This is a genomic window from Sagittula sp. S175, from assembly GCF_049800975.1.
GTDB lineage: Bacteria > Pseudomonadota > Alphaproteobacteria > Rhodobacterales > Rhodobacteraceae > Sagittula.
This window is the reverse complement of the sequence record NZ_JBNAGB010000001.1, coordinates 275,001-330,317: the sequence shown is the minus strand read 5'-3', so window position 1 is coordinate 330,317 and position 55,317 is coordinate 275,001. Positions and strand designations below refer to the sequence as shown.

Genomic DNA, 55,317 nt, shown 5'->3' with positions numbered 1-55,317 from the left:
CGCAACCCTCGGCCCCTCCGGTGGTCTCCACGTCTCAGGCTGCGAAACTGACCGCGACGGTCATCACGCTTCAGGCCCGCGACGAGGCCGCGACCCAAAAGGAAGAGGACATCGAGGCCCGCGAGACGCAGGCAGAAGCCATCCGCGAGGCCGCCGAACCGCGCGGCACCGAACAGCAAACCGTTGAAATCCGCGAGAAACGCGCCGAGATGCGCGAAGAGGACGGCCCGGCGAACGCCCTGGCGGGCGACCCGGTCGAGGCCGATCCCGCGCGACAGGCGGCCGAGAAATATCGTGACGCCAATGAGACGACCTCCGCTGCCGATCCCGGTCGGCTCCTGATGGACGCCTGATCGCATTTGCACCGCGCCACGACCGCGGCCAGCCAGCGCCAATGGGACAGCGACTCAGCAGGTTGGGCATTGCCTGTCCGCTGGTCCCGGCCCTCGCGGGCGCGTCAAGTTGCCTCTCCGGGCGCGGTCTTTGACCGGCGCCCCCCCCGCGTTGTGCTTTGGGATTTGTTTCAAAGCCTCGGACCGCAGGCATTCCATTTGGTCTGCCGTTCGACATAACCTCCGTGAACAATGTCTTGCCGGAGGCCGCCCATGTCCCTGATCGACCAAATCCTTGCCGTCTCCCGCGCCGCGACGGAGGATGCTCGCGCCCGTGCCGTCATGCGCCTGTCACTGCTCGACTGGCTCGCTTGCGGCATTGCCGGACAGGACGAGCCTGTCGCCGTTGCCACCCGCGCCCTGATCTCGGACGAAGGTGGGGCAGGGCAGGCGACACTGTTCGGCGGAGCGCGCGCCCCGGCCCGTGCCGTGGCCCTTGCAAATGGGGCCGCCTCGCACGCGCTCGATTATGACGACACCCATTTCGCCCATATCGGCCACCCGTCTGTCGCAGCGCTGTCCGCCGCCATGGCCGTGGGAGAGCGCGAACGCGCGCCGCTCTCCCGCATCCTCGACGCGGCGCTTATGGGCTGCGAGGCGTCGATCCGGTTTGGCGTACTGTTCGGGCGCTCGCATTATCAGGTCGGCTTCCACCAGACCGCCACCGCCGGTGCCTTCGGCGCGACTGTTGCGGCGGGGCATATCCTCGGTCTGACCGACGCGCAGATGCGCCACGCCCTGTCGCTGGTGTCCACCCGCGCCGCCGGCCTGAAATCGCAGTTCGGCACCATGGGCAAACCCTTCAACGCCGGGATTGCCGCCTCGAACGGGGTCGAGGCTGCGCTGCTCGCCTCTCACGGTTTCACCTCCAACCCCGAGGCGCTGGACGGCGTGAACGGTTTCCTCGCCACGCATCACTGCGACGGCACCGCCGACCAGCCCACTACGCCGTTCATGACGTCGATCAGCCACAAGTACCACGCCTGCTGCCACGGCCTGCACGCCACGCTCGAAGCCCTCGCAACCCTGCCGCGCCCTGACCCCGCGCAGATCACCGCCATCACGATCACCACCCATCCGCGCTGGCTGACCGTCTGCAACATCCCCGAGCCCAGCACAGGCCTTCAGCTGAAGTTCTCCTACCGCGCCATCGCCGCCGCCGCGCTGCTTGGCCACGAAACCGCCGCGCTCTCTACCTACACCGACGCCCTCTGCGCTGACCCTGCGCTCATCCACCTCCGCGACCGCACCACCGTCCACCACGACGCCACGCTCAGCGAAACCGAATCCCTCGTCCGGATCGACACCGCGGCAGGGGCTTTCGAGGCACACCACGACCTCGACGCGCCCCAGCCGCTCGAACAGCGCGCCGACCGCCTCCTGGGTAAGGCCGCAGCCTTGCTTGGCACCAGCAAGGCGCACCAGCTCTGGCAGGCGATCGAGACGCAAAACCTGCACGAAATTACCGGACAAATGTAAAACGGGCCCCGAAGGGCCCGCTTTCGTCCTCAAAATGCCCTTCCCTCAGGAGGCATGATCGTATGCCCGCTCGCCGTGGACCATCAGGTCCAGACCGTTGACCTCGGTCTCGGCATCCACGCGCAACGGCGTCACGGCCTTCACGACAAAGATCAGCACCACCGTCATCACCGTGGTGAACACGCCGACAATCGCCAGCGATCCCAACTGCGCGGCCCAGGTCCCGGCGCCAAACACCGCGATCATGATCGTGCCGAAAATGCCGCCCACGCCGTGCACCGCAAAGACATCCAGTGTGTCGTCGATCTTCAGCTTGTTGCGGATCAGGTTCACCGCTTCCTGGCACAGGATGCCCGCGATCAGGCCGATGATGAGCGCCTGCACCGGGGTCACGAAACCCGACGCCGGGGTGATCGAGGCCAGACCCGCGATGGTCCCGGTCACGATACCCACCAGAGAGGCCTTGCCGAACTTGATCTTTTCCCACAGCGCCCAAGTCAGCGAAGCCGCCGCCGCCGAGATATGCGTCACGGTCATCGCCATGGCCGCGCCACCGTCTGCCGCCAGCTGCGAACCGCCGTTGAAGCCGAACCAGCCGACCCACAGCATGGACGCGCCGATCATGACGTATCCGGGGTTGTGAGGCGGCTTGGAATGGTCCTTGCGCGGGCCGAGGAAGACCGCGATCAGCAGCGCCGCCAAACCGGCCGTTTCGTGCACCACGATGCCGCCCGCGAAATCCTTCACGCCGGTCTCGCCAAAGATGCCACCATCCGCCAGGAAACCGCCGCCCCAGATCCAATGCGTCACCGGCGCGTAGACCGCCAGCATCCACAGCGCCGAGAACAGCAGTACAAAGCCAAAGCCGATCCGCTCCACGTATGCACCGACGATCAGCGCCGGGGTGATGATGGCAAAGGTCATTTGAAACGCGAAAAACAGCACTTCGGGGATGGTCCCGGCCACGGTGTCCGCGTCGATGCCGTTCAGGAACATCTTGCCCAGCCCGCCCCAATAGGCCCCTTCGCCGCCAAAGGCGATCGAATAGCCCGCGACAAACCACAGGATGCTCATCAGACACGCGATGGCGTAGCAATGCATGAAGACGCTCAGCACATTGCGTCCGCGAACCAGACCACCGTAGAACAGGGCGAGGCCCGGCAGCGTCATGAACAGCACCAGTGCCGTTGCGACGATGATCCAGGCGGTATCCGCTCCAACCATGAAGTTCTCCTTCCCTCGTAGGCGCCCGACGGCGCGCATTCTTGTCCGTGCGCGCCTATGCGGGGATTCTTCCGCACGACAAACGGTCAATTGAGTTTCAGGGCGGTTATTTGGTTGGCATTTTGCAAATAGCCCGGTCTATGGGCTGAATATTCAGTTAATGCCCAATGATTGTGCGATTCATGTATGGTGATAAATTAGGGTTTCGGTAAGCAGAGGTGGAAATTTCTGCCTAATAATTCATCACGCATTGGGCCGGTCTTTCGCCCGACTTAGCATTCCTCGTCTCGCGTTTCGCGCGAAACCTGTCACCGGCATGCATCCGACTCATCGTATCCGCCCCGGTTAACGCGGCGAACGATGGTTAACAACCGGCCGGAAAACCGGGGAAAACCGGCCGGTCGCGTAAAAGAAGGGTTAAAATTCCAGCGCCCTCAGGACCATTTCCAGCGCGTGCTGCGTCGCTGCTTCGCGCACATTCGCCCGCCCAAGCGCACCGTGCTCGATGGTCTCGGACCGCGTTCCGGCCACACTGCTGACTGCGTAACAGACCCGGCCTTCGGGCTTGAACTCCGATCCTCCGGGGCCAGCGATGCCGCTGATCGCCACCGCCACATCGGCCTGCGCCGCGCGCCGCGCGCCCTCCGCCATCTCGCGCGCGACCTCCTCGGAGACCGCGCCATGCGCGTCCAGCGTCTCGGTCCGCACGCCCAGCATCTCATGTTTGGCCTGATTGGAATAAGTGACAAAGCCCCGCTCAAAGATCGCTGACGACCCGGCCAAATCAGTGATGGCCGCCGCGACCTTTCCGCCGGTGCAGCTTTCGGCACAGGTCACAGTTTTCCCGTCTTTCGACGCCTTATCAAGTATTTGCGATGCGATGCTCACATCAAGAATCCATGCGCGAGTCCTGCCAGGACGATCGACACCACGGCGGCAAAGACCCCGGCAATCACGTCATCCAGCATCACGCCCATGGCATCGCCCCGCGCATCTGCGCGGCCCACCAGCCAAGGCTTCCAGATATCGAACAGGCGGAACAGGACGAAGCCGGACACCCAGCCCGGCCACAGCCGCCAGACTTCGACACCCATCATGCCCGCGCCATAGGCGACCGGGAAGAGTGCGATCCACTGGCCGACCACCTCGTCAATCACGATCCAGGACGGGTCATGATCCCCGGTTTTCGTAAGCGATTCCGTGGCCTTGAGCCCGATCACAAAAACCACGACCGATAGTGCCAGGAGCAGCCAAAAGCCACCCAACAGGATGATCCCATAGGCCACCGGCAGAGCCGCCAGCGAGCCCCAGGTGCCCGGTGCCGGCTTCAGAAAGCCCACGCCAGCGAAAGAGGCGACCCACTTCATGACGCCACCAGCGTGGCGGTCGCGATGGCGGCGATGCCTTCCTCGCGGCCGGTAAAGCCCAGTCGTTCCGAGGTCGTCGCCTTGACCGAGATGCGCGTTGCGTCCAAACCCATGATGCGTGCCATTTCCTGTGTCATTTCAGCGGCATGCGGGCCGACCTTCGGGCGTTCGCAAATGATCGTCACGTCGATGTTGCTGATCGTGAAGCCATTTGCACGCGCCAAGTCGACCGCATGTTTCAGAAATATCTCGGAGGCCGCGCCTTTCCACTGTGGATCGCTGGGAGGGAAGTGTCGACCGATGTCGCCCTCTGCCATGGCCCCATACAGCGCATCCGTGACGGCGTGCATCGCCACATCGGCGTCCGAGTGTCCCTTCAGTTTGCGGTCATGCGGGATGCGCACCCCGCACAGGATGACATGGTCACCGTCCTCAAAGGCATGTACGTCGTAGCCGTTGCCCAGTCTTACATCCATATCGCCTCGTAACAGTTTGCTTGCGCGCGAGAAATCCTCGGGCGTCGTGATCTTCATGTTGCGTTCAGAGCCGGGTACGATGCTCACCGGCAAGCCTGCCGCGCGGGCAACCTCTACGTCGTCGGCGCTTGGTAACCTGTGGGCGCGATGCGCCGCAAGGATCGCGTCAAAGTGAAACCCCTGCGGGGTTTGCGCGCGGTACAGCCCCGCGCGGTCGCGTACCCCGGTGACCAGCCCTTCGGCGCCGGTCCATAGCGCATCGGTGACGGCCAGCGCTGGTGCAGCGCATGGCGCATTTTGCAATGCAACCAATACGTTGTCGACCACCTCCGCCGGTATGCAGCAGCGCGCCACGTCGTGGATAAGGACGCTGTCGAAGCCTTCGTTCTCCAGCGCTTCCAGCCCCAGCCGCACCGAGTCGCTGCGCTCGTGGCCGCCATCCACTAACAGTACATCGAGTCCGGCGCATACCTCTGTGGCGATCTCTCGGTCGTCCGGATGCACCACCATTACGAGCCGCCCGAACGGGGCCATGGCTTCGATCGTCCATCGTGCTACGGCTTTTCCGGCAAGCCTCTGCCACTGTTTCGGCAGCACCCCACCAGCCCGGGTCCCCCGTCCTGCGGCAACGATGAGGATGGCTGTGTTCATGCGACTGAAATCCCTAGTTTTCCTGTTCATAAGCGGCACGGTCGCAAGGCGCAATTGCTGACGTGATTGATTAAAAAATGTGCGTTTGCACGCGCATGTGGCGCAATACCCCGAGGAAACATTGAAGAATTACAAGGGAGAGGCTACTTCGGGCTTGTAACGACGCAGATCTGCTTTGACGCACAAGGACTAGGCATTTGCCTTTCGCCATCGGACAACGCCCCATCGATCCACCGGTCATGCTGGCCCCTCTCGCAGGAATCACCGACTTGCCGTTTCGCAATTTGGTCTCGCGCTTTGGTGCGGGTCTTGTGGTGTCAGAAATGATCGCATCGGGTGAGTTCCTGACCGCGCGTCCCGGTACGCGGGAAAAGGCGGAGTTGGGCGCGCAGATCGAGAATACGTCGGTGCAGATTGCCGGTCGCGAGCCGGGCCCCATGGCCGAAGCGGCCCGGATGGTAGCCGACATGGGCGCCAGAGTCATTGACATCAACATGGGCTGCCCGGCCAAGAAGGTCACCGGGGGCTGGTCAGGTTCGGCGCTCATGCGGGCGCCAGACCACGCGCTCAAGCTGATTGAGGCCGTGGTCGAGGCAGTCGACGTGCCCGTGACCTTGAAAACGCGGCTGGGCTGGGATGATGCCTCCCTGAATGCGCCGGAGCTAGCCAAGAAGGCGGAATCCGCCGGTGTCCGCATGGTTGTGATCCATGGCCGTACACGCTGCCAGTTCTACAAGGGGCGGGCCGACTGGAAGGCCATACAGGCGGTCAAGGACGCAGTTGATATTCCGGTGGTGGCCAATGGCGATATCGTCGACGGTTTTTCGGCGCGGGACGCACTTGGGCTGTCTGGCGCGGATGGCGTCATGGTGGGGCGCGGTGCTCAGGGAGCACCTTGGGTGCTGGCGCAGATCTCAGCCGATATTTTTGGCGGAACGCCGCCGGTTATTCCTGAAGGGGACGATCTGATTTCAATGATTTCAGAACACTACGAGGCGATGTTGAGTTTTTACGGATCTCAGTTGGGTAACCGTGTCGCGCGCAAGCATCTGGGTTGGTACATGGATCGTGCGGGTACACCCGCCGACGTGAGGCAGGCAATTCTGACCGAGCGGAACACCACACGAGTGCTGCATCTGTTGCCGGATGCAATCGCGCGTCGCGACATGGCGGTGGCGTGATGGCCGAGAACATGGACATGATGATCTGGTCGTCGCTTCCGGTGCCTGCGATCCTGATCGACGCCGACGAACGCATCGCAGACCTCAATCCCGCCGGTGAGGGCTTTCTGAACAACTCGGCCAAATGGCTGCAAGGGCAACCAGTTTGGGATCGCCTCGCTGTGGATGCACCGCTCGAGGAAAGCCTCAAGCGCGCGCGGGAACATGGCACGCCATTGTTCGTCAACGATGTGGATGTTGGCACCGGTGCGCGTCCGCCCCTTGTCTGCAATCTTCAAATTGCTCCGGTAATGGGGCGCGATGGCTGGATGGTCATGCTGATTTCGCCACGCGAGCTGGCTGGTCGCATGACGCAGTCCCACAGTGTGAAATCCGCAGCCAAATCGGCCATCGGTATGGCCGAAATGTTGGCCCACGAGATCAAGAACCCTCTGGCGGGGATAACAGGTGCAGCCCAATTGCTGAGCATGAACCTGCCGCAGGAAGATCTCGAACTCACCGACCTTATCGTTGCCGAGACGCGCCGCATCGTGAAATTGCTGGAGCAGGTCGAGCAGTTCGGCAACCTCAGTGCACCTGATCGGCGTGAAGTGAACATTCACGATGTTCTGGACCGCGCGCGGCGGTCTGCGCTCCTGGGTTTTGGCGCCCATATGAAGATCATCGAGGACTACGATCCATCTCTGCCAATGGCTTGGGGAGATCCGGATCAACTGCTGCAAGTGGTTCTCAATCTTGTAAAAAACGCGTCTGAGGCGGCCGATTCGATAAACGGTGGCACGATCACCCTGCACACTTACTACGAGCACAGCTTCCGTCTCCGCCGCGCCGACGGCTCCGGTCAGACGCTGCCGCTTCAGATCGAGATCATTGATGATGGTCCCGGCCTGCCAGAGGCAATCAAGGGGGACATCTTTGATCCCTTCGTGTCGGGTAAGGAGAACGGCACGGGCCTTGGGCTCGCCTTGGTGTCCAAGATCATTTCCGACCATGACGGCTGGATTTCGGTGGAGTCCGTCCCCGGCCGCACGGTCTTTCGCATGTCGCTGCCCCGGGCGCCCCGGGCGAAGAAGGAGAGCAATTGATGGACGGCACCGTACTCGTCGCCGATGACGACCGCACGATCCGCACCGTTTTGACCCAGGCGCTGACGCGCGCGGGCTGCAAGGTGCATGCAACCTCTTCCCTCACGACGCTCATGCGATGGGTCGGCGAGGGCAAGGGCGACGTGGTCATCTCGGACGTCATGATGCCGGACGGCAACGGACTGGAAATGCTTCCAAAAATCGCGGAGGACCGTCCGGGGCTGCCGGTGATCGTGATATCGGCGCAGAACACAATCATGACCGCCATCCAGGCTGCCGAGGCAGAAGCCTACGATTACCTGCCCAAGCCCTTCGACCTGCCTGACCTTATGAAGCGGACGGCCAAGGCACTGGAAAACCGGGGTCGGGCGCCGCGGCGCGAAGAGCAGGTGGTCGGAGCGGATGAGCCTGACGAACTGCCGCTGGTGGGTAAGACGCCAGCGATGCAGGCCCTGTACCGGTTGGTGGCCAAGGTTATGAACACCGACCTGCCGGTGCTGATTACAGGCGAGAGCGGAACCGGGAAGTCCCTGATCGCCAAGGCGCTGCATGACTTTTCGGATCGCCGCACACTGCCATTCGTCACGGTCACTGCAAGCGACCTGTCGGATCTCGACGGTCCGGCACGGGTTCTGGCCAGAGTGAAGGGCGGCACAATTCTGATCGACGAGATTGCGGACGTGCCCGACGAAATTCAGGCTCGTATTGTGCGCATGATGGATGTACCGGGCGATCACGTTCCCCGTTTCCTCGCTTCCAGCCAATTGGACCCGCAGTCGTTGATCGAAGGTGGCAAGGTGCGTCAGGATCTGTTCTATCGCCTTGACGGGGCGGCGATCCAAGTGCCGTCTTTGCGTGAGCGGGTCGAGGATATTTCCTTGCTGACGGAGCACTTCCTTGCTCGTGCGGAGCGCGAGGGTGCCCCCAAGCGTTGGCTGTCGGAAGGGGCGCAGGACCTGTTCCGCGTATACAGCTGGCCCGGCAACGTTCGGCAGTTGGAAAACGCGGTACGTCGGCTGTCGCTGACGTCGCGTTCCGAAGAAATCACCCGTGCGGAAGTTGAAGCAGTTCTGGGCAACCAGCCGGAGACCGGTCCGGTGCTGCGCGGCGGGGACAGTGACAAGCTGGGTGAAAGCGTTGCGCGGCATTTGCGTCGATATTTCGATCTCCACGGCGCCATGCTGCCGCCGCCGGGGCTGCACGGTCGTATCGTCCGAGAAGTCGAGGCGCCCCTGATCGAAATCGCACTGGAGGCAACCGGCGGAAATCAGGCGAAATGTGCCGACCTTCTTGGCATCAATCGCAATACTTTGCGCAAGAAGATCACCGACCTCGATATTCGCGTGACACGGCGGCGCAAGTTGATGTAAAAAGACCACAGTAGGTGTGACCCCGCCGCAATGGTCCGGAAGGTTTCGGTTCAGCATGGTGAGAAGGCGCACGATATATGGCGGTCTTCGCACGGCGACCTGCAAAGCAGGCGCGCGATGCGATACATTGACGAGGGTAGGCTGTGGCCACGCGGGCACGTATTACCTTCCGGTCTCCGACGTGGGAGTTTCTCATGCGGATGCGCCGGAAGCGGTGGTTCAACAACCTCATGACCCTTTTGCTGGTCGCGTTGGGGCCAGTGCTGGCGCTTGCAACCTTCATGGTTCTGGGCCCCCTGGATCAAGGCTCTTCGACGCTCAGCCTTCGTCTGGTTTTGTTGGCAGACCTCGTCTACGTGCTGCTGCTCGCTGGGCTGGTTCTTGCTCGGGTGGCGCGGATGGTTGCTGCGCGGCGACAACAGTCCGCCGGGTCACGCTTGCACCTGAGGCTGACGGCGGCTTTTGTGCTGATGGCACTTCTGCCCACGATCACTGTCGCCGTCTTCGCGGTCCTGACGATCAATATCGGCTTGGAAACATGGTTTTCGACACGGGTTCAGAACGTTGTCGGTGCCTCGCGCGCGGCTGCCGAAGCCTACGAGGCGCAGACCCGGGACGGTTTGGTGCAGGATGCGCAGGCTTTGGCGGATTACCTAGACGCCAACCGCAGAGCGACGGTGATCGTCGATGATGGTGCGTTGCGCCGATTGCTTGGGCAGGGGCAGGCGCAGATCCAGCGTGGACTTGCAGAGGCATTCGTTGTCGATGGTGCCGGTGAAATCCGGGCGAGAGGCGAGCGGTCCTATCTGTTTGACTTCGAAAAGCCCGCAGCCGGAGATTTTTCCGATGCAGATGAGACGGGTGTCGCTGTCATTCGCGACTATGACATCAATGAGTTGCGGGCTTTGGTGCCGTTGAAGGCCTTCGTGGACAGATACCTTTACGTCAGCCGGGAGGTTGATGGTGCGATCCTGAACCTTCTGGACGAGACGCAGGAGACCGCGCGCTTCTACCAGCAACAGGAAAGCGAGCGTGGTCGGCGGTTGTTTGACTTTGCGCTGTTGTACCTTGGGTTTGCCGTGCTGCTGATCCTTGCGGCGACGCTTGCGGGGCTGTGGTTCGCCGAGCGCCTGTCACGTCCCGTCGGGCGTCTGGCCGGGGCCGCTCAGGAAGTGGGCGCGGGAGATTTGGACGTCCAGGTGCCGGAGGAGGAAACCGACGACGAGATCTCCATGCTCGGACGCTACTTCAACCAGATGACCCGGCAGCTGAAGGTCCAGCGCGAGACGCTGCTGGAGAACACCCGCCAGATCGAGCGCCGCCAGCGGCTGTTCGACTCGGTGCTGACCTCGGTGACGTCGGGCGTGGTGGGTCTGGACCCCGATGGCAAGGTGACCTTCGTCAACCGCTCGGCGGAGCGCCTGCTGGGCTGGCATGAAACCCATCGCACCGACCCGATCATGGTGGCGGTGCCGGAGTTCGGCGAGGTATTTGATCGCTTGCGGGCAGAGGGCCGCGAGATGGTGCAGCAAGAGGTCAAGGTCGTGCGTGAAGGGCGGCTGGAACACCTGCTGGTCCGTGTCTCGACCCGGCGCAGGCAGGACGCTAGCCTCGAGGGCTACGTGGTGGCCTTCGACGATGTGACCGACCTTGTCAGCGCGCAGCGCATGGCCGCCTGGGGCGACGTGGCGCGGCGCATCGCGCATGAGATCAAGAACCCGCTGACGCCGATCCAGCTGAGCGCCGAGCGCATCAAGCGCAAGTTCGGGCGCCAGCTGGACGAGGACGACGCGGACAAGCTGGAGGAGATGACCGGTGTCATCATCCGTCAGACCGACGGCCTGCGCCGGATCGTGGACGAATTTTCGAAATTCGCCCGCATGCCGGAACCTGAGCGACGCCCCGAGGACCTTGGTGACCTCCTACGCGGTGCGGTCCTCTTGCAGGACAGCGGCCAGCCCGGCGTGACCTTCAGGACGAAGATCACGCGTGACAAGATGGCGTCCGAGCTGGACGCGGGGATGATCGGGCAGGCCTTTACCAACCTGATCAAGAACGCGGGCGAGGCCACCGAAAGCCTGATCGCCAAGGGCGCGCCGGAGGGCTACGCGCCGCAGATCCGGGTCGAGGCCGAGGTGGACGGCACCGACGCGCTCATCCGCATCATGGACAACGGCATCGGCCTGCCCGAGGACCGCGCGCGGCTGTTCGAACCCTACGTGACAACGCGCAGCGAAGGCACGGGCCTGGGACTGCCCATCGTCAAGAAGATCATCGAGGAACATGGCGGCACGCTGTCTCTGGACGACGCGCCGCCGTTTACGGAGGGCGCCCATCGCGGCGCGATGGCGGTCATCCGGCTGCCGCTGAATCCTGTCGAAGCGCAGGCAACAAACACAACAGGCTTTGAGCACGAAACCATGGAGAAGACGGCATGAGCGATATTCTGATTGTCGACGACGAACGTGATATTCGGGAATTGATCGGGGACATCCTCGAAGACGAGGGCTACACCACTCGGCTGGCGGGCAATTCGAACGACGCCATGGCCGAGATCAACGCCGAACCCCCGGCGCTGCTGATCCTCGACATCTGGCTGAAGGACAGCAAGATGGACGGGATCGACATCCTGAAGTCGGTCAAGCGGGACAACCCTGACGTGCCGGTGGTCATCATTTCGGGCCATGGAAATATCGAAATCGCGGTCGCAGCCATCAAGCAAGGCGCCTATGACTTCATAGAGAAGCCGTTCAACATCGACCAGTTGCTGGTCGTGATACGCCGCGCCATGGAGGCGTCCATGCTGCGGCGCGAGAACCAGCAGCTCAAGCGCGGAGAAGTCAAACAGGCCGAGATGATCGGCGAAAGCGCTTCGTTCCGCGGGCTTGTGGCGCAATTGGACAAAGTGACGAAATCCAACGGACGGGTGATGCTGTCGGGGCCCGCAGGCTCGGGCAAGGAAGTCGCCGCGCGCTACATACATTCGAATTCAAACCGCGCCGGTGCGCCCTTCGTGACGGTGAACTGTGCTGGCGTGGAGCCAGATATGATGGAAGAGATGCTCTTCGGACGGGAATCCGCGAAGCGTGGCATCGAACCGGGGCTGCTGGAGCAGGCACATGGCGGCGTGATCTACTTTGATGAAGTGGCCGACATGCCGGTGGGCACCCAGTCGAAGATTCTGCGCGTTTTGGTGGACCAGCAGTTCCAGCGTGTCGGAGGTGCCGACAAGGTGCGGGTTGACCTGCGCGTTATCTCTTCGACTGGGCGCGACCTGCAAGAAGAGATCGCATTGGGACGTTTCCGCGAAGAGTTGTATCATAGGTTGAATGTTGTTCCGATCGCCGTACCGTCCCTGGCCGAACGGCGCGAGGACATCCCGGTCCTGGCGAAGCATTTCATTGAGTCTTGCAACTCAACGCAAGGTCTGCCGCTGCGGGAATTGACCGAGGATGCGGTGGCGCTCATGCAAACAATGACTTGGCCCGGAAACGTCCGCCAGTTGAAGAATTTGGTGGAGCGGGTGCTCATTCTCGGTGACGGCCACGGACCGATCGAAGCGCGGGAACTTCCGCAAGACGCCGGTCCGGAAACAGATGCCGAAGGACGTGTCGTGCTGTCGGGGACGCTGGCAACCCTTCCTTTGCGCGAGGCGCGTGAAGCATTCGAGCGCGAGTACCTACTAACGCAGATCAACCGCTTCGGCGGGAACATCTCGCGTACCGCGTCGTTTGTAGGCATGGAGCGGTCGGCGCTGCACCGAAAATTGAAGTCATTGGGCGTTGTGACCTCGGCCAAGGCGGGGTCGCGCTTCGCCCATGTCGACGAAGACCGGATGCAGGATGCCTCCTGAGACACTTGGGATGAAACCGATGAAATTCATCAGGACTGTCGCGGCTCTGCTTATGGCGGGGCTGGCAGCGGGGTGTTCGATGCCAGCGGTTGATACGCTTCAGCCGGACCTCGCGACGTCGGGGGCGGAAACACCGGAGGCGGCAAAGATCGCGGCACTCAAGGCGGATATTCTCGCGCTGGGGCCGGGGATTGACCCGGTGGAAGCGCAGCGGGTCGCAGAAACTGCGGTGCGAGAGCCGTTGCGTTGGGCCAAGGAATGGCAGGTTGTGGACCCGCCTCTGGTTCACAACATGAAAGTCAACCATGGCCTACGCCCACGTGGGCTATGCAAGGACTGGGCGGATGACCTGCAAGTCGCCATGTGGGGACTGAACTTGAAGACCATCGATCTCCATCGAGCCATTGCGAACTCGCGCAACGTCAAGTTGGAGCACTCGGTATTGATTGTATCGGCCAAGGGCGCGCCGATGGAACAAGGCATCGTGCTGGATCCTTGGCGGCAAGGCATGGGGCGCCTCTGGTGGTCCAAGACGCTGGAAGATCCTCGTTACCATTGGGACGCGCGCGAAGACGTTTTCGCTTGGAAACGGGAATGGAAGGCGCGTGTGGCAGAGGGGCGGTGACGCTTTGCTCTGAACGGATTGTCCTTGTTGGCTGCGATTTTTCGGCGAAAAATCGTTGGCCGCCGGATGCTGGGGCAATCCGGTAGGACCACTGGCGCGTTGGCGTTGACGACGGTAGGCGCGCGTGCCATGCCGTGGCAAAGGTTAGGGAAAGCGTCCATGAAGGTCATCATCTGTGGGGCGGGGCAGGTCGGTTGGCAGATTGCCCGTCACCTGGCGGGAGAACGCAACGACGTCACCGTCGTGGACAGCAATCCGGACCTCGTGCGTCGTGCGACGGATACGTTGGACGTGCAGGGGATCGCCGGGTTTGCGTCATACCCGGACGTTCTGGACCGGGCAGGGGCCCGAGACGCCGACATGATTATCGCCGCAACTCATTCGGACGAGGTCAACATGGTGACCTGTCAGGTCGCGCATTCGGTGTTTTCTGTACCACGCAAGATCGCCCGCCTCAGGGCGCAAAGCTATCTGACGGCGATTTACTCCGATCTCTATCGCCGCGATCATCTGCCCATCGATGTGGTCATCAGTCCCGAACGCGAGGTCGCAGAGGCTGCATTGCAGCGACTTTCCTCGCCGGTAGCGTTCGATGCGGAGAAGTTCCTCGACGGCAAGGCGCAGCTCATGGGGCTCGTGATCGACGAGGATTGCCCTATTGTGAACACGCCGCTGCGGCAGTTGTCAGACCTGTTTTCGACCCTACGGGCGGTTGTCGTGGGAGTACGGCGCGAGGGCACGCTGTTTGCACCCGAAAGCGGCGACCAGCTGTTTCCGGGCGACAATTGCTACGTGATGGTGCACTTCGAGGATATTCAGCGGACGTTGGAGATCTTTGGCAAGACGGCGCGCAAGCTAGAGCGCGTCGTTGTTGTCGGCGGGGGCAACGTTGGCCTGGCGGTCGCGCGGCGGCTGGAGAAACGCACCGAACGGGTGCGTGCAAAGGTGATCGAGCGGGACCGGAGGAATGCGGAGCGTGCGGCGGAGGAACTGGAGCGTACCATCGTGCTGCATGGCGACGGGCTGGACCAGTCCCTGTTGACCGAGGCCGGTGTCGAACGCGCGGACGCGACCCTTTGTGTAACCGATGACGACAAGGTCAACATGCTGGCCGCCGTGCGGGCCAAGGCCGCCGGTTGTCCCATGGTCATTGCGCTCATCAATGATCCGACGCTGGTGCCGCTGATGGAGCCACTTGGGATCGACGCTTATATCAATCCGCGCTCGACCACGGTGTCCTCCATCCTGCGACACATCCGCCATGGCAAGGTGCGGATGGTCTACTCCATTGGCGACGCCGAGGCCGAGGTGATCGAGGCCGAAGTCTTGTCCACATCGCCGATCGCTGGGGCCTTGATCCGCGACATCGACTTTCCCGAAGGTGTTCTGGTGGGAGCTGTGCGCAAAGGGGATCAGGTAATGAAGCCACTCGGCAGCCTGCGCATCGAGGACGGCGACCTGATCGTGCTTTTCTGCCTGTCTGGCGACGTGCCCGAAGTGGAGCGCCTGTTGCAGGTCTCCATCGACTTCTTCTGATGCACGCGCTGGCTCGCCTGCCGCTCTTCTTGTCGCTGACCGGGTTTACCTCGGTGGCGATGCTGCTGCCGGCGGGATATGCCCTAGCGATCGAGGAATTTCACGACGCCCGCAGCTTCTTCTATGGCGCTGTGATCGGCTTGGTGCTGACAGCGCTGGTTGCTATTGCGATGTCGAACCGGGCCCATAATACCAGTGCGCTGAGGCAGCTTTTGGCATTGGCAGCGGCCTTTGTATTCATTCCTGTTTTCATGGCCATTCCTTTCCAAGAGGCCGTGCGTACCACGACCTTTGCCAGCGCCTACTTCGAGATGGTGTCCTCTTTTACAACCACGGGCGCGACGCTTTTCGACCCCGCGCGGCTGTCTGGTCCGGAACACCTCTGGCGGTCTGAGGTTGGTTGGTTTGGCGGGATGCTGATGTGGATTGCGGCCTCGGCGATCATGGCGCCTCTGGCACTAGGTGGTTTCGAGGTCACGGCGAGCGGTGAGCCGGGGCAGGCGATTCTATCGGGGGCCGCGGCGTCGGAGGTTTCTGACCCGCAACAGCGCCTATGGCGCAGTGTCGAGGCGTTGGTGCCGCTTTACATCGGTTTGACGCTGGCGCTGTCGGTGATGCTGCTGGTGGCCGGCGATCCGCCGCTGATCGCGTTGACACATGCCATGGCGGTGATGTCCACCTCCGGCATATCGCCCTTGGGTGGAGTTGAGGGCGCCCCGAGCGGCATGTGGGGAGAGGTCATCCTGTTCCTTTTTTTGGCATTTGCATTTTCGCGGCAAACATTTTCGAATGACACCCGCCACGAGCGGGGCTTGTGGTATGATCCGGAGTTCCGGCTGGGCCTTCTGCTGGTTCTCGTCGTGCCCTTTGCGCTCTTCCTCCGGCACTGGATCGCGGCTTTCGAAGTCGGTGAGGAGCAGGACTGGATTGCAGGGTTCCGTGCACTCTGGGGTGGACTGTTCACTGCCGCTAATTTCTTGACAACAAATGGTTTTGTCAGCGCGGAGTGGGATACGGCGCAGGGCTGGTCCGGCCTGTCGACGCCTGGCATCATCCTGATGGGACTCGCGCTGTTGGGTGGAGGCGTGGCGACGACCGCCGGGGGCGTCAAGCTGCTCAGGGTTTATGCACTCTATCTTAACGGCACTCGCGAGATCGAGCGACTGGTACATCCGTCCTCTGTTGGCGGTGCGGGGCTATTGGGGCGCAGGCTCCGCAAGGAGGGTGCCTTTATCGCCTGGGTCTTCTTCATGCTTTTTGCCGTCATCCTGGCAGTGCTGACCATGATCCTTGGCCTTTATGGATTGAGTTTCGAACACGCCACCGTGCTGACCATTGCCACGCTGGCAAACACCGGGCCGCTGATCTCGGTGGCGCCGGAAGCTGCCATAGACCTCAACGCGCATGTCTGGCACGCCAAGGTTCTACTCTGCGCGGCAATGGTCCTGGGGCGGCTGGAATTGCTCGCGGTCATTGTCATGCTGAGCCCGGACAGCTGGCGTTCCTGAGGCCAGAGTTCTGCCTGCGTCGGCACAAGCGCCACACAGAGTGAAGAAAGCGTTATTTTACGTCTGGAAACTCCTTTGCGCGCGCGACATACTCCATTTCGCGTGGGCGGCCCCGAGGGACGGGCCAAAGGCAAGAATAAAGGCAAACCAATGGCTTCCGACAGACAGAACCTACAGGACGCATTCCTGAACCATGTGCGCAAGACGAAGGTGCCGGTGACGGTTTTCCTGATCAACGGCGTGAAATTGCAGGGCGTCATCACTTGGTTCGACAACTTCTGCGTGCTCCTGCGCCGCGACGGCCAGTCGCAGCTGGTCTACAAACACGCGATTTCGACGATTATGCCGGGTCAGCCGATCAACCTGTACGACGGTGAAGACAACTGAAGGAACACGCGACGCCAGTGACCCGTGCATGGGTCCTGCATCCCGACCTGAAAGGCCCCGGTCCGCGGCGTGATGCCGGGCTGGCGCTCGAAGAAGCCGTTTCTCTGGCTGTGGCGCTCCCGAACCTTGAGGTTCTGGGAGCAACAGTTGTTCCTTTGCGCGATCCACATCCCGGCCATTTGTTTGGAACCGGAAAGATCAAGGAACTCAAAGACCTGTTCCATGAGAACGAGGTCGAACTGGTGCTTGTCGATGGGCCGGTTACGCCAGTGCAGCAGCGCAACCTCGAGAAGGAATGGGGCGTCAAGCTGCTGGACCGGACGGGTTTGATTCTCGAGATTTTTTCGGACCGAGCGGCGACCCGGGAGGGGGGCTTGCAGGTGGAAATGGCGGCGCTGTCCTACCAGAGGACTCGTCTGGTGCGGGCTTGGACACACCTTGAGCGCCAGAGGGGCGGGTTGGGGTTCGTGGGTGGCCCCGGGGAAACCCAGATCGAAGCGGACCGGCGGGCGATCGACGAACAGCTGGTCAGGTTGCGCCGACAGCTGGAGAAGGTCGTCAAGACACGCGAATTGCACCGCAAAGCGCGGGCCAAGGTGCCCTATCCGATTGTTGCCCTTGTAGGATACACCAACGCCGGAAAGTCGACACTTTTCAACCGTTTGACGGGCGCCGAGGTGCTGGCGAAAGACATGCTTTTCGCCACGCTCGACCCGACCATGCGAGCAGTGAGACTGCCCGCCGGCGCGGACGTGATCCTGTCTGATACGGTGGGTTTCATCTCGGATTTGCCGACAGAACTGGTGGCGGCTTTCCGGGCGACGCTGGAAGAAGTTCTCGCGGCAAATGTGATCGTTCACGTGCGCGATATTTCGCATCCCGAGAGCGAGGCCCAGGCGCAGGATGTCAGGACGATTCTCGACAGCCTCGGAGTAGACGAGGAAACACCGCAGCTGGAGTTGTGGAACAAAATCGACAGGGTGGACGAAGATGCCCAAGCTGCACTGGCGCTTCGGGCCGATCGGGAAGAGGGCATTTACGCCGTCTCTGCTCTGACTGGCGAGGGGCTGGACGCATTCCTTCAGGCTGTCACGGATGCGCTTGGTGAGGAGCGGCGCACAGAAGAAGTGCGGCTTGGATACGGAAATGGACGGCAGCGTGCCTGGTTGTTCGACAAAGGGCTCGTGGAAAGCGAGGTCCAAGACGAAGATGGGTACCTGCTGACCGTCGATTGGTCGGCGCGGGACCGGGAACGCTTTGCCAAACTTTGACGCCAGACCGGATAGTTATTGCGGGCGCCGTTTTTAATGCAGTGCGCGCTGGCGCTTTGTATGCGAGATCTTAGGGTCATCATCGACGGATCACGTTACGCACATTTAGTTTTTTCAAGTTTTCAGGTTTTCAGGTTTGTAGGGACGAATGTGCTCAACAGTCGATTTCTTCTAGAAAAATCAGGATTTGGAGTTGCCTCCGCCATTCGTTTCGAGCGGCTTCTCTGCGGTATCTTGGCCAAGAGGAAGGTACGTGCGCAGCGCTAATCAAATCAGTTGTTCGCCTGTAGCAAGAAGGCGGCGCACCGCAACAAGGCGGGCGTGATGGATCGGGGTCGGCGCCAAGGGCGTATTGGCCCAGACGTGCAATGCATAGCATCTGGTCAGGAACTCACGTACCCGGGGAGCTGTGCGGTTGTCTCCGTAGGCGGCGCGCAGGTCAGTCAGAGCGCGACCATCATCGCAGCCATTGCGACGGCACAGCGTGACGAAATCCAGAGCGAGTGTGAAGAGATCCCGCAGAGGCGCATCCTCGCTCGTATTTTCGAAGTCTATCCCCCATGTGACACTGCCGTCATAGAGCAGGTTGGCGAGGGTCATGTCGCGGTGGATAATCGCGCGTGTTGAGGGTTGGCTGCGAAGGGCGTGGGCTTGGTTAATGGCCTCGGCGCAGACTGCGGTAAAAGCCTTCGGGTCTATGACCAGCCTGTCTTGCTTTTCCACCTGTCCAGCCACATGCCGCAGCCATTTGACATGTGGCACGGGCTGAAACGGGAAGCGGTGTTGGCTGAGGTCGTGGAAAGCGCGCAGCCAAAGACCCGCGAGGGTGGGGACCGTCGGATCGCCGTCGCGCCAGAGCGTCGCGAGGTCGGGGCCTGCGATGCGCGGCATGGCGAGGGTCTGGCCGTCGAAAAAGGCGACGGGTGGCGCGCGAAAGGGCCCTTGGGCAAGCGCGCTGGCCACCTCGGTCTGGCGGCTGGCCTGACGCTGGCCCCGCGCCCGGGCATCGGGGGCGTAGACCTTCAGCAGAAGGTTGCCCGCGGTGAACAGTTGTGCCTGTGCCGGGGCGCTGCGCCATTTCAGCGCTTTGGGTCGTCCCGGCAGCCCGTGGGCGCGCAAGGCACCCGCCGCGAGGTGGCGTGCCTCGCGTTGGGAGATCACGGTTTGACGAGGCGGGTCACGCCGGTGGCCGCGGCGCGGGCGAGGTCGATGTCCAGCGACATGGGGATGTATTCGCCGCGCCGCCACAGCTGTCCGAGGTCGTCGTAATGACGCGACAGCGGGTGGCCGGATTGCCCGGTCGAGGAGATGAACACGGAACTGTCGGGATCGGCGAAGTCGTAGACGCCACGGTAGGCTGCGGAGTGGACGTTGCTGAACGGCTCTGCGCCGTCACCGGCAGTGCGGCCGCGCAGCAGGGTGAAGTCCCCGCCTGAGGTGTTCTGGCGGATGTTCACGATGGTGCGCAGGATCGGCACGTCGCCCAGCACGCTGTGTTCGTGGATGGCCACGTGAGCGTCGCCCCAGCGCAGGGATTCCAGTTGGGTGCCGTAGGTCTCTCCGATCCAGACGAGCGCGTCGTCCAGCGCGAGGCGGGCAATGTCGGAACAGCTTTCGATGCGGGCCGAGCGGATCACGTCGCACCAGCCCGCAGCGCCGTCGATGTTGCGGAAGACGCGCTCGATGAACAGCGGCTCGACATGGGTGAACTCGGACGCAAGCTTGCCCAGGTCGTCCTGGATCAGCCGTTCCTGAAGGAACTTTAGCCAGGCGGCGTAGATCAGCGGCTCGGGGAGGTGTTCGTTCATCTCGCCGTTCCAGTCGGCGAGCAGGGCAAGGGCGCGCTGGCGCTGGCGTTCAGGGGTGCCCTCGGGGGCGGCCTCGGCGGTGTACCACAGGTCGCGGCCAATGAGCGGCAGCAGAGTGCGCGCGGCGGGGGATACGGTGTCCAGCTGCGCTTCGATGAAGCTGTCGCGGGTGTGGACCTTGCGGCCCTGCATCAGGGTCCGCCAACGCTGCACGCGCTGGGAGTCGCCCCAGTCGAAGGAGACATGGAGCGGAAACGGGCGGTCGATCACCTTGTTGTTCGTATTGCCAACGATCCCGCCCTTGGGCGCGATGAAGGCGGGGTTGGCCGAGTAGGGCAGCATCCCCTGCCAGCGGTTCTGCGCGATCCAGCCGGGGGCGGGCAGGCGACCTTGGGACTGGTGCGCAGGGTCGCGTTTCGGCATGGCGCCGACCAGTTGCAGGGCAACGGTGTCGCGGTCCACCAGCGTCAGGTTCTGCGAGGGGGCGACATAGGCGCGCGAGGCCTCGATGGCCTGCGGCACGTCTTCGGCCATCATCAGACCGACGGCGGCCGAGATCGAGGTGTCCTGCGGTGACAGGGCCGTCCAGCCCAGCGACATGACGTGCCCCGGCGGCGTCACAGTGTCGAGGTCGAACTGCGAACCGGGCAGCACGGGGCCGTTGTCGGTAAAGCGCAGGGTGATGGTGATCGGCTGTTCGTCCTTGATGTCGATGATCGACTTGCGGGTACGGAAGGGTTTCCAGCCGGTGGGGGTGCGGTATTGCTCGGGATTGTCGGGATTGAGCTGCTCGACGAAGAGGTCTTGGTCGTCGAGGTACGACGAGGTCAGGCCCCAGCCAAGGCGATCCGAGCGGCCCACCATGATCGCGGGGATACCGGGGATCGAGCCGCCGATGACACCTCCGGATTGCAGCTGCATCCGCGCCAGATACCAGATCGACGGCGCGGTCAGGCCGAGGTGCGGGTCATTGGCCAAAAGCGTCCCACGCGAGGCAGAGCGGTCGGGCGCCGCGGCCCACGCGTTTGACGCGCCTGCAAGCCCCCGGCGCGGTGTGGCGGGCAGGAAGGGGTTCTGCAGCGTGCTGCCGTCGGCGTATTTCGGCAGCTCCGCATCGGGAAAGAGGCTGGCGTATTCCGGCAGCGCGGCAATGCCCTCGCCGGGGATGTCGGGCAAGATGTCGGAGACGCGGCGCTCGTCATCCAGCAGCAGCGAGGTTCGGGCGCGGATGACTTCTTCGCCCAACTGGCCCGAGAGTTGCAGCGCCATGAGTTTCACGATGGCGATGGAATCGGCAGGCTGCCACGGCGCGATGGCGGCGTCGAAGAGGAAGAATTCCGGCGCGCCACGCCCCAGCGCGTCGGCATTGATCTCCTGGATATAGGCGTTCACCCCGGCGCTGTAGGCCTCGAGCGCGTCGAGGGTCCGGGGGTCCTGATGCGGGACAGAGGCCACGGACAGCGGATACAGATCGAGGCGGCGCAGCAGCGTGTCCGTGCGCACCGTGCGGCTCCCAAACAGCTCGGACAGGCGGCCCTGCGCGGTGCGGCGCAGCAGGGTCATTTGCCACAGGCGGTCCTGCGCGTGTACGTAGCCCAGGCCGAAGAACGCGTCGCGGTCCGACAGCGCCATGATATGCGGAACGGCATTGTTGTCGCGCACGATCTCGATGTCGGCGGTGATCCCGTCGGTTGGGCGGGTCTTGTCGTACTCGGGCAGCGAGCGCAGGGCGAGATGGCGGACGAGGATGAAACCCACCACCGAGAGGATCAACGCGGCGGTCACGATACGCACCAGCCAGCGGAACAGTCCGGCCATTTCCCTCTCCGTCCGTTTGGGGTAGTTGGAGTGGGACGGGACTTAACTTGCGGGGGGCGGATTGCCAAGGGGCGCGCCTGCCCGCGTGACGGGAGGTGAACAATGGCAAAAGTGGCGTTTCTGGGCCTGGGCGTGATGGGCTATCCCATGGCGGGCCACTTGGTGAAGGCTGGGCACGAGGTGACGGTCTACAACCGCACCGCCGCCAAGGCCGAGAAATGGGTGGCGGAATTCGGCGGCAAGATGGCCGCGACCCCGCGCGAGGCGGCCGAAGGCGCGGCCTTTGTCATGTCCTGCGTGGGCAACGACGATGACCTGCGGTCGGTCTGCATGGGTGAGGACGGGGCCTTTGCCGGGATGAAGCAGGGCTGCATCTTTGTCGATCACACCACGGTGTCGGCGCAGGTCACGCGCGAGTTGCACGACGCGGCCGAGGAGCGGGGCATTTCCTTTGTCGACGCGCCGGTGTCCGGCGGGCAGGCCGGGGCAGAGAACGGCCAGCTTGTGGTGATGTGCGGCGGCGAGGAGGGGGCCTATACGGATGCCGAGGGCATCATCGCCGCCTATTCCAAGCTGTGCAAGCGGCTGGGGGATTCCGGCGCGGGACAACTTTGCAAGATGGTGAACCAGATCTGTATCGCCGGGCTGGTGCAGGGCCTGTCCGAAGGGCTGCATTTCGCCGAGAAGGCGGGGCTGGACGGGCGCGCGGTGGTCGAGGTGATCGGCGGCGGCGCGGCGGGGTCCTGGCAGATGGTGAACCGCCACGGCACCATGCTGGACGGCAAGTTCGACCATGGCTTTGCCACGGACTGGATGCGCAAGGACTTAGGCATCTGCCTGAAGACCGCCGAAGAGAACGGGGCATCGCTGCCGGTGACGGCTTTGGTGGACCAGTTTTACAAGGATGTGCAGAACATGGGTGGCGGGCGCTGGGATACTTCGTCGCTGTTCGCGCGGCTGCGGAAGCTGTCTGACTGAAGAGGGCGTAACCCAGAGAAGCAGGCTGCGCCTGCACAGGGGAGCACGCTGTCGCGTGCAGGTGGGGGCGCTGCCCCCGCCGCTCCTGTGGAGCGTCTCCCCCGGGGTATTTGCGCAAAGGAGAAGGTGAAAGCACGCGCGTGCCTATCCCTTCGTGGCGATGGAGCCGTGGGGGATTGGGGCGCAGCCCAGTGTCGAGGCAGCCGTCCTGCTGTTGCGGTCAGCCCCCGGTGTGGCTCATGTGGCGCGAGACGCGGCCGTCGACGGTCTGACGCGAGTAGTCGAAATCGTGGCCCTTGGGCTTCAGCCGGATGGCGGCGCGGATCGCGTCCTCCAGCGCGGCATCGCTGTCAGGGTGGTTCCTGAGCGCCGCGCGCAGGTCGGCGTTATCCTCTTGGCCGAGACACATGAACAGCTCGCCGGTGCAGGTCAGGCGCACGCGGTTGCAGCTTTCGCAGAAATTGTGCGAGAGCGGCGTGATGAAGCCGATCTTTTGCCCGGTTTCCTCGAGCCGGACGTAGCGGGCGGGGCCGCCGGTGCGTTCGGGCAGGTCGGTGAGGCTGTAGGTCCCGGCCAGTTTGGCGCGCAGGTCGGTGAGCTTCCAGTACTGGTCGAGCCGGTCCTCGTTGCCGATGTCGCCCATTGGCATGACCTCGATCCAAGTGAGATCCATGTCGCGCTCGGCGCACCATTCGGTGATCGGGATCAGTTCGTCGTCGTTGAAGCCCTTGAGGGCCACGGCGTTGATCTTAACCCGCAGGCCTGCATGTTGCGCGGCGTCGATGCCCTTGAGCACCTGCGGCAGGCGGCCCCAGCGGGTGATGTCGGCGAATTTTTTCTCGTCCAGCGTATCGAGCGAGATGTTCACGCGGCGCACACCGGCGGCGTAAAGGCCCTCCGCGAAGCGTTCCAGCTGGCTGCCGTTGGTGGTCAGGGTCAGTTCCTTCAGCGCGCCCGAGTCCAGGTGACGGGTCATGCGCTGGAAGAATGTCATGATGTCGCGACGCACCAGCGGCTCGCCCCCGGTGATGCGCAGTTTCTCGACCCCCAGTCCGACGAAGGTGGAGCACATGCGGTCCAGTTCCTCGAGCGTCAGCAGTTCCTTCTTTGGCAGGAAGGTCATGTTCTCCGACATGCAGTAGACGCAGCGGAAATCGCAGCGGTCGGTGACGGAAACCCGAAGATAGGAAATCGGGCGCTGAAAGGGGTCGATGAGGGGCGTGGTCATGCGGGCGAAGGTAGAGGTCGGCGGATGTTTGAGCAAGGGCGTGCGCGCGATTGTGTACGAAAGGCGGATGCGTGTAAGGAGGTGGGCGAGCAGGACGGAGACATGACATGCGTGTTGGAATGACGGTGGGGCTGGTGTCGGCGCTGGCTTTGGCAGCCTGTGGGTCCGGTGGGCCCTTTGCCCCGAAGGCGACGGTTGCAGAGGCTCCGGCGCAACAGGTAGCGGCAGATCAGGCGCGTCCGCAGGCGCGGCCTGAGGGGGCTGCTGCTCCGAAGCCTCCGGCGAATGCCCGCACGGCGGCGCAGTTCGATACCGTGTCGGTCGAGGAGAAGAAGGCGGCAGCAGCGGCCCCCGAGGACCCTTCTGCCGAGAAGGCGCTGGGGGATACCATTGCGAGCCTAGGTGATCCGTCGAAGCCGGGCCTATGGCTGGAGACGCCGCTGGTGTCCAAGGCGCAGACGGGACGGGTCGCGTTCAATGGCAAGAGCGCCAAGGTCGACCTGATCCCGATTGACGGGCCGAAGACGGCGGGCAGCCGGATTTCGCTGTCGGCAATGCAGCTGATCGGCGCGCCGCTGACCGATCTGCCGACGATCCAGGTCTTTGCCGGGGGGTGAAGTCTCGCCCTAGCGCGTGGGCGCGAGGTATTTGCGCGCTTCCTTGACGGCGAAGCGTTTCATGACGCTTTCGTGCTGGTCCAGGAAGCTGCGCACCCGGTCGGCGTCGTGCTTTGACAGGTCGCGCAGCCACCAGGCGACAGCCTTCTGGATGAACCAGCTTTGGTCCTTCGCGTAGTCGGCGGCCCAGCCCAGCACGCGTTCACGCGCGGCTTGTTGTTCGGGGCTGGGGAAATTCAGATGCGCCAGCGGCAGGGTGATGACCAATGCAGCGCGTCGTGTCCAGAGGTGCTCAGACCGGGTCCAGGTCTCGATCTGATCCAGGCGAGAGAGGTGGGCCATGACGCGACGACCACCGGCAGAACAGACGTGATCGGCAATGGCCCAGGCGTCGAACTGCGGCACCCATGAGGATATGAGATCCCAGACAGCCCGATCCGAGGGACGGATGCGGGCCTGGACCAGCAGCTTGGCGGCGGCGACGCGGGCCTCGTGGATGTCGGTTTCCCAGAGGGCCGAGGCCAGCGCGAGACGATCCTCCAGCGACAGGTCGGCGCGCCAGTCCTTGACCAGGTCGTTGATGGCCGGGTTGGGCGTGCCGAGGTAGGTGCGCATGGCCTTGTGATAACTGGCCATGCCCATGGCACGCTCGGGGTCGGCATGGGCGAGCAGGGCGTCCAGCGCCTGTTCCAGGGTGAGTTCCGACATGGGGGAGGCTTCCTTCTTATCGCACGAAGGTAAGCTGCGCTCGTTCGGACAGGAAGAGGTAAGGCGTCCAGACCCCGAGGGAAATTGCCACACCCAGCAGGGTTTTCAGCATGGCGTCGGTCAGCAACAGCGCATCGGGCACCAGCGAGCGCACGGCGAGGAAGTCCGCCGCGATGAACAGCGCCGAGACGAGGCTGATGGCGAAGTAGAATTTCGGTACGCTGCGGTGGTGGTTGAAAAACAGCACGGCGAGGACCAGCAGCGCCAGCATCAGGGTGGCGTGAAACAGGATTTCCGACAGGAAGACCACGCGCCAGAGCGGGTTGTAGTCGGGGTCAGCGGGATTGGTCAGCTGGGCAAAGAGGCCGGAGGCAAAGACCTTTTGCCAGATGCCCAACAGGCTGAGCCCAGCATTGATGGGCGCGATGACGATGCCCACGGCGAGCAACAAAAGCCAGCCGCCAATGCCGCTGGCCGGAAGGTCGCCCGGCGAGAGAGTGGTGTCCTCGGTCGTCATGGCGGACAGGTTAGGCATTGTTTCCGACTCGGGAAAGCGGAAATCCGCCGCTTTCACCAAGTGCAAAGGCATAGGCCGGTCGGTCGGGGGCCGCTCAGTCGGGGGTCAGTCAGTCGGGGGCAGCACGTCGGTGGGAAAACCGTCTATGGTGGTGCGGTTCTTTTCGTCCCAATAGGCGCGGATGCCCTCGGGGCCTTTCTTTTCGGCCCAATCGTGCAGGACGGGGCGTTCGCCCGCGTAGTCGAAATGCGGCACGGCATAACCGCAGGAGGTCTGTACCATCTCGACGGTCATGTCGTAGACTTGGCGGGCGCCGGGGTCCTCGGCGAAATGGGCGTTCAGCGTGGCGAAATCGGCGTCACGCTCGTGCAGCGCGCGGGCGGTGCCATAGGCGCGCAGGATCATCGGCAGCTTCTCGAAGCCGCACCACATGACGGTCATGCGGTTGACCCGCTTCAGGTGACCGGCGGTTTCATTGCCGGAGCCAGTGAGGTTGCGCCAGATCAGGCGGTTGGGACCGAGGATGCGGAGGCTGTCCATGCCCTTGGGCGAGAGGTTCACGCGGCCGTCCTCGGCCGCCGTTGCGACAAAGAAGATGTGCTGCTGGTGGGCGAACTTCGTCAGGGCGTCGGTGAAGGCGGGGTGTTGCTGGGCCATCGGGACCTCCGGGATGTGAAGAGGCCCCGCCGTTTCGGGCGGGGCCTGTCGGTCACTCGACGGTGACGGATTTGGCGAGGTTTCGGGGCTGGTCCACGTCCGTGCCCTTGGCCACCGCCGTGTGATAGGCCAAGAGCTGCGCGGGCAGGGCGTAGAGGATTGGCGCCAGCAGGTCGTCGACCTCGGGCATCTGGATGACCTTCCAGCACTCGGTCCCTGCGCTTTGCGCCCCGGCGCCGTCGGTCACCAGAACCACCTTGCCGCCACGGGCCATGACCTCCTGCATGTTCGACACGGTCTTGTCGAAGAGCTTGTCGCGGGGGGCGAGGACGATGACCGGGACATGCTGGTCCACCAGCGCGATGGGGCCGTGCTTCAGCTCGCCCGAGGCATAGGCTTCGGCGTGGATGTAGCTGATTTCCTTCAGCTTCAGCGCGCCTTCATGGGCGAGCGGGTACATAGCGCCGCGGCCAAGGAAGAGGATGTCGCGCGCCTCGGCCAGCTCGTGCGAGACCGATTCCATGACCTGATCGCTGCCAAGCGCGGTGTTGAAGACGCCGGGCAGGGCGCGGAGTTTCGTGATGATCTCGTCGCGGCGGGCGGTGTCGAGGTGGCCGCGCTGCTCGGCAGCCTTCAATGCCAGCAGCAACAGGACGGTCAGCTGGCAGGTAAAGGCCTTGGTCGAGGCGACGCCGATCTCCACGCCTGCGTGGATCGGCAGGGCGAGGTCGCTTTCGCGGGCGATGGAGGATTCCGGCACGTTGACCACCGAGTAGAGCGCGCTGGCGCGGTCCTTGCAGTAGCGCAGGGCAGCGAGCGTGTCGGCGGTCTCGCCCGATTGGCTGATGAACAGCGCGGCGGTGCGGGCCGGGATCGGCGGCTCACGGTAGCGGAACTCCGACGCGACGTCGATGTCGACGGGCAGGCGGGCCAGCTCCTCGAACCAGTATTTCGCGGTGAAACCAGCCAGATAGGCGGTGCCGCAGGCGGTGATGGACAGGCGGTCGAGCGCGGCAAAGTCGATGCCTTCGCCGGGCAGGGTGATGCCGTCCTTGGTCAGGTAGGCGTTCAGCGTGTCCGACAGGACCGAGGGCTGCTCGGCGATTTCCTTCGCCATGAAGTGTTTGTGCCCGCCCTTGTCGACGCGGGCGGCATCCATCGAAATGGTGCGCGTCTCGCGCGTCACGGTCTGGCCCGCCTCGTCGGTGATGACCACCGAAGCGCGGGTTAGGACGGCGCGGTCGCCTTCCTCGAGGTAGGTGATGCGGTTGGTCATGGGGGCGAGCGCGATGGCGTCCGAACCCACGTACATCTCGCCATCCCCATGGCCGATGGCCAGCGGGCTGCCCTTGCGCGCAGCGACCATCAGGTCCCCCTCGCCGTCGAACAGGAAGGCCAGCGCAAAGGCGCCGTGCAGCTTGTCCACCGTGGCCATGGCGGCGTCGACCGGGGCCAAGCCCTGGTCGAGGTGCAGCTGGGTCAGCATGGCGACGGTTTCGGTGTCGGTCTCGGTCTGCGGATGCAGGCCCGCCGCGGCCAGTTCGGCGCGCAGCTCCTTGTAGTTCTCGACGATGCCGTTGTGCACCACGGCCACGGGACCGGAGCGGTGCGGGTGGGCGTTGCCCTCGTTCGGTGCGCCATGGGTGGCCCAGCGGGTGTGGCCGATGCCCGACTTGCCCGCCAGCGGGTTGTGCACCAGCAGGTCAGACAGGTTCACCAGCTTGCCCACGGCGCGGCGGCGGTCGAGGTGACCGTCGTTCACGGTGGCGATGCCCGCGCTGTCATAGCCGCGGTATTCGAGGCGACGCAGTGCCTCGACCAGGATGGGGGCGACCTCGTGGGTGCCCAGAACGCCGACGATTCCACACATTGCTCGATGTCCTCTTTACGTGTCCTGCGCGGCCTTGGCGGCCTGCTGTTTTGCCTTCTTGGCCTTCAACATGTTGAAAAGCTTGGTGGCGAGGCCGTCCTTGACGGTCATGTCCGCCCGTTCCAGCGCCAGCGCACCGGGGGGCACGTCCTTGGTGATGACGGAGCCGGAGCCGGTCATGGCGCCGTCACCGATGGTCACGGGGGCAACCAGCATGGTGTCCGACCCGATGAAGGCGTTCTTGCCGATGGTGGTCTTGTGCTTGAAGACGCCATCGTAGTTGCAGGTGATGGTGCCCGCGCCGATGTTGGTCTTTTCGCCGATCTCGGCGTCGCCGATGTAGGTCAGGTGGTTGGCCTTCACACCCTCGTGCAGGATGGCGTTCTTCACCTCGACGAAGTTGCCGACATGCACGTCCTCGGCCAGTTCCGCGCCGGGGCGCAGGCGGGCGTAGGGGCCGACGATGGACCCGCGCGAGACGTGGCAACCCTCGAGATGGGAGAATGCCCGGATGCGCGCACCGGATTCGATGGTCACATTGGGGCCAAAGACCACGTTCTGCTCGATCTCGGAATCGCGGCCGATCACGGTGTCCCAGGCGAAATGCACGGTTTCGGGCGCGGCCATGGTGATCCCGGTTTCCAGTGCCTCGGCGCGCATCCGCGCCTGGAAAGCCGCTTCGGCGGCGGCGAGGTCGGCGCGCGAGTTCACGCCCATGGTCTCGGCTTCGGGGCAGCGGACCACGGTGGCTGACAGGCCGTTGCTGCGGGCGATTTCCACTATATCCGTCAGGTAGTATTCGCCCGAGGCATTGTCGTTGCCCACGGCGGTGATGAGGTCCTTCAAAACGTTGGCATCGGCTGCGACGACACCGGAGTTGCAGAGAGTGATGGCGCGCTCCTCCTCGGTGGCGTCCTTGAACTCGACAATCTTCAGCAGCGTGTCGCCCTCGGTCACAAGGCGACCGTAGCGGGCCGGATCGGCAGCTTCGAAGCCCAGCACCACAACGTCATGGCGGCTGCGGGCCTCGGCCATGGCGTTCAGCGTCTCCTCGGAAATGAAGGGCGTGTCGCCATAGAGAACGATGGCATCGCCCTCGAAGCCGTCCAGCGCCGGGAAGGCCTGCGCCACGGCGTGTGCGGTGCCCAGTTGTTCCTCCTGCAGGACGACGACGGCGTCCTCGTCCCAGGCCTTGGCACTGGCCTCGACCTGGTCGGCGCCATGACCCGCCACCACGACGCACGCGGTGGGTTCCAGCACGGCCCCGGCGCGCATGGCGTGCCACAGCATGGGGGCGTGGGCGATCTTGTGCAGGACTTTCGGCAGGTCGGAGTTCATCCGGGTGCCTTTTCCGGCACCAAGGACGATCAGGGCAATGGGCATAAACTCAATCCGGTTTGTTCTCGGGTCGGCGCCGTTTTATAGGTTTGCCGCAACATGGCAAGCCACCCGGCCTCACGCTTGATTGCGGTGTATGTCATGACGAAACGATGACAGGAGACGGCCCCATGACGCGCTGCGTGATATTCGACCTCGACGGGACGCTGGCGGACACCAGCGGCGACCTGGTGGCGGCGGCGAATGCCTGCTTTGACGCCATGGGGCTGGAGGCCGAGGCGCTGGCACAGGCGCGGCTGGACCCGGTGGCGGACGCGGGTGTCGCGCTGCGCGGCGGCAAGCGGATGCTGACGGTCGGGCTGGAACGCGCCGGGCTGTATACGCCAGAGCGGGTTGAGCAATGGTACCGGCCGCTGTTGGAGGCCTATGGTGCGGCGCTGGACGTGCACACGCAGATGTACCCGGGTGCGGTCGACGAGGTCGAGGCGCTGCGCCGGGCGGGCTATGCCGTGGGCATCTGCACCAACAAGCCCGAGGGGCTGGCGGAACAACTGCTGCGCTCGCTTGGGGTGCGCGATCTGTTCGCCGCGCTGATCGGCGCGGATACGTTGCCGACGCGCAAGCCGGACGTCGCGCCCTATTGGGCGGCGGTCGAGGCCAGCGGAGGTGCGCGCGATGCGTCCCTGCTGGTGGGCGACAGCGACACTGACCGCAAGACCGCAGCCGCCGCGGGCCGGCCTTGCATCCTCGTGACCTTTGCCCCCGAGGGCGACGCGGTGAAAGCGCTGGAGCCTGAGGCCACCATCGACCATTTCGCGGAACTGCCTGCTACGGTGCGCCAGCTGATCGGCTGACTCTCCTTCATCTTGGTGCAAAAACCTCCATGGGGGCGGGGGACGCGGCGCTTCCCCCGTTCGTCATTGACCTTGCCCGACAATCCACGCCAGATAGCGCCATGACCGAACGCTTCACCGGCAGTTTCACCCAGCAGGAACCGATCCCCGAGGAGGGCATCGAGGCAGCGCTTGCCGTGCTGCGCCACGGGCGGCTGCATCGCTACAACACCGCGCCGGGCGAGACCGCCGAGACGGCGCTGCTGGAGCAGGAATTCGCCGAACTGGTGGGGGCAAAATACTGCCTCGCGGTGGCCTCGGGAGGCTACGCTTTGGGATGCGCCCTGCGGGCCGTTGGGGTGAAGCCGGGGGACCGGGTGCTGACCAATGCCTTTACGCTGGCGCCGGTGCCGGGGGCGATCGCGGCGCTGGGGGCCGAGCCGGTCTTTGTCGGAGTGACAGAGAGCCTGACCATCGACCTTGCGGACCTGGCCGAGAAGGTCTGTGACCCGCGCGCCAAGGTGCTGATGCTGAGCCACATGCGCGGTCATCTGTGCGACATGGACCGGCTGATGAAGATCTGCACCGCCGCGGGGGTCACCGTGATCGAAGATTGCGCCCATACCATGGGGGCAGCGTGGGACGGTGTGCCCAGCGGACGGCACGGACGGGTGGGCTGTTACTCCACGCAGACCTACAAGCACGCCAATTCCGGTGAGGGCGGTCTTCTGGTCACCGATGACGAGGAGGTGGCCGCACGCGCCATTATCCTGTCCGGGTCTTACATGCTTTATGAACGCCACCTTGCTGCGCCGGGGCCGGAGGTGTTCGAGCGGGTGAAATATCATACGCCCAACGTCTCGGGGCGGATGGACAACCTGCGGGCGGCGATCCTGCGACCGCAGTTGCGCGCGCTGGAAGGTCAGGTCGCGCGATGGAATGCACGGTATGCGCTGGTCGAGGACGGCCTGCGCGGCGTGCCGGGGCTGACGGTGATCGAACGCGACCCGCGCGGGCGATTCGTCGGCTCGTCCATCCAGTTCCTGCTGCTGGACTGGGCACCGTCAAGGGTGCGGACCGTGCTGGAGCGCTGTGCGGCGCGTGGGGTCGAGCTGAAGTGGTTCGGCGGCGGTGAGCCGGTTGGCTTCACTTCGCGCTATGACAGTTGGCGATATGTCGAAGCGCCGCCCATGCCGCTGACCGACCGGGTGTTGCGCGGGATTGTCGACATGCGTTTGCCGCTGACCTTCTCGGAGGACGACTGCGCCCTGATCGCCCGGATCATCCGCGCCGAGGTGGGCGCGGTTTACCAATCATAAGAGTTTCAAGTCGGTCAGACTGTTCCGCAGCGGTTCAAGATACTTGGCGTAGGGCTGCCAATCGGCGTCCGAGCCGGTGTAGATGCCGTCGCGGACTTGCAGCGAACTCGCTGTTGCCACGGCGCGGTTCTTGCGCGCGGTGGTGAGGCAAGCGTCCTCCCAAGGCAAGCCGAGATCGTCGAGCATGGTACGAAGTGTTGGTTCCGGAGCCTCAGTGAGCGCAGTGTAAGACAGGTCGCGCACAGGGACGCCCGCGATGCGCCAATGATCAAGCGTATCTATGTATAGCCGTTGCGCTTCAGCAATATCTTTCAGGTCATAGGCAAAGCCATTGCCTGCCTTGACGAAACACTGGCGGTATAGCGACCAGCCAAGCGCCATGGGATCGCGGCGCATCGCGATGATGCGGGTCTCTGGCAAAAGGCTGTGCAGGGCGCCGATCATCGGAAAGTTCAACGGCATTTTGTCGACGACGAAGGGCGCGTCTGCCTTGGCCAGCGTGGTCAGATAGCCGTCTCGGACCTTCGCCAGCGCCTCTGGCGTAGTGCCGTTTATCAGAGCAGGCAGCAGGTGTTGGCGCAGGTAGGGACATTCCCCGACAGTGCCGACCTGAGAATGGGCCGACAGCAGCGTCTCTGCCAATGTGGTGCCGGAGCGGGGCAATCCCACGATAAGGATCGGCACGATCCGCGCCTTGATCGCGGGTGGCGCGTCGAAAGGTGCGTGCAGGCGCGTGCATTCCTCACGGTAGCGGACAACTGAAAGGCCGTAAGCGGATTTTTTCAACGCATTGCCTCGGGCATAATGGCGAAAGGCATCCCGCGGACGGTTCAGATCCCCGTAGGCCTTACCCAGGGCAAAGTGGAACTCCAGTTCCTCGAAGGGCGTGAGCTTTCCCGACTTTACCTGCTTCAACATCTTGGTGACATGCGCATCTTTTCGGTCGCTGTAGCGGGTGAGTTCGGAGAGGGCGCGGTGGGCAGCACCGTTGTTGGGTTGAAGTTTGGCGAGGTGTGCAAAATGCCGGCGTGCCGTGCTGCGGTCGCCATGAATATGGGCCGCGACGGCGGCGAGACGCACGGCCTGCGGGTCGTCCGGAAGGCCGGCAACCGCGGCTTCTGCGGGCGCGCGGAGGGCTTCGACCTCGCCCAGTTCATAAAGTGCTCGGGCGAGGTCCGCGTAGAGCTGCGGCTGGTCAGGGCTGCGAAGCAGTGCCTCGGACGCCGCGTCGCATGCCTCGGAATATCGGTGAAGCGCAAGGCAGGCGAGGGCCTGCGCACGCCAGGGCATGGCCGCGTGGGGCAGGCGAGCGGCAAGGGTGCGGGCCATGGTCAGTGCCGCTTCAGGTTGATTTGAGTTCAGGGCTGCCTCAATCCGGCGTGCTTCCGTGGGCGGAACTGGTGCAGCCAGGCCGGGCAGCACGGAAGGGCGCAGCGAGTGGCGCAAGGCGTAGGCACGCGGCGTATGCATGACTTCGGGCGGCAGTCCGGCCAGCGCGGCCCGCGCCTCTTCTAGGTTACCGGAGGCCAGCAGGGTCTCCGCGTGCAACAAGGCTGGCTGATCCTGTGAAGCCGGTGCATCTGCGCTCATGTAGGGCCTCCTGCCGCGTGTCACGGGAAGGCTTTTCGCGCGATGGAAGGCAGGTGGCAAGAGGTGTGGAATGGGAGCGCGGCGCCTCAGTCCTTGCTTTGCAGCAGCTTTTGGTCGATTTCCTGTAGGTGTTGCAACGTCATCGGCTTGTGCAGGAACTCGCGTACGACGTCGAAGGCCATGGCACGGGCCTCATCCTCTGGGCGGGTGGAGGTGGACAACATCACCACTGCGTACCGCACAAATTCGTTGCCATATGCGGCGGTCGCGGCTTCGAGAAATTCAAAGCCGTTCATGCCGGGCATGTTGATGTCCAGAAGGATCACGTCAATTGGCGGATGATCCGGTTGGGAAAAGAAGTCGAGCGCGGAACTGGCGTTGAGGTGCTGGTGCAGAGTGCCGACGAGGCCAGAGCGTTCGATCATCCGCTTGTAGAGCTTCTGGTCGATAGGTTCGTCGTCAATGGTCATCAGGTGGTCGATCATGTCAGGCGGACCTCATGGTGACTGTGAATGTGGTGCCTACGCCCTCGGTGCTGTCGACAGAGATCGTACCGCCATGGGTCTGGGCGATACGAAGGCATATGGGCAGGCCAAGTCCAGAGCCCTCATAGACCTCGCGGCCGTGCAGGCGACCAAAGAGACTGAAGACCTTTTTGGACTGATCCTTGGGAATACCGATTCCGTTGTCGCGGACATAGAATGCAACGTCGCCATGGTCCGCCTCCGCGCTCCCGACTTCGATGTCAGGGCGGCAGTCAGGGAGGTGGAATTTCAAGGCATTTTGCAACAGGTTCTGGAGAAGATTACGCATCTGCATGGGGTTGGCCCGAAGATGTGGCAAGGGCATTCGGCGGATGCTGGCACCGCTGTCACGAATGTCGGCGCGCAGGTTGTCGAGCACTTCGTCCAACGCGCGGTCGAGCGAAACGTCGGAGCGGGGCAATTCGCTACTGAGCGTACGGGTGTATTCAAGCATGTCCTCAATCAGGCCATTCATGCGCATCAAGACTGCTTCGAGGTCGTCAAGCATCTCTGTCTCTTCAGGGGTAGCCTTGATGTCGAGGTCTTCGCGAAATGCGCGTACCAGCATGAGCGCCGTGTTTGTCGGGGCTTTTAGGTCATGAGAAATGGCATAGGTGAATTCTGCCTGCTCGCGGGTGGTCTGGCGGAGCTGGTTGAGTGACGAAGACAGCTCGCGCCGGTGGCGGCGCTCGACCTCCAAAAGGTTCTGCTGGTTCAGGACGAGGGCCCGTTGTTCCCGCACCCGCGCGCTGTAGGCCTGTTCCCTGATCAGCAGGGTAACCAGAGCGACAAATACGGCCAGCGATGCCGCGAGAGCGCGGCGGATCGGTGTGATTTTGTCCGACAGCGCACGGGTCAGTTTTTGTGTGACCTGGTCCAGACTGGCGCGGGCAGCATCGTCAGGGACACGCACCAATGCGTCTGTTTCGGCGATTTGTTGTGCATCGTATTCGTGATCGCGGAGTATCTCGAGTTTGTCGCGATATGTTTGAAGCGTCTTTCGATAAAAAGTCAGGTCGATGGAGATACCCTCGGACTGAGCAAGGCCTTCGAGTTCTGCAAGCGCCTGCAAGGTCATGTCATAGTCAGAGAGCGCGCGTTGAATGTAGACAGGTTCCAAGGGGCGCAGGACGGCATTCTTGAAATCGTGGATGAAGCCTGAGTAGCCCGTGGCGTGTTCCAGACTCAAAATAGTCCTCGTGACCTCGGCTTGCTTGGTGTGCAGCGCATCGTGGCGGAACCAGAACCAAGTAGACGCGACCCCGCTGGCGAGAATCCCGCACGCAATGGCGAGGCCGATGAGGCTGTGACGCGTGGCGAGAGGCATGAGCGCGAGCGGTGTCCTGCCGTTGGTGGGTGTTCGCGGAAGAGAATGCGCCGTGACGGGTTAAGATATGCTTGTCACCGATGCGGGCATGAGCGGGATGCTGCGCGTTCCCATTGACGAAACGCGAATCTCGCCGTTTAATGAACGAGCGTTCAATAAATCGGACGTTGGGAGAGAGAATAGGGAGGAGGGGCCATGTTCCTGGCCAGCATGAAGTTCGACCTTGGCGAAGACGTCGAAGCACTGCGTGAGACGGTGCATCGCTGGGCGCAGGAGCGGGTGAAGCCCATGGCGGCGCAGATCGACCGCGACAACGACTTTCCCGCGCCGCTGTGGCGCGAGATGGGAGACATGGGCCTTTTGGGCGTCACGGTCCCCGAGGAGTTCGGCGGCGCAGGTATGGGATACCTGGCCCATACCGTCGCGGTGGAGGAGATCGCGCGGGCCTCGGCCTCGGTGTCGCTGTCCTACGGGGCACATGCGAACCTTTGTGTGAACCAGATCAACCTGAATGGGACGGAGGCCCAGAAGCGGCAGTTCCTGCCCGGGCTGATCTCGGGCGAGCACGTAGGTGCGCTGGCTATGTCGGAACCCTCGGCGGGGTCAGACGTGGTGTCGATGAAGCTGCGCGCGGAAAAGCGCAACGACCGCTTTGTCCTGAACGGCAACAAGTACTGGATCACCAACGGGCCGGATGCCGACACGCTGGTGGTCTATGCCAAGACCGATCCCGAGGCCGGAGCGAAGGGAATCACCGCTTTTCTCGTGGAGAAGTCCATGAAGGGCTTCAGCACTTCGAAGCATTTCGACAAGCTGGGGATGCGGGGATCGAACACCGCCGAGCTGATCTTTGAAGATGTCGAGGTGCCGTTCGAGAACATCCTCGGCGAGGAAGGCAAGGGCGTGCGGGTGCTTATGTCGGGGCTGGATTACGAACGCGTCGTTCTGGCGGGCATTGGTCTGGGTATCATGGCGGCCTGCATGGACGAAGTAATGCCTTACCTGCGCGACCGCCACCAGTTCGGCAAGCCGATCGGGTCGTTCCAGCTGATGCAGGGCAAGATCGCCGATATGTATACCGCGATGAATTCGGCCCGCGCCTATGTCTACGAGGTGGCCAAGGCCTGTGACCGGGGCGACGTGACCCGGCAGGACGCGGCGGCCTGCTGTCTTTATGCCAGTGAGCAGGCCATGGTGCAGGCGCATCAGGCGGTGCAAAGCTTGGGCGGTGCAGGGTTCCTGAACGATGCCCCTGTGGCGCGGATCTTCCGCGATGCCAAGCTGATGGAGATCGGCGCAGGCACGTCCGAGATCCGGCGGATGCTTGTCGGGCGCGAGCTGATGGCGACGATGTGATCCGTCCTCTGGACCTTTGTCCCGTACTGCCCCAGCTTGGGGGCAGTCAATCTGGAGGTCGGGATGCCACGCTGGATGTGGTGGGGTCCGCTGGGGCTTGTCGTTCTGGTGGGTGCGCTGATCGCCTTTCGCCTGGGGTTTATCGACGCCCATCTGACGGAGGGCGACGCCATAATGCATTACGCGCAAAGGCACGCGCAGGTGCACGGGGGGCAGTCCAGTTGTGCGGCGACCCCGGGCGCACGGACCTGGCTGGAGCTGCGCTGTGCCTCTGCCGATGGGGAGCATGGGTCGGAGCGTGGGGTGATGGTTTATGGGATCAACCGGTTTGGCGGTCTGGTCAGCGAACGGTGGGAGCCGGGGGCGTGAGCGCGATGACCGGGGAACGCGGGTCCGGCTGGCGGGTTGTTCAGGACGGGAAGGCTTCGGGGAGGGACAGATGAAACGGATCATGTTGATGGCGGCGCTGGTCGTGGGGGCAGTTCCGTTGGCTGGCGCTTGGGCGGCACAGGAACTGGTGTTCAGCCCCGAGGGGACGATGCAATGCATGATGGAGAACCCCGGGATGGAGGTGTCCTGCATCGGGGTATCGGCAGATGAATGTATGGCCGATACCGAGGGCGGCGGTTCGACGGTGGGGATGGGCGGCTGCCTCGATGCGGAGCTGTCGTTTTGGGACGCGCGGTTGAACGCGGCCTATGGGGCGCGGATGACGGCGGCCAAGGCTGCGGATGCAGAAGCCCGCGCGGGCGGCTGGACGGCCCCCTCGCAGGAGGAGGCCTTGCGGACCATGCAGCGGGCGTGGATCGGCTTTCGCGATGCGCGCTGCGCCTATGCGGCGTCGCTCTGGGGCGGAGGCACCGGGGCCGGGCCCGCGACCATCGGCTGCCTGATGCTGACGACCGGCGAGCAGGCGCTTTACCTGGAAAACTACGTGCGCTGATGCTGGGACGCGCCGGTTCATACGACGCGCTGCGCGATGGCTTCCGCTGGGAGATCCCGGAGCGGCTGAACATGGCCGTGCAGGTCTGCGACGAGTGGGCCGCGCGGGAACCGGAGCGGCTGGCGATCCTCGATTTGAGCGAGGGGCGCGAGCGGGTGTCCTACGGGCGGCTTTACGACCTGTCACGGCGGGTGGAGGCGGCGCTCGTGCAGCGGGGCGTTAAGGCTGGCGACCGTGTGGGGGTCCTGCTGTCTCAGGAAGCGCTCTGCGCGGCTGCACATATCGCGGCCTGGCGGATGGGCGCGATCAGCGTGCCGCTGTTCAAGCTGTTCCGCCAGGACGCGCTGCGTTCGCGGCTGGAGGATAGCGGTGCCCGGATCGTGGTGACGGATATCGAGGGAGCCGGGATGCTGGCGCCCTTCGAGGTGGCGCCGGTGCTGCGCTCTGATCTGCCGGAGGCGGGGGCGGAGGGGGCGGTTGCCGATACGGGACCCGAGACGCCTGCCGTGCTGATCTACACCTCCGGGACGACTGGCAAGCCTAAGGGCGCCCTGCATGGCCACCGGGTGCTGACGGGGCATCTTCCGGGGGTCGAGGTCTCGCACGACTTCCTTGGTCAGGAGGGCGACATGCTGTGGACCCCGGCGGACTGGGCCTGGATCGGCGGGTTGTTCGACGTGCTGATGCCCGGCCTGGCGCTGGGCGTTCCGGTGGTGGCGTCGCGGGCGGGCAAATTTTCCTCGGAAAATTTGGTTGCGCGCGTGGCGGACGGGATGCGCAATGTCTTTCTGCCGCCGACCGTCTTGCGGATGCTGAAGGCCGAGGACATGGCTGTAAAGGGGCTGCGGTCGGTGGCCTCGGGCGGGGAGCCTTTGGGGGCCGAGATGCTGGCCTGGGGGCGGCGCAACCTTGGCGTGGAGATCAACGAGTTTTACGGCCAGACCGAATGCAACATGGTGGCCTCGTCCTGTGGCGCGCTGTTTCCGGCCCGTCCGGGCTGCATCGGGCGCGCGGTGCCGGGGTTCGAGGTCGCGGTGATCGGCCCGGACGGTCTGCCCTGTGACGGCGAGGGGGACATCGCAGTGCGGCGGGGGGCGGCCTCCATGATGCTGGAGTATTGGCAGAACCCCGAGGCGACGGCAGAGAAGTTTCGCGGCGACTGGCTGCTGACCGGAGATCGCGGGGTCATCGAAGACGGGTATATCCGATTCGTGGGCCGCGAGGATGACGTGATAACATCCGCTGGCTACCGGATCGGGCCGGCGGAGATCGAGGATTGCCTGATGGCCCATCCGGCGGTGGTGACGGTGGGTGTCGTGGGCAAACCGGACGCGCTTCGCACAGAGATCGTGAAGGCATATGTGGTGCTGAAACCGGGTGCGACAGCCTCGGCGGCAGAGTTGCAGGACTGGGTGAGGGACCGGCTAGCCGGGCACAGCTACCCGCGCGAGGTGGCCTTTGTCGACGCATTGCCGATGACGGTGACCGGCAAGGTGATCCGCAAGGAGCTGAAGCGCCGGGCGGCGGAGGACGGCGCGTGAGGGGGCTGGTCTTGGCACTGGTGGCCTGCGGCTCTGCTGCATTGGCCGAGGAAGTTCAGCTTCTGCCAAGTTTTGCGGCGTGCATGGACGAGGAAGCCGCGCGGTTCGAGCGCGCGCTGAAGCGGCTGCGCGAAATGCCGGAGGCGCAGGAGTTCGAGATCGGTGATACGCGTGGCACGGGCTACTGCGGGTCCGTGGGGTTCGTTCATTGTGATCGGCTTGAGGGGTTGGAGGCGGTTCAGGCCTGCCAGTTGACGCTGGCAGCGGAGCAGGATGCGCTGGCCGTGAAGGTGCGGGCAGGACTGCCCACGCCGGAGTCCCTGGAGGGACAGGGCGACGCCTTTGAACAGACGCTTTACCCGCGTCTGCATGCGCTGGCGCTGGGCGGTTCGGCGGGGCCGGATTGCGCTGGGGACATTCCGCAGCGCGAGACCTGGTGCGAGGCCTGGGAGGCCAATAACCGGCTGTCCAACGCGGTTCTGGCCTGGCAGTTGGCGCGCTGGCTGGGCGCGGCTGAGACGGCCGTTGCTGCAGGCTGGGCACAGGAGCCTCCGCCGAAGCGACCGAGGGCGCGCGAGGTTGAGGACAACTGACGGCCAGCGATGGCCGGGGGACGAAGGACGGCGGGGCTGAGGCCCGTGTCGCGGGAGGACGAGAGATGAAACTGGGATCTGGCGTGATGGCGGGTTCGGAAGCGTTCCGGGCCAATGTTGCGGCGCATGAGGCGGCCTTGGCCGTGGTGCGCGCCGCGGCGGAGGCGGCAGCGGAAGGCGGCGGTGCGAAATCGCGGGAGCGGCATGTGTCGCGGGGCAAGATGCTGCCGCGCGAGCGGGTGGCAAACCTGCTGGATGCGGGCTCTCCCTTCCTGGAGGTGGGGGCGGTCGCGGCGCATGGCATGTATGAGGGTGCGGCACCCTGTGCCGGGGTGATCGCGGGCATCGGCCTTGTCGAGGGGCGGCAGGTCATGGTGATCTGCAACGACGCCACGGTGAAGGGTGGCACCTACTACCCGATGACGGTAAAGAAGCACCTGCGCGCTCAGGAGATCGCCGAGGAGTGCCATCTGCCTTGCATCTACCTCGTGGATTCGGGCGGCGCGAACCTTCCCAACCAAGATGAGGTTTTTCCCGACCGCGACCACTTTGGCCGCATCTTTTACAATCAAGCGCGGATGAGCGCGAAGGGCATCGCGCAGATTGCCGTGGTCATGGGGAGCTGCACGGCGGGCGGGGCCTATGTCCCGGCCATGTCTGACGTTTCCATCATCGTGAAGGAACAGGGGACGATCTTTCTTGCCGGTCCGCCGCTGGTGAAAGCAGCGACGGGAGAGGTGGTCAGTGCCGAGGATCTGGGTGGTGGGGACGTGCATACGCGCTTGTCCGGCGTGGCGGATTACCTGGCGGAGGATGACGGCCATGCGCTGGCGCTGGCGCGGCGGGCGGTGCGATCGCTGGGCAGAGTTGTCGCGGAAAACTCTGGGGCTGGAAGACTTTTCGTCGAAAAGTCTTTGGGGGGCGAGCCGCCGGCCTATGATCCGGACGAGATCCTCGGCGTGGTGCCGGGGGATTTGCGCACGCCCTATGACATCCGTGAGGTCATTGCGCGGGTGGTCGACGGGTCGTATTTCGACGAGTTCAAACCGCGCTTCGGCGAGACTCTGGTCTGCGGTTTTGCCCGGCTCTGTGGTATGGATGTAGGGATTATCGCCAACAATGGCGTGCTGTTCAGCGAGAGCGCGCAGAAGGGGGCGCATTTCGTCGAGTTGTGCTCGCAGCGGCGTATCCCTCTAGTTTTCCTCCAAAATATCACCGGCTTCATGGTGGGGCGGAAGTACGAGAACGAGGGAATCGCACGCCACGGAGCTAAGATGGTGACCGCCGTGGCGACAACCAGCGTGCCCAAGGTGACGATGTTGGTGGGCGGCTCCTTTGGTGCGGGCAATTACGGTATGGCGGGGCGGGCGTATCAGCCGCGCTTTCTGTGGACGTGGCCCAATTCCCGCATTTCCGTCATGGGCGGGCCGCAGGCGGCGGGGGTGTTGGCGACGGTGAAACGCGATGCGATCGAGCGCGCCGGCGGCACATGGAGTGCCGAGGAAGAGGCCGAGTTCAAGCGTCCGACGCTGGAGATGTTCGAGGAGCAATCGCACCCTCTGTATGCTTCGGCACGCCTGTGGGACGACGGGATCGTCGACCCGAGGAAGACGCGCGAAGTGCTGGCTCTGTCCTTGCGCGCGGCACTGAATGCCCCTGTGGAGGAGACACGCTTTGGCGTTTTCCGGATGTGAGCATACGCAGAAAATCGGCAAAAAAGGTGGATGCACAATCCATGCACAAACCGTGCACAACACATACATATCGCATGTGCAGCATTTCGGGTGCTGCGCATGCGTGATCACACGGTGAAATGCCTGCGCTCTGCTGTCGTCCATCTGGGCGAGGCGATGGTGTGGTCCGGCGAATGGCGCGCGCAATGGTGGGGAGCTATCGGTCTTCGCCGGGGGGGCTCTGCCAGGAGCGACAGGCACTGCCAGATTGGGTTGTTCTGGCGGCGAAAGGCATGGCCGTTGGACATGAAGGAGTTGGCGACATGAGCCGGAAGACGTTGCAGCAGATCATCGACGAGAACCCGGAGTCGGAAACCTTTCGATTTGGCGACTCGGAGCGGCTCAGCCGGGAAATCCTCGCACTTGTACGGTCAGGAAAGAAAACAGCAACGGTCGAGGCCATGCGCGTCTACCGTGGCAAAGGGGCCGACGCGCTGCCTGAGGTCGGGCGGCGCGATGTGGCGCTGGAGTGGGACGGGCGTCCGGCGGTGATGCTCGAGACGGTCGAGGTTTTGACCATGCGGATGGACGAGATGACCGAGGAACTGGTGGCGGCGCAAGGGGAATTCCGCGACCTGGCGCACTGGCGCAAGGCGTACCGTGCCTATTTCTCGCGCACCGGAGGGGTCTCCGAGGACATGGAGATCATGTGCGAGCGGTTCCGCGTGGTGGAGGATTACGCCGGCGGTGGCGGTGCCGGGCCCAGGCAGCGCCGGACGCGCCCGGGCGCAGCGTCGGGGCGGGGGGAGTCCTGAGCATGTCCCGCAAACGCCGTGACCCACAGGAGAAGAAACGGCTGTCCTACGCCCTGGACTGTCGCGACGCATATGGCGAGAACGACAAGGGGCGGCGCAAGACAGTGCCGAATGCCAAGGCGCGGGCGAACCGCGCCGCGCGCCGGGCGGGGATGGCGCTGCTGGTTGAGGACCCGGATGCGGCCTGTGCGCAACACCGGGCGAAGATGCTGAAACGATGGAAGAAGGCGCCGGATGCGCCGTTGGGCCAAGTGGTCGGGCGGCAGGCGGAGCGGCGCGAGGCACGGGTGGGTCGCAAGGCGTTGTCCCGGGCACGCCCGGCCGCGCAGCAAGAGAGGGATGACGATGTTTGACACTTTGTTGGTGGCCAACCGGGGCGAGATTGCCTGCCGGGTGATGCGCACGGCGCGGGCCATGGGGCTGCGCTGCGTGGCGGTGTATTCCGAGGCGGATGCGGGGGCGATGCATGTGGCCATGGCGGACACGGCGGTCTGCATCGGTGGCGCGGCTCCGGCGGACAGCTATCTGTGCGGGGACCGGATCATCGCGGCGGCGCTGGAAACCGGCGCGGGGGCGATCCATCCGGGCTATGGCTTTCTGTCCGAGAACCCCGAGTTCGTGCGGGATGTGGAGGCGGCGGGGCTGGTCTTTGTCGGCCCGACCGAAAGCGCGATCCGCGCGATGGGACTGAAGGACGCCGCGAAACGGCTGATGGCCGATGCAGGCGTGCCGGTGGTGCCGGGTTACATGGGCGAGGATCAGGACCCCGGCCACCTCGAGGTGGAGGCTGGGAAGGCCGGCTACCCGGTGCTCATCAAGGCCGTGGCGGGCGGTGGCGGCAAGGGGATGCGGCTGGTGGAACGGGCGGAGGACTTCGTTGACGCCCTGGAGCGGGCCAAGGCCGAGGCGCGCGGGGCTTTTGGCAATGATGCGGTGTTGATCGAGAAGTACATCCAGCGGCCTCGGCATATCGAGGTACAGGTCTTCGGGGACGGGACGCGCGCGGTGCACCTGTTCGAGCGGGATTGCTCGTTGCAGCGGCGGCATCAGAAGGTGATCGAGGAAGCGCCCGCGCCCGGCATGACCGAAGGTATGCGCGCGGCGATGGGGGCGGCGGCGGTGCGCGCCGCCGAGGCGATCGGTTATCGTGGCGCCGGGACGGTCGAGTTCATCGTAGACGGCGCGAATGGGCTGCGCGAGGATGGCTTCTGGTTCATGGAAATGAACACGCGGTTGCAGGTGGAACACCCGGTGACCGAGGAAATCTGCGGCGTCGATCTGGTCGAATGGCAGTTGCGCGTTGCGGGGGGCGAAGCGCTGCCGTGTGGGCAGGAAGATCTTTCCATCATGGGGCATTCCTTCGAGGCGCGTTTGTACGCCGAGGATGTCCCGGCGGGGTTTCTGCCCGCGACGGGGCGGCTGGCGGAACTGGCCTTTCCGGATGGTGTGCGCGCCGAGACGGGGGTGCGCTCCGGGGACGTGATCTCGCCCCACTACGATCCGATGATTGCCAAGCTGGTTGTGCATGGGCCGTCCCGGGCTGTGGCCCTGCGCAAGCTGGCGGCTGGGCTGCGAGCGACGCGGGTGGCGGGGACGGTGACGAACCTCGCGTTTCTGGGCGCGTTGGCCGAGCACGAGGGGTTCGGGCGCGGCGAGGTCGATACCGGGCTGATCGCGCGGGATCTGGACGCGCTGGTGGCCGCGCCGGAGGTGACGGCGGGCCATTGGGCCGAGGCGGCGCTGGCGGCTTTGGATCTGCTGGAGGCCGAGGGCTGGGAGGTCGGGTTCTCGCTGTGGGGCGCTGCGGCGCGGACTGTGGTCCTGGCGCACGGCGAAGACCGGCGTGATGTTTGCGTGACGGTCTCGGGCGCCGGTGTTGCCGACGTCATGGTCGATGGTCAGGCCGTCGCCTGTCGGCGCGGGGCGTCAGGCTGGACCTTCGACGGGGTGCCCGGGGGCGGTGTCTTTGTCGAGGGCAGCGCGGTGACGGTCTACGCCGGCTATGGGCTGCGGTTCGACGTTGTGGACCCGCTGGACCAGCAGGCCGAGGCGGCGGCGGGTGGCGCGACCCTCGCCCCGATGCCAGGGCGCGTCGTGTCGGTGCATGTGCACCCGGGGCAGGAGGTCGCCGCCGGGGATCGGCTGGCGGTCCTCGAGGCCATGAAGATGGAGCACACGCTGACCGCCGCCGTGGACGGGGTTGTGGCCGAGGTGCTGGTGCGCGAGGGTGACCAGGTGGAGGCCGGCGCACCGCTGGTGGTGCTGGACGAGGCCGAGTGAGCGCGGAGCGGCGATGGCGGTCGTAGATCCGAAGGAGACCTTGGGCGACTTGCCGACGGAGACGGTGGTCACGTTTTGCCCGGAGGTGGCGCGCGACATCGGGCGGGCCCTGTTCCTGTCGGCGGATCTGGACCTGTCCCTGTCGGCCTGGTGCGGGGTCTGCCGCTTTGACGAGGGGCAACCGGGGGCGTTGGCCGACCTGTTGGACCGTTGGCCGATGCTGGCGCGGCAGGGGCGGCCGGAAATGGGACAGCGCTACGAGCGGGTCCACAAGGGAGTGTGGCTGTTGAGGGAGGATCTGGGATGATCAGGCTGCATCACGTGCAATACGGGCGCTCTTTTCGGGTGCTTTGGCTGCTCGAAGAAATCGGTGTCGACCGCTTTGGCGGGCTGGAGGTGGTCGAGCATCGCATCGGCACGAAGGAGATGGCGGAAAGCGACCTGAAGCGGGTGTCTCCGGCGGTGCGCATCCCGGCCATCGAGCACGAGGGCCTTGAGATGTGTGAATCCGGCGCCATCGTGGAATACCTGACCGAGATGCACGCGCCCGAACTGGGGCGCGCGCCGGGATCGCCCGAGCGGGCGAAGTACCTGCAATGGATCCATTTCGCCGAAACGCAGGCGAGCCTGATCGAGAACCTGAACCTCCAGATGGTGTTCCTGCGCCCGCCTGCCACGCCGTCACCCATTGTGGTGAAGCTTCAGGTCGCGCGATTGAAGCAGACGTTGCGTGGCCTCGAGGCGGCGCTGCCCGAGGACGGCTGGCTGCTGGAGGGCGGCTTTTCGGCGGCGGACATCATGATGGGCTTCAACCTGTACGCGGTGCCGTTCTTCGTGCACCTGGACGACTTTCCGAAGATCCGGGCGTACAAGGCGCGGATGGAGGCGCGCGATGCCTATGCGCGGGCGGTCGAACACGAGGGGCCGCAGCGGTTCTACAGCCAGGATTTCTACCCGGTGCCCGAGGCGTGATTGGGGCCACGACCACATGGGGCGCGCTGACGCGCGCGCTTTTCGTCTCGGCCCCCGCGCTGGCGCGCGGCGGCCTCGGGACTGCCTCCGGCGGGAGATATTTCGACCAAGAAGAAGCAGGGCGCGCGTTCTGCTTTTCCTTGGCGCAAATATTCCGGGGGAGCTCCGCAGGAGCGGGGGCAGAGCCCCCTTCGACAGTCTGGTTAAAAGCAGGAACCTGTGATGCCTGAGCGGGTGGAGATATTCGAGGTCGGTCCGCGGGATGGTTTGCAGAACGAGAAGCGGATGATCCCGACGGCTGAGAAGGTGGCATTGGTGGACCTCTTGTCCGGTGCTGGGTTCCGGCGGATCGAATGTGCGTCCTTCGTCAGTCCGAAGTGGGTGCCGCAGATGGCGGATTCTGCCGAGGTGCTGGCGGGCATCTCGCGCGCGGAGGGCGTGTCCTACGCGGCTTTGACGCCGAACATGAAGGGGTTGGAGCGCGCCTTGGCAGCGCGGGCGGACGAGGTGGCGGTGTTCGGCGCCGCCTCCGAGGGGTTCTCGCGGGCGAACATCAATGCCTCGGTCGAGGAGGGATTGGCGCGGTTCGTGCCCGTCTGCGCCGCAGCACAGGAGGCGGGCGTGCCTGTGCGTGGCTACGTCAGCTGTGTGGTCGAGTGCCCCTACGTTGGGGCCGTGGCGCCTGGAGCCGTGGCACGGGTCGTGGCTGCCCTGCGGGACATGGGCTGTTACGAGGTATCGCTGGGCGACACCATCGGACGCGCCGCGCCCAAGGCCGTGGATGCCATGCTGGACGCTGTGTTGCAGGAGATGCCCGCCGCGCAGTTGGCCGGGCATTTCCACGACACCGGGGGCCGTGCGCTGGACAATGTCGCGGTGGCGCTTGAGCGGGGTCTGCGGGTGTTCGACGCGGCGGTGGGCGGTCTTGGCGGCTGCCCCTATGCCCCCGGTGCGGCAGGGAATGTCGCCACCGAGGCGGTGCATGATTTCCTGACCGCACGGGGGTACGACACCGGGTTGGATCGCGACGTGCTGGCGCGTGCGGGGGCCATGGCGCGGGCGATGCGGGGTGCCTGAGGGGTCGGGCACCACTGCGCGCAGGCGGGGACGGCTGATCGTGCTGTCGGGTCTGCCCGGTGTGGGCAAGAGCGCCGTGGCCGAGGCGCTGTGTTCCGAGGTCGGCGCTCTGTGGCTGCGGGCGGATGCTATCGAGCAGGCGATGCGGGACAGTCACATGGCGTATACCGACTTGGCGGATGCTGGCTATGCCGCCATGCGGGTCGTGGCGGAGGAGGCCTTGGCGCGGGGCTTTGACGTGGTGGCGGATTTCGTCAATCCTTTGCCGGTGACGCGAACGTCTTGGGAAGCCTTAAGCGGTCTGAACGTCGAGCTGGTCTGTTCGGACGCGGCGGAGCATCGGCGCAGGGTCGAGGGGCGGCGGTCTGATGTGGCGGGTCTGGCCCTGCCGTCCTGGGAAGCGGTCATGGCGCGGGATTATGAGCCCTGGGATGGGGCCTTGCGGCTGGATACGGCGCGGCCCCTGGGCGAGGTGGTGGCGCGGATTTTGGAAGAACTGGGGGACGGGTGATGGAAGAGGTGCGGCTGGAGATGGACGCTGGCGGCGTGGCGCGAATCGCGCTGGCCCGGTCGGACAAGCACAACGCCATGTCGGCGCGGATGATGGCCGAGCTGGAGGAGGCTGCCGAGACCGTGGCCGAGAGCGACGGCATCCGGGTCGTGGTGCTGGAAGCGGATGGCGGGACCTTCTGCGCCGGTGGCGACCTGGCATGGATGCGCGCGCAGTTCGGCATGGACCGGGCGACGCGGGTGCGGGAATCGAGCCGGATCGCCCGTGCCTTGGCGGCGTTGTACGCCTTGCCGCAGCCGTTGATCGGCAAGGTGCAGGGCAATGCCTTTGGCGGCGGGCTTGGGCTGATCTCGGTCTGCGACGTGGCGGTCGGGGTCGAGACGGCGAAATTCGCGCTGACCGAGGTGAAGCTGGGTCTGATCCCGGCGAACATCGGGCCTTACGTCGTGCATCGCTTGGGCGCGACACAGGCGGCGCGGGTGTTCATGAACGGCAAGGTCTTTGACGGGAGTTCGGCGGTGGGCTTGGGACTGTTGTCCAGCGCGGTGCCGGTGGAGGACCTCGAGGATACAGTGGAGGCGGAGATCACGCCCTACCTTGCCTGCGCGCCAGGGGCTGTGCGCGATGCCAAGCGGCTGATGCGGGACCTTGCGGGCGAGGTTCGCGAGCAGGATGTGGTCATGGCGATCGAGGCCCTGGCAGACCGCTGGGAGACTCAGGAAGCGCAGGACGGCATCGCGGCCTTCTTTGACAAGCGGCGCGCGCCCTGGGTTGATGGTTGAGGCGGTTCAGCGTGCGCAGATGGCGAGGCCGGTTTCGATCCAGACGAGTTCGGTCTCGGCGCGGCTGAGGCCGATTTCGAGGGCCGGGGGATTGCCTGCCGGGTTGATGTAGAACCACAGTTCGTATCCTGCGCCGCCGGAGGTGAATGCGTGCCCCAGCCCTTCGTCCGGGCTGTCGCGGATCGCGTCGCAGGGGTAGGCCGTGCTGTCCGGGCCGTCATCGACCACGACCCTGTCCGCTTCGATGCAGAGGCTCACACGATCTCCGAAGGACAGGCTGGAGACCGCGCCCCCGAGGTCGAGGAAACCACCGTCGACCGCTTCGAGCGGAATAAGGCGGTGTGCCCCGAGGCAGGTGGTGGACAGCGTCAGCGGCGCGTCGGATTGGGCTACGGCCGGCAGCGGGGCGTAGGTCAGAAGCGTGACAAGCAGGGCGGTGGCGTGGCGCATGCGGAACTCCTTGGTCCGGGCCGATGATGCCAGAGTAACGGCTGCGCGCGCTGGGGCAAGCTTTGGTGATTACGGTCGGGGAAACTGGACGGGTTTGCAGGGCGCGGGATTATCTGAGGCTGCTGAAGGACGAGGACGGACAACAGACCAGAGGTGGGCCTGCTGTTCGAACAGTTGAGCGATGTGGATCGGGAGCGTACCCAGCCAGTGTCAGGCGGCTTGCAAGAATTGGCGTCGGCGCAGTTATATTCTCTGGAGGCAATGACGGGGCGCCGAAACGGTGCTTTGCTGCAGTTTCGACGGGAGGGTGACGCGATGACGGTACAGATTGCACAGCTGTATGCGACGGGGTGCCTCGCGATCATCTTTTTCCAGTTTGCGCTGATCGGCGGGCTGCCGTTGGGGGCTTATACCCAGGGCGGGCAGCACGAGGGAGCCTTGCCCGTGTCAGGGCGGCTGATTGCGGCGGTGTCGGTGCCGGTGGTGCTGTTCCAGGGGCTGGCGGTGGTGAGTGTGGCGGGCTTTCCGCTGGGGTGGCCGCTGTGGACCGGATGGGTGGCGTTCGGGGTCAGCGTGGTCACATGCGTGCTGAACGGGCTAACCCCCAGTGCGCGAGAGCGGGCGGTGTGGTTCCCGGTGACCCTCGTGATGGCGGGCCTTGCGGGATACGTCATGGTGATGACGCTGAAGGCGTGAGGGACACCCGCTGGCGCATGCGATCCAGTGTCGCCCGCTGCTGCAGGCGACCGGGGCGGTTCATAGGCGGCGGAGCGTCACCCCAACGTGGCGATCATCCACAGTCCCATGGCCATCATCACAAGATTCTCTGTCAGAGAGACGAATCCGAGCGGGACGTTGGACGACCCGCCCATGCAGGCGCATTCGAGCTCGCGCTTGTCGATATAGACGGCTTTTATGACCGAGACGGCGCCGATGGTGCCGATGAACAGAGCGAGCGGGCCAGAGATCCACGCGGCGGTACCGGCCAGCATCAGGATGGCTGCAGCGGCTTCGGCGTAGGGGTAGATATAGGCGTAGGCGACCTTGCGGCGGGCAAGCAGGTCGTAGTTCAGGAACATGGTTGTAAAGCTCTCGATGTCGCGCAGTTTCTGCACGGCGAGCAGCGCCATGGCGGTGGCGAGGATGGTGCGCAGGTTCGCGGCGGCGGTGAAATCGGCGGCCTGACCGATGGCGAGGCCCATGAGGGCGGCCATGGCAAAGACGGCGATCACCGGGGCGTAGGTCTTGTCCTTGTCGGCCTGTGGCGTCTGGCCGAAGTGGCGTTGCAGTGCGTCGTAGCCGCCGATGCGATCCGTGCCGATATAGACCTGCGGCGTGGTCTCGACGCCGTGTTCGGCCTTGAAGCGGTCGGTGGCCTCGCGGGATTCCAACAGGTGGTCCTCGACGGTGTAACCTTCGGATTCAAGGAGCGCCTTGGCCTTCAGCCCGAAGGGGCAGAGGTGGTCTGGCGTGGCCATGCGGTACAGGCGGGCGTATTTTGAACGGGAATCGAGCGGCATTGGCTGGGTCCTTTCCGGTAGGGCGGGGAGGCTTGATCGGGAAACGCGGGGCGCTGGGGCAGGGTTCCGACGCGGTCCGGACAGGTGCACCTGACGGCGGACGGACGGGGCGCTATACCGTCAATCTTCTGCAATCTGCGGGCTGCTTGTTGACCCCGTGCGCTGCGGGGGCTAAGCCGACATCGGACGATTTTCGCGCGCGGTGTCTGTCCGCGTGCCCCGATCTTGAGGAGCTGCCTCGTGGAAGACATGCTGCGGGAATACCTGCCCATCCTGGTTTTTCTGGCCATTGCCGTGGTGATCGGCCTGGTCTTCATCTTCGCCGCGATCCTGATCGCCGTGCGCAACCCGGACCCCGAGAAGGTGTCGGCCTACGAATGCGGCTTCAACGCCTTCGACGATGCGCGAATGAAGTTCGACGTGCGATTCTACCTCGTCTCGATCCTGTTCATCATCTTCGACCTCGAAATCGCGATGCTGTTCCCCTGGGCCGTGGCCTTCAAGGACCTCAGCGACGTGGCCTTCTGGGGGATGATGGTGTTCCTTGGCGTGCTGACCGCCGGTTTCGCCTACGAATGGAAGAAGGGCGCGCTGGAGTGGGAGTGACCCACTTGTGACGCGCCGGGACTGACAGGGGGCTTCCGCGAGGAAGCCCTTTCTCGTTTCCGGGTGAGGGGTGTGGGCCGCGTGTCGCCGGTCAGGACCCGTCAACGGTGCGGCGCAGGCGGGGACCGGTCTCTACGAAGCCGTTGGTGCGGTAGAAGGACAGGGTGCGTGACCATTCGGGTTGCGCAGGCGCCCCGACTTCGAGGCGCGACCAGCCGCGTGCCCGGGCTTCGTCGAGGGCCGCGGACAGCAGGCGGGACGCTATGCCGCGTGACCGCTGGGCCGCTGAGACGTGGAGTTCGCAGATTTCGCCGAACAGCCCGCCCGCGTAGATCGCCATGCATTCGTTCAGCGTCAGCAGACCGATGGCGGTGCCGTCCTGCTCTGCCAGCAGGGCGATCACACGGTCCGAGGCCAGCACGTTTCGGGCAGTGGCGGTGACTGCGTCGAGGGTCGGAGCCTGGCCGGCCGACAGCTCGTCCAGCAGGGCATGGACGTGGCAGGCAACGGCGGCGACATCGTCCGGTGTGGCACGGCGCATCGTGATGGTCAGCATGGGTCTTTCCCTCGTTGGAAGTTGTGGTCCCAACGTTTGATCAAATTCCGGGTCGCGCAAGGGGGGGCCGCGGGGCGCCCCGCAGTGCTGCAGGGCGGAACGGGATAGCCCTGCGCCCGGAACCTTCGGACGGGCTTTGGCAGGTTGCGGCGCGGTGGTGGCAATCTGTCCATGCCCTTTGGGCGCGACGGGCGAATCGGCTCACGGGGGGACGCGGAATTCGCGGGGCACTGGATGCTGCAGGGGCTGCCATGGCTGTTGGCGGGGGCCGACGCGTGCAGGCGCCCACAGGCGCGGGCGCGCCGGGCGGGGCGGGTGTCGCTCAGAGTTAAGGCAACGCCATGCATTGCGCGGGTTAAAGCCTTGCCCACCCGGCGGATTTGCCGCAGAAGGCGAGGAAAGGACAGGCCGGAACCGGGGTGGGGTGCGTTGACCCTTCCGGGTGATTGGGTCTATACGGGCGCAGGCCGGACGAAAGGGACACCGAATGGGTATTTCGACTTCGCTGAATCACGCTGCGGCAGACAAGGAAGTGACCGTCCAGGCGATGAATCGCGATTTGCAGGACAAGGGCTTCCTGCTGACTTCCACCGAGGACATCATCAACTGGGCGCGCACCGGCTCGCTGCACTGGATGACCTTCGGCCTTGCCTGCTGCGCCGTCGAGATGATGCATACCTCGATGCCGCGCTACGACCTCGAACGCTTTGGCACCGCGCCGCGCGCCTCGCCGCGCCAATCCGACCTGATGATCGTCGCGGGCACCCTGACCAACAAGATGGCCCCGGCGCTGCGCAAGGTCTACGACCAGATGCCGGAACCGCGTTACGTGATCTCGATGGGGTCCTGCGCGAACGGCGGCGGCTATTACCATTATTCGTATTCGGTGGTGCGTGGCTGTGACCGCATCGTGCCGGTGGACGTCTACGTCCCGGGCTGCCCGCCGACGGCAGAGGCGCTGATGTACGGCCTGCTGGCCCTGCAGAAGAAGATGCGCCGCACCGGCACTCTGGTCCGGTAAGGAGGGATGACGATGGCTGAACTGAAACCCGGCGACGTGGTCGAATTGACCTCCGGCAGCGCGAAGATGACGGTGGAAACCGTCGGTCAGAGCGACCAGAATGCCAACCTGATCGCCGCGCAATGCGTCTGGTTCGAGGAAAGCGCGGGCGAAGTGCGCCGCGCCGTCGTCGCCGTGGACGCGCTGAAGAAGGTGAAGGCATGACCGACGCTCTGAACGAACTGGGCGGCCACATCGAGCTGAAGCGCCCCGATTGCGTCATCGGCTGGGACGTGACCCATGGCGAGCTGAACGTGGACGTGGCCCCGGCCAACATCCGCGGCTTTGTCGACTTCCTGAAGACCGATCCGACCTGCCGCTTCTCGACCCTGGTGGACATCACCGGCGTGGACTACCCCGAACGGCCCAAGCGGTTCGACGTGGTCTACCACTTCCTGTCGATGTACCAGAATCACCGCATCCGCCTGCGCGTCTCGATCCGCGAGGACGAGATGGTGCCGTCGATCGTGTCGGTTCACCCCTCGGCCAACTGGTTCGAGCGCGAAACCTTCGACATGTACGGCATCCTGTTCTCGGGCCATCCGGACCTGCGCCGCATCCTGACCGACTACGGTTTCCGTGGCTACCCGCTGCGCAAGGACTTCCCGACCACCGGCTACACCGAGGTGCGCTACGACGAAGAGCAGAAGCGCGTCGTCTACGAGCCGGTTTCGCTGGTGCAGGAATACCGCCAGTTCGATTTCATGTCCCCGTGGGAAGGCGCGCAATACGTGCTGCCCGGTGACGAGAAGAAGGCCTGATGCTGATGGCGCGCCCCATAACTGGCGCGCCGTCGCACGATAACGGGCCTGCGGGCCCGACGACTTTACGAAAGGTACGAGGCAAGTTGAGCTTCGACACGGATTTTGAGGCGCTGGAGCGCGAGGGCTGGGAGCCCGAGAAGGCGATTGCCTCGCTGGAGAGCGGCGAGGACTGGGTGGCCTGGGCCAATGACCTGCTGCCCGAGATGATCGACCTAGAGGATGCGCTGGTCTGCACCGGTTTCTTTGCCGAGGATGGCAGCGCGCGCGGGCTGATCTGGGACATTCTGGACCAGGTCATCGCGCGGCGCGACGAGGAATTCACGGCACGGGCATTTGCCTTTGTGCTGAACTGTGCGGAAAGCCGGGACATGGCGCTGGAGATGCCGGCGCTGATCGGCTTTCTGTGCAAGATCGCGCAACCGGGAACGGGCGCGATGTGTCTGGATGAACTGGCGGCACGGCTGCCCGATGGAATGGTCGAGGCGCGGGGAAACCTGTTCGCGCATCACTACGGTAACGACGGTCTGGCGGTCCTGCAGGGCGCCAAGTCCGGCAGAAGGAGGCACTGATGATGGACGGCTCCAAGGGTTTTGACGACGCGCTGACCGGCGAACAGAAGATCCGCAACTTCAACATCAACTTTGGCCCGCAGCACCCGGCAGCACACGGCGTGCTGCGCCTCGTGCTGGAGCTGGACGGCGAGATCGTCGAACGTTGCGACCCGCATATCGGCCTGCTGCACCGTGGCACCGAAAAGCTGATGGAATCGCGCACCTACCTGCAGAACCTGCCGTATTTCGACCGTCTCGACTACGTGGCACCGATGAACCAGGAGCACGCCTGGTGTCTGGCCATCGAACGTCTGTGCGGCGTCGAGGTGCCGCGCCGGGGCTCTCTGATCCGCGTGCTGTATTCGGAAATCGGCCGCGTGCTGAACCACCTGCTGAACGTGACGACTCAGGCCATGGACGTGGGCGCGCTGACGCCGCCGCTCTGGGGCTTCGAAGAGCGTGAAAAGCTGATGATCTTCTACGAGCGGGCCTGTGGCGCGCGCCTGCACGCGGCCTACTTCCGCCCCGGCGGTGTGCACCAGGACCTGCCGCCCGCGCTGCTGGACGATATCGAGAAGTGGGCGCATGAGTTCCCCACGATCCTCGCCGATATCGACGGCCTACTGACCGAGAACCGCATCTTTAAGCAGCGCAACTGCGACATCGGCGTGGTGAACGAGCAGGAGATCCAGGACTGGGGCTTCTCGGGCGTCATGGTGCGCGGCTCTGGTCTGGCATGGGATCTGCGCCGTGCGCAGCCCTATGAATGCTACGACGAATTCGACTTCCAGATCCCGGTGGGCAAGAACGGCGATTGCTTCGACCGCTACCTCGTCCGCATGGAAGAGATGCGCCAGTCGGTGAAGATCATCCTGCAAGCCATTGAAAAGCTGCGCGCCCCCGAAGGCCAGGGCGACGTGCTGGCACGGGGCAAGATCACCCCTCCGAAGCGCAGCGACATGAAGACCTCGATGGAAAGCCTGATCCATCACTTCAAGCTTTACACCGAAGGCTTCCACGTACCCGCGGGCGAGGTCTATGCCGCTGTCGAGGCGCCTAAGGGCGAATTCGGCGTGTATCTGGTGGCCGATGGCACCAACAAGCCTTACCGCGCCAAGCTGCGCGCGCCGGGCTACCTGCACCTTCAGGCGATGGACCACGTTGCTAAGGGGCACCAGCTGGCCGACGTGGCGGCGATCATCGGCACGATGGACATCGTGTTCGGCGAGGTTGACCGCTGAGACGCGACAACCGGGGCCTGATGGTCCCGGCAATAGCAGGCAAAACGCCCGCAAAGAGGGAAGTGACGATGAAGAAACTGGTTCTTGCTTTGCCGCTGATGGCGCTGACCGCTGGCTGCGTCGAACTGGGCATGGCTCCGCAGGACACCACGCCCGAGATGCTGGCGAGCTGGGATACCGCCGTCGCGTCCGTCGGTTGCTCGCTGGTGAGCGAGGTGGATTACCTTCCGGTGGAGCTTCAGACCGGCCTGCCGCGTGAGAAGGTCATCGAGATCGCACAGTACAAGGTCGCCAAGGGCGAGGCCGTGTCGCTGGACAATGGCGGCGTGCGGTCGGTCATCGGCACCTGCACGCCTCCGGCGGAACCGGCGGCCGCACCAGCGGTCCAGTCGTAAGCGGTCAGTTACACGCAGTCCGGGCGGGCTGAAATTTTCGTGCGCGGGTCAGGCCCGCGACATAGAGGGATCAAAGAGATGCTGCGTAGGTTGC

General features: G+C 64.4%; 56 protein-coding genes and 1 pseudogene (2 of these 57 running past the window's edge). 39 read left to right on the top strand and 18 right to left on the bottom strand.

What is annotated here, in order from left to right:
* Together ACP16H_RS01580 and ACP16H_RS01575 are read left to right on the top strand one after the other, a co-directional pair.
* Positions 1–353: the 3' portion of a hypothetical protein gene (locus tag ACP16H_RS01580; RefSeq protein WP_425070478.1), read on the top strand. The gene continues 193 nt to the left of window position 1, outside the view; the window shows 353 of its 546 coding nt (coding positions 194–546); its start codon lies beyond the left edge, outside the window; the stop codon is at positions 351–353.
* A 252-nt stretch (positions 354–605) separates the two neighbouring features.
* Positions 606–1,871 carry an MmgE/PrpD family protein gene (locus ACP16H_RS01575; RefSeq protein ID WP_425070477.1) on the top strand — a complete coding sequence of 422 codons (1,266 nt, stop codon included), beginning with the start codon at positions 606–608 and terminating at the stop codon, positions 1,869–1,871.
* A gap of 45 nt (positions 1,872–1,916) precedes the next feature.
* Here the strand turns inward: ACP16H_RS01575 and ACP16H_RS01570 are convergent, their stop codons facing one another.
* From ACP16H_RS01570 to ACP16H_RS01555, 4 genes are all read right to left on the bottom strand, one after another.
* Positions 1,917–3,095, bottom strand: a complete 1,179-nt coding sequence (locus ACP16H_RS01570) for an ammonium transporter (RefSeq protein ID WP_425070476.1) — start codon at positions 3,093–3,095, stop codon at positions 1,917–1,919.
* Positions 3,096–3,512: 417 nt separating this feature from the next.
* A complete protein-coding gene (locus ACP16H_RS01565) occupies positions 3,513–3,983 on the bottom strand; it encodes a CinA family protein (protein WP_425070475.1) in 471 nt (156 codons plus the stop codon).
* Positions 3,980–4,462, bottom strand: a complete 483-nt coding sequence (locus tag ACP16H_RS01560; protein WP_425070474.1) for a phosphatidylglycerophosphatase A family protein — start codon at positions 4,460–4,462, stop codon at positions 3,980–3,982. Before ACP16H_RS01560 ends, ACP16H_RS01565 begins: the two co-directional genes overlap by 4 nt.
* Complete coding sequence (locus tag ACP16H_RS01555; protein WP_425070473.1) at positions 4,459–5,589, bottom strand: bifunctional 2-C-methyl-D-erythritol 4-phosphate cytidylyltransferase/2-C-methyl-D-erythritol 2,4-cyclodiphosphate synthase; 1,131 nt, start codon at positions 5,587–5,589, stop codon at positions 4,459–4,461. Before ACP16H_RS01555 ends, ACP16H_RS01560 begins: the two co-directional genes overlap by 4 nt.
* A 239-nt stretch (positions 5,590–5,828) precedes the next feature.
* On the opposite strand from ACP16H_RS01555, the gene dusB reads away from it, so the two are divergent.
* The 10 genes from dusB (at position 5,829) to hflX (ending at position 18,405) form a co-directional block, all read left to right on the top strand.
* On the top strand, positions 5,829–6,770 hold the full coding sequence (gene dusB / locus ACP16H_RS01550; RefSeq protein WP_425070782.1) for a tRNA dihydrouridine synthase DusB: 942 nt from the start codon (positions 5,829–5,831) through the stop codon (positions 6,768–6,770).
* Complete coding sequence (locus tag ACP16H_RS01545; protein WP_425070472.1) at positions 6,770–7,855, top strand: two-component system sensor histidine kinase NtrB; 1,086 nt, start codon at positions 6,770–6,772, stop codon at positions 7,853–7,855. The genes dusB and ACP16H_RS01545 overlap by 1 nt, the downstream gene beginning before the upstream one ends.
* Positions 7,855–9,225, top strand: coding sequence for a response regulator (locus tag ACP16H_RS01540; protein WP_425070471.1), 1,371 nt, complete (start codon positions 7,855–7,857; stop codon positions 9,223–9,225). The genes ACP16H_RS01545 and ACP16H_RS01540 overlap by 1 nt, the downstream gene beginning before the upstream one ends.
* A gap of 194 nt (positions 9,226–9,419) precedes the next feature.
* Positions 9,420–11,663: an ATP-binding protein gene (locus ACP16H_RS01535; protein WP_425070470.1), complete on the top strand. Its 2,244-nt coding sequence runs from the start codon at positions 9,420–9,422 to the stop codon at positions 11,661–11,663.
* Positions 11,660–13,078 (top strand): sigma-54-dependent transcriptional regulator, encoded by a 1,419-nt coding sequence (locus tag ACP16H_RS01530; protein ID WP_425070469.1) that lies wholly within the window; start codon positions 11,660–11,662, stop codon positions 13,076–13,078. The genes ACP16H_RS01535 and ACP16H_RS01530 overlap by 4 nt, the downstream gene beginning before the upstream one ends.
* A gap of 19 nt (positions 13,079–13,097) precedes the next feature.
* A complete protein-coding gene (locus ACP16H_RS01525; protein ID WP_425070468.1) occupies positions 13,098–13,703 on the top strand; it encodes a hypothetical protein in 606 nt (201 codons plus the stop codon).
* Positions 13,704–13,862: 159 nt separating this feature from the next.
* The gene (trkA, locus tag ACP16H_RS01520; RefSeq protein ID WP_425070467.1) at positions 13,863–15,239 is read left to right on the top strand and encodes a Trk system potassium transporter TrkA; all 1,377 of its coding nucleotides are present in this window, start codon (positions 13,863–13,865) and stop codon (positions 15,237–15,239) included.
* The gene (locus ACP16H_RS01515; protein WP_425070466.1) at positions 15,239–16,747 is read left to right on the top strand and encodes a TrkH family potassium uptake protein; all 1,509 of its coding nucleotides are present in this window, start codon (positions 15,239–15,241) and stop codon (positions 16,745–16,747) included. Before trkA ends, ACP16H_RS01515 begins: the two co-directional genes overlap by 1 nt.
* A gap of 150 nt (positions 16,748–16,897) precedes the next feature.
* On the top strand, positions 16,898–17,134 hold the full coding sequence (gene hfq, locus ACP16H_RS01510; RefSeq protein ID WP_005860899.1) for an RNA chaperone Hfq: 237 nt from the start codon (positions 16,898–16,900) through the stop codon (positions 17,132–17,134).
* Positions 17,135–17,151: 17 nt separating this feature from the next.
* On the top strand, positions 17,152–18,405 hold the full coding sequence (gene hflX, locus ACP16H_RS01505) for a GTPase HflX (RefSeq protein ID WP_425070465.1): 1,254 nt from the start codon (positions 17,152–17,154) through the stop codon (positions 18,403–18,405).
* Between the two features lie 267 nt (positions 18,406–18,672).
* Here hflX and ACP16H_RS01500 read toward each other — a convergent pair whose 3' ends face one another.
* Both ACP16H_RS01500 and ACP16H_RS01495 read right to left on the bottom strand, forming a co-directional pair.
* Complete coding sequence (locus ACP16H_RS01500) at positions 18,673–19,566, bottom strand: phosphotransferase (RefSeq protein ID WP_425070464.1); 894 nt, start codon at positions 19,564–19,566, stop codon at positions 18,673–18,675.
* Positions 19,563–22,031: a penicillin acylase family protein gene (locus tag ACP16H_RS01495; protein ID WP_425070463.1), complete on the bottom strand. Its 2,469-nt coding sequence runs from the start codon at positions 22,029–22,031 to the stop codon at positions 19,563–19,565. The genes ACP16H_RS01500 and ACP16H_RS01495 overlap by 4 nt, the downstream gene beginning before the upstream one ends.
* Before the next feature lie 102 nt (positions 22,032–22,133).
* Between ACP16H_RS01495 and ACP16H_RS01490 the strand changes: the two genes are divergently transcribed.
* Positions 22,134–23,009, top strand: coding sequence for an NAD(P)-dependent oxidoreductase (locus ACP16H_RS01490; RefSeq protein ID WP_425070462.1), 876 nt, complete (start codon positions 22,134–22,136; stop codon positions 23,007–23,009).
* Positions 23,010–23,229: 220 nt separating this feature from the next.
* Here ACP16H_RS01490 and moaA read toward each other — a convergent pair whose 3' ends face one another.
* On the bottom strand, positions 23,230–24,237 hold the full coding sequence (gene moaA / locus ACP16H_RS01485; RefSeq protein ID WP_425070461.1) for a GTP 3',8-cyclase MoaA: 1,008 nt from the start codon (positions 24,235–24,237) through the stop codon (positions 23,230–23,232).
* 107 nt (positions 24,238–24,344) lie between these two features.
* On the opposite strand from moaA, the gene ACP16H_RS01480 reads away from it, so the two are divergent.
* Positions 24,345–24,854 (top strand): hypothetical protein, encoded by a 510-nt coding sequence (locus ACP16H_RS01480; protein WP_425070460.1) that lies wholly within the window; start codon positions 24,345–24,347, stop codon positions 24,852–24,854.
* A gap of 9 nt (positions 24,855–24,863) precedes the next feature.
* Here the strand turns inward: ACP16H_RS01480 and ACP16H_RS01475 are convergent, their stop codons facing one another.
* From ACP16H_RS01475 to glmU, 5 genes are all read right to left on the bottom strand, one after another.
* A complete protein-coding gene (locus ACP16H_RS01475) occupies positions 24,864–25,562 on the bottom strand; it encodes a DNA alkylation repair protein (RefSeq protein ID WP_425070459.1) in 699 nt (232 codons plus the stop codon).
* Between the two features lie 16 nt (positions 25,563–25,578).
* A complete protein-coding gene (locus ACP16H_RS01470; protein ID WP_425070458.1) occupies positions 25,579–26,097 on the bottom strand; it encodes a DUF2569 domain-containing protein in 519 nt (172 codons plus the stop codon).
* Positions 26,098–26,184: 87 nt separating this feature from the next.
* A complete protein-coding gene (locus tag ACP16H_RS01465) occupies positions 26,185–26,736 on the bottom strand; it encodes a pyridoxamine 5'-phosphate oxidase family protein (protein ID WP_425070457.1) in 552 nt (183 codons plus the stop codon).
* Between the two features lie 52 nt (positions 26,737–26,788).
* Complete coding sequence (gene glmS / locus ACP16H_RS01460) at positions 26,789–28,606, bottom strand: glutamine--fructose-6-phosphate transaminase (isomerizing) (RefSeq protein WP_425070456.1); 1,818 nt, start codon at positions 28,604–28,606, stop codon at positions 26,789–26,791.
* Between the two features lie 15 nt (positions 28,607–28,621).
* The gene (gene glmU, locus ACP16H_RS01455; RefSeq protein ID WP_425070455.1) at positions 28,622–29,989 is read right to left on the bottom strand and encodes a bifunctional UDP-N-acetylglucosamine diphosphorylase/glucosamine-1-phosphate N-acetyltransferase GlmU; all 1,368 of its coding nucleotides are present in this window, start codon (positions 29,987–29,989) and stop codon (positions 28,622–28,624) included.
* Positions 29,990–30,114: 125 nt separating this feature from the next.
* Between glmU and ACP16H_RS01450 the strand changes: the two genes are divergently transcribed.
* Both ACP16H_RS01450 and ACP16H_RS01445 read left to right on the top strand, forming a co-directional pair.
* Positions 30,115–30,798: an HAD-IA family hydrolase gene (locus ACP16H_RS01450; protein ID WP_425070454.1), complete on the top strand. Its 684-nt coding sequence runs from the start codon at positions 30,115–30,117 to the stop codon at positions 30,796–30,798.
* A 101-nt stretch (positions 30,799–30,899) separates the two neighbouring features.
* Positions 30,900–32,096: a DegT/DnrJ/EryC1/StrS family aminotransferase gene (locus tag ACP16H_RS01445; RefSeq protein ID WP_425070453.1), complete on the top strand. Its 1,197-nt coding sequence runs from the start codon at positions 30,900–30,902 to the stop codon at positions 32,094–32,096.
* Here the strand turns inward: ACP16H_RS01445 and ACP16H_RS01440 are convergent.
* From ACP16H_RS01440 to ACP16H_RS01430, 3 genes are all read right to left on the bottom strand, one after another.
* On the bottom strand, positions 32,091–33,686 hold the full coding sequence (locus tag ACP16H_RS01440) for a sulfotransferase (RefSeq protein ID WP_425070452.1): 1,596 nt from the start codon (positions 33,684–33,686) through the stop codon (positions 32,091–32,093). The two genes, ACP16H_RS01445 and ACP16H_RS01440, sit on opposite strands and share 6 nt — an antisense overlap.
* Before the next feature lie 86 nt (positions 33,687–33,772).
* The gene (locus ACP16H_RS01435) at positions 33,773–34,171 is read right to left on the bottom strand and encodes a response regulator (protein WP_425070451.1); all 399 of its coding nucleotides are present in this window, start codon (positions 34,169–34,171) and stop codon (positions 33,773–33,775) included.
* A gap of 1 nt (position 34,172) precedes the next feature.
* Complete coding sequence (locus ACP16H_RS01430) at positions 34,173–35,537, bottom strand: sensor histidine kinase (protein ID WP_425070450.1); 1,365 nt, start codon at positions 35,535–35,537, stop codon at positions 34,173–34,175.
* 195 nt (positions 35,538–35,732) lie between these two features.
* On the opposite strand from ACP16H_RS01430, the gene ACP16H_RS01425 reads away from it, so the two are divergent.
* The 14 genes from ACP16H_RS01425 to ACP16H_RS01360 all read left to right on the top strand — a co-directional run bounded on the left by ACP16H_RS01425 (position 35,733) and on the right by ACP16H_RS01360 (position 48,080).
* Entirely contained in the window at positions 35,733–36,893 is a 1,161-nt protein-coding gene (locus ACP16H_RS01425) for an isovaleryl-CoA dehydrogenase (protein WP_425070449.1), read from the top strand.
* Positions 36,894–36,956: 63 nt separating this feature from the next.
* A complete protein-coding gene (locus tag ACP16H_RS01420) occupies positions 36,957–37,262 on the top strand; it encodes a hypothetical protein (RefSeq protein ID WP_425070448.1) in 306 nt (101 codons plus the stop codon).
* 70 nt (positions 37,263–37,332) lie between these two features.
* A complete protein-coding gene (locus ACP16H_RS01415) occupies positions 37,333–37,836 on the top strand; it encodes a lysozyme inhibitor LprI family protein (protein ID WP_425070447.1) in 504 nt (167 codons plus the stop codon).
* Positions 37,836–39,377, top strand: coding sequence for an AMP-binding protein (locus tag ACP16H_RS01410; RefSeq protein ID WP_425070446.1), 1,542 nt, complete (start codon positions 37,836–37,838; stop codon positions 39,375–39,377). Before ACP16H_RS01415 ends, ACP16H_RS01410 begins: the two co-directional genes overlap by 1 nt.
* A complete protein-coding gene (locus tag ACP16H_RS01405) occupies positions 39,374–39,970 on the top strand; it encodes a hypothetical protein (protein WP_425070445.1) in 597 nt (198 codons plus the stop codon). The genes ACP16H_RS01410 and ACP16H_RS01405 overlap by 4 nt, the downstream gene beginning before the upstream one ends.
* 65 nt (positions 39,971–40,035) lie before the next feature.
* Positions 40,036–41,664, top strand: a complete 1,629-nt coding sequence (locus ACP16H_RS01400) for a carboxyl transferase domain-containing protein (RefSeq protein WP_425070444.1) — start codon at positions 40,036–40,038, stop codon at positions 41,662–41,664.
* A gap of 302 nt (positions 41,665–41,966) precedes the next feature.
* Positions 41,967–42,458 (top strand): ASCH domain-containing protein, encoded by a 492-nt coding sequence (locus ACP16H_RS01395; protein WP_425070443.1) that lies wholly within the window; start codon positions 41,967–41,969, stop codon positions 42,456–42,458.
* A gap of 2 nt (positions 42,459–42,460) precedes the next feature.
* Positions 42,461–42,811, top strand: a complete 351-nt coding sequence (locus ACP16H_RS01390) for a hypothetical protein (protein WP_425070442.1) — start codon at positions 42,461–42,463, stop codon at positions 42,809–42,811.
* Entirely contained in the window at positions 42,804–44,738 is a 1,935-nt protein-coding gene (locus ACP16H_RS01385; RefSeq protein ID WP_425070441.1) for a biotin carboxylase N-terminal domain-containing protein, read from the top strand. The genes ACP16H_RS01390 and ACP16H_RS01385 overlap by 8 nt, the downstream gene beginning before the upstream one ends.
* Before the next feature lie 13 nt (positions 44,739–44,751).
* Complete coding sequence (locus tag ACP16H_RS01380; protein WP_425070440.1) at positions 44,752–45,045, top strand: hypothetical protein; 294 nt, start codon at positions 44,752–44,754, stop codon at positions 45,043–45,045.
* Positions 45,042–45,710, top strand: coding sequence for a glutathione S-transferase family protein (locus tag ACP16H_RS01375; protein ID WP_425070439.1), 669 nt, complete (start codon positions 45,042–45,044; stop codon positions 45,708–45,710). Before ACP16H_RS01380 ends, ACP16H_RS01375 begins: the two co-directional genes overlap by 4 nt.
* Positions 45,711–45,932: 222 nt before the next feature.
* Entirely contained in the window at positions 45,933–46,787 is an 855-nt protein-coding gene (locus ACP16H_RS01370; protein WP_425070438.1) for a hydroxymethylglutaryl-CoA lyase, read from the top strand.
* Positions 46,780–47,298 (top strand): AAA family ATPase, encoded by a 519-nt coding sequence (locus ACP16H_RS01365; protein ID WP_425070437.1) that lies wholly within the window; start codon positions 46,780–46,782, stop codon positions 47,296–47,298. The genes ACP16H_RS01370 and ACP16H_RS01365 overlap by 8 nt, the downstream gene beginning before the upstream one ends.
* A complete protein-coding gene (locus ACP16H_RS01360; protein ID WP_425070436.1) occupies positions 47,298–48,080 on the top strand; it encodes a crotonase/enoyl-CoA hydratase family protein in 783 nt (260 codons plus the stop codon). The genes ACP16H_RS01365 and ACP16H_RS01360 overlap by 1 nt, the downstream gene beginning before the upstream one ends.
* A 6-nt stretch (positions 48,081–48,086) precedes the next feature.
* On the opposite strand, the gene ACP16H_RS01355 is transcribed toward ACP16H_RS01360, so the two are convergent.
* Complete coding sequence (locus ACP16H_RS01355; RefSeq protein ID WP_425070435.1) at positions 48,087–48,530, bottom strand: hypothetical protein; 444 nt, start codon at positions 48,528–48,530, stop codon at positions 48,087–48,089.
* Positions 48,531–48,845: 315 nt separating this feature from the next.
* Between ACP16H_RS01355 and ACP16H_RS01350 the strand changes: the two genes are divergently transcribed.
* A complete protein-coding gene (locus tag ACP16H_RS01350) occupies positions 48,846–49,226 on the top strand; it encodes a hypothetical protein (RefSeq protein WP_425070434.1) in 381 nt (126 codons plus the stop codon).
* Between the two features lie 77 nt (positions 49,227–49,303).
* Here the strand turns inward: ACP16H_RS01350 and ACP16H_RS01345 are convergent, their stop codons facing one another.
* The gene (locus tag ACP16H_RS01345; RefSeq protein ID WP_425070433.1) at positions 49,304–50,050 is read right to left on the bottom strand and encodes a MauE/DoxX family redox-associated membrane protein; all 747 of its coding nucleotides are present in this window, start codon (positions 50,048–50,050) and stop codon (positions 49,304–49,306) included.
* A gap of 240 nt (positions 50,051–50,290) precedes the next feature.
* Here ACP16H_RS01345 and ACP16H_RS01340 point away from each other — a divergent pair, with 240 nt between their 5' ends.
* Complete coding sequence (locus ACP16H_RS01340; protein WP_425070432.1) at positions 50,291–50,656, top strand: NADH-quinone oxidoreductase subunit A; 366 nt, start codon at positions 50,291–50,293, stop codon at positions 50,654–50,656.
* A 91-nt stretch (positions 50,657–50,747) separates the two neighbouring features.
* On the opposite strand, the gene ACP16H_RS01335 is transcribed toward ACP16H_RS01340, so the two are convergent.
* Entirely contained in the window at positions 50,748–51,212 is a 465-nt protein-coding gene (locus ACP16H_RS01335; RefSeq protein WP_425070431.1) for an N-acetyltransferase family protein, read from the bottom strand.
* A 487-nt stretch (positions 51,213–51,699) separates the two neighbouring features.
* Between ACP16H_RS01335 and ACP16H_RS01330 the strand changes: the two genes are divergently transcribed.
* From ACP16H_RS01330 to nuoE, 7 genes and pseudogenes are all read left to right on the top strand, one after another.
* Complete coding sequence (locus ACP16H_RS01330; RefSeq protein ID WP_425070430.1) at positions 51,700–52,233, top strand: NuoB/complex I 20 kDa subunit family protein; 534 nt, start codon at positions 51,700–51,702, stop codon at positions 52,231–52,233.
* 12 nt (positions 52,234–52,245) lie between these two features.
* Positions 52,246–52,437 (top strand): DUF2158 domain-containing protein, encoded by a 192-nt coding sequence (locus ACP16H_RS01325; RefSeq protein WP_425070429.1) that lies wholly within the window; start codon positions 52,246–52,248, stop codon positions 52,435–52,437.
* Positions 52,434–53,033 carry an NADH-quinone oxidoreductase subunit C gene (locus tag ACP16H_RS01320; RefSeq protein WP_425070428.1) on the top strand — a complete coding sequence of 200 codons (600 nt, stop codon included), beginning with the start codon at positions 52,434–52,436 and terminating at the stop codon, positions 53,031–53,033. Before ACP16H_RS01325 ends, ACP16H_RS01320 begins: the two co-directional genes overlap by 4 nt.
* Positions 53,034–53,119: 86 nt before the next feature.
* Complete coding sequence (locus ACP16H_RS01315; RefSeq protein ID WP_425070427.1) at positions 53,120–53,605, top strand: hypothetical protein; 486 nt, start codon at positions 53,120–53,122, stop codon at positions 53,603–53,605.
* Positions 53,606–53,607: 2 nt separating this feature from the next.
* The gene (locus tag ACP16H_RS01310; protein WP_425070781.1) at positions 53,608–54,828 is read left to right on the top strand and encodes an NADH-quinone oxidoreductase subunit D; all 1,221 of its coding nucleotides are present in this window, start codon (positions 53,608–53,610) and stop codon (positions 54,826–54,828) included.
* A gap of 68 nt (positions 54,829–54,896) precedes the next feature.
* On the top strand, positions 54,897–55,223 hold the full coding sequence (locus tag ACP16H_RS01305; protein WP_425070426.1) for a hypothetical protein: 327 nt from the start codon (positions 54,897–54,899) through the stop codon (positions 55,221–55,223).
* Positions 55,224–55,301: 78 nt separating this feature from the next.
* Positions 55,302–55,317 (top strand): annotated as a pseudogene (nuoE, locus tag ACP16H_RS01300) (NADH-quinone oxidoreductase subunit NuoE) (its annotated part continues 698 nt past the right edge of the window); the annotation flags it as partial.

Coding starts and splice junctions, on each gene's coding strand:
- ACP16H_RS01545 (WP_425070472.1), top strand. CDS start 6,770: ATGGCCGAGAACATGGACATGATGATCTGGTCGTCGCTTCCGGTGCCT.
- ACP16H_RS01475 (WP_425070459.1), bottom strand. CDS start 25,562: ATGTCGGAACTCACCCTGGAACAGGCGCTGGACGCCCTGCTCGCCCAT.
- ACP16H_RS01435 (WP_425070451.1), bottom strand. CDS start 34,171: ATGATCGACCACCTGATGACCATTGACGACGAACCTATCGACCAGAAG.
- ACP16H_RS01350 (WP_425070434.1), top strand. CDS start 48,846: ATGACGGTACAGATTGCACAGCTGTATGCGACGGGGTGCCTCGCGATC.
- ACP16H_RS01440 (WP_425070452.1), bottom strand. CDS start 33,686: ATGAGCGCAGATGCACCGGCTTCACAGGATCAGCCAGCCTTGTTGCAC.
- ACP16H_RS01420 (WP_425070448.1), top strand. CDS start 36,957: ATGCCACGCTGGATGTGGTGGGGTCCGCTGGGGCTTGTCGTTCTGGTG.
- ACP16H_RS01360 (WP_425070436.1), top strand. CDS start 47,298: ATGGAAGAGGTGCGGCTGGAGATGGACGCTGGCGGCGTGGCGCGAATC.
- ACP16H_RS01410 (WP_425070446.1), top strand. CDS start 37,836: ATGCTGGGACGCGCCGGTTCATACGACGCGCTGCGCGATGGCTTCCGC.
- ACP16H_RS01355 (WP_425070435.1), bottom strand. CDS start 48,530: ATGCGCCACGCCACCGCCCTGCTTGTCACGCTTCTGACCTACGCCCCG.
- ACP16H_RS01515 (WP_425070466.1), top strand. CDS start 15,239: ATGCACGCGCTGGCTCGCCTGCCGCTCTTCTTGTCGCTGACCGGGTTT.
- ACP16H_RS01335 (WP_425070431.1), bottom strand. CDS start 51,212: ATGCTGACCATCACGATGCGCCGTGCCACACCGGACGATGTCGCCGCC.
- ACP16H_RS01430 (WP_425070450.1), bottom strand. CDS start 35,537: ATGCCTCTCGCCACGCGTCACAGCCTCATCGGCCTCGCCATTGCGTGC.
- ACP16H_RS01535 (WP_425070470.1), top strand. CDS start 9,420: ATGCGGATGCGCCGGAAGCGGTGGTTCAACAACCTCATGACCCTTTTG.
- ACP16H_RS01415 (WP_425070447.1), top strand. CDS start 37,333: ATGAAACGGATCATGTTGATGGCGGCGCTGGTCGTGGGGGCAGTTCCG.
- ACP16H_RS01330 (WP_425070430.1), top strand. CDS start 51,700: ATGGGTATTTCGACTTCGCTGAATCACGCTGCGGCAGACAAGGAAGTG.
- ACP16H_RS01395 (WP_425070443.1), top strand. CDS start 41,967: ATGAGCCGGAAGACGTTGCAGCAGATCATCGACGAGAACCCGGAGTCG.
- ACP16H_RS01560 (WP_425070474.1), bottom strand. CDS start 4,462: ATGAAGTGGGTCGCCTCTTTCGCTGGCGTGGGCTTTCTGAAGCCGGCA.
- ACP16H_RS01450 (WP_425070454.1), top strand. CDS start 30,115: ATGACGCGCTGCGTGATATTCGACCTCGACGGGACGCTGGCGGACACC.
- ACP16H_RS01325 (WP_425070429.1), top strand. CDS start 52,246: ATGGCTGAACTGAAACCCGGCGACGTGGTCGAATTGACCTCCGGCAGC.
- ACP16H_RS01575 (WP_425070477.1), top strand. CDS start 606: ATGTCCCTGATCGACCAAATCCTTGCCGTCTCCCGCGCCGCGACGGAG.
- ACP16H_RS01445 (WP_425070453.1), top strand. CDS start 30,900: ATGACCGAACGCTTCACCGGCAGTTTCACCCAGCAGGAACCGATCCCC.
- ACP16H_RS01310 (WP_425070781.1), top strand. CDS start 53,608: ATGGACGGCTCCAAGGGTTTTGACGACGCGCTGACCGGCGAACAGAAG.
- ACP16H_RS01370 (WP_425070438.1), top strand. CDS start 45,933: ATGCCTGAGCGGGTGGAGATATTCGAGGTCGGTCCGCGGGATGGTTTG.
- ACP16H_RS01305 (WP_425070426.1), top strand. CDS start 54,897: ATGAAGAAACTGGTTCTTGCTTTGCCGCTGATGGCGCTGACCGCTGGC.
- ACP16H_RS01385 (WP_425070441.1), top strand. CDS start 42,804: ATGTTTGACACTTTGTTGGTGGCCAACCGGGGCGAGATTGCCTGCCGG.
- ACP16H_RS01320 (WP_425070428.1), top strand. CDS start 52,434: ATGACCGACGCTCTGAACGAACTGGGCGGCCACATCGAGCTGAAGCGC.
- dusB (WP_425070782.1), top strand. CDS start 5,829: ATGCTGGCCCCTCTCGCAGGAATCACCGACTTGCCGTTTCGCAATTTG.
- ACP16H_RS01400 (WP_425070444.1), top strand. CDS start 40,036: ATGAAACTGGGATCTGGCGTGATGGCGGGTTCGGAAGCGTTCCGGGCC.
- ACP16H_RS01540 (WP_425070471.1), top strand. CDS start 7,855: ATGGACGGCACCGTACTCGTCGCCGATGACGACCGCACGATCCGCACC.
- moaA (WP_425070461.1), bottom strand. CDS start 24,237: ATGACCACGCCCCTCATCGACCCCTTTCAGCGCCCGATTTCCTATCTT.
- ACP16H_RS01380 (WP_425070440.1), top strand. CDS start 44,752: ATGGCGGTCGTAGATCCGAAGGAGACCTTGGGCGACTTGCCGACGGAG.
- ACP16H_RS01570 (WP_425070476.1), bottom strand. CDS start 3,095: ATGGTTGGAGCGGATACCGCCTGGATCATCGTCGCAACGGCACTGGTG.
- ACP16H_RS01465 (WP_425070457.1), bottom strand. CDS start 26,736: ATGGCCCAGCAACACCCCGCCTTCACCGACGCCCTGACGAAGTTCGCC.
- trkA (WP_425070467.1), top strand. CDS start 13,863: ATGAAGGTCATCATCTGTGGGGCGGGGCAGGTCGGTTGGCAGATTGCC.
- ACP16H_RS01375 (WP_425070439.1), top strand. CDS start 45,042: ATGATCAGGCTGCATCACGTGCAATACGGGCGCTCTTTTCGGGTGCTT.
- ACP16H_RS01555 (WP_425070473.1), bottom strand. CDS start 5,589: ATGAACACAGCCATCCTCATCGTTGCCGCAGGACGGGGGACCCGGGCT.
- ACP16H_RS01480 (WP_425070460.1), top strand. CDS start 24,345: ATGCGTGTTGGAATGACGGTGGGGCTGGTGTCGGCGCTGGCTTTGGCA.
- ACP16H_RS01390 (WP_425070442.1), top strand. CDS start 42,461: ATGTCCCGCAAACGCCGTGACCCACAGGAGAAGAAACGGCTGTCCTAC.
- glmU (WP_425070455.1), bottom strand. CDS start 29,989: ATGCCCATTGCCCTGATCGTCCTTGGTGCCGGAAAAGGCACCCGGATG.
- hfq (WP_005860899.1), top strand. CDS start 16,898: ATGGCTTCCGACAGACAGAACCTACAGGACGCATTCCTGAACCATGTG.
- ACP16H_RS01470 (WP_425070458.1), bottom strand. CDS start 26,097: ATGCCTAACCTGTCCGCCATGACGACCGAGGACACCACTCTCTCGCCG.
- ACP16H_RS01530 (WP_425070469.1), top strand. CDS start 11,660: ATGAGCGATATTCTGATTGTCGACGACGAACGTGATATTCGGGAATTG.
- ACP16H_RS01495 (WP_425070463.1), bottom strand. CDS start 22,031: ATGGCCGGACTGTTCCGCTGGCTGGTGCGTATCGTGACCGCCGCGTTG.
- ACP16H_RS01345 (WP_425070433.1), bottom strand. CDS start 50,050: ATGCCGCTCGATTCCCGTTCAAAATACGCCCGCCTGTACCGCATGGCC.
- ACP16H_RS01525 (WP_425070468.1), top strand. CDS start 13,098: ATGAAATTCATCAGGACTGTCGCGGCTCTGCTTATGGCGGGGCTGGCA.
- ACP16H_RS01425 (WP_425070449.1), top strand. CDS start 35,733: ATGTTCCTGGCCAGCATGAAGTTCGACCTTGGCGAAGACGTCGAAGCA.
- glmS (WP_425070456.1), bottom strand. CDS start 28,606: ATGTGTGGAATCGTCGGCGTTCTGGGCACCCACGAGGTCGCCCCCATC.
- ACP16H_RS01490 (WP_425070462.1), top strand. CDS start 22,134: ATGGCAAAAGTGGCGTTTCTGGGCCTGGGCGTGATGGGCTATCCCATG.